Origin of the sequence: Aromatoleum toluvorans, from assembly GCF_012910905.1 — a bacterium.
Lineage (GTDB): Bacteria > Pseudomonadota > Gammaproteobacteria > Burkholderiales > Rhodocyclaceae > Aromatoleum > Aromatoleum toluvorans.
Genome location: NZ_WTVN01000026.1, coordinates 1 through 56,027 on the forward strand (window position 1 = coordinate 1; position 56,027 = coordinate 56,027).

A 56,027-nucleotide genomic window follows, 5' to 3' on the forward strand; every position below is an offset into this window, starting at 1 on the left:
GCCCGACAGGGTGTCGGCGGAGCGGTCGAGGGAGAGGTAGTCGAGGCCGACGTTGATCAGGAAGCTGAGGCGGTCGGAGATTTCCTTGACGATCTTGGCAGCACCGAGACCGCAGGGTTCACGCGCGCCGTGCGGGCGGACGAGTTGCAGCTCGATCCGCAGGCGGCCTATTTCCATCTGTGCACCAACGAGACGATCCACGGCATCGAGATCGGCGACGGCGGACTGCCGGCGTCGGCTGTCCCGGTCGTTGCCGACATGTCCTCCCATATCCTCTCGCGTGCGGTCGACGTGAGCCGCTACGGCCTGATCTATGCCGGGGCGCAGAAAAACATCGGGCCCTCGGGCCTCGTGATCGTGATCGTGCGCGACGACCTCCTCGGGCGGGCCGGCAGCCTTACCCCGACGGTCATGGACTACAAGGTCATGGCGGATCACGGCTCCATGCTCAACACGCCGCCGACCTACGGAATCTACATCGCGGGGCTGGTGTTCCAGTGGCTCAAGGAGCAGGGGGGCGTTGCCGCGATCGAACGGGCGAACGTCGAGAAGGCCCGGCTCCTGTACGACTTTATCGATGCCAGCGGCTTCTATCGCAACGAGGTGGATGCCGGGTGCCGTTCGCGCATGAACGTACCCTTCCTGCTGCGCGACGAAACCCTGAACGAGGCCTTCCTTTCCGGTGCCCGGGCGGCCGGGCTGACGCAGCTGAAGGGGCACAAATCGGTCGGCGGCATGCGGGCATCGATCTACAACGCGATGCCGATCGAGGGCGTGCGGGCGCTGGTGGATTACATGCGCGATTTTGCCGCGCGGAATGGTTGAAACGGCTTGAGCTGCCCCTGGCGGGGCCGATGAGGCGAGCATGAGCGACGAACTGCTGAATCTGAGGAACACTATCGACCGTCTCGACGAGGAGATCCTCGCGCGGCTTGCCGAGCGTGCGCGCAGCGCGCAGCGCATCGGGGAGATCAAGCAGGGCAACCTGTATCGTCCCGAGCGCGAGGCGCAGGTGCTGCGCCGGCTCGCGTCGGTGAATCCGGGCCCGCTGCCGGACGCGGCGGTGCAACGGATCTTCCGCGAAATCATGTCCGCCTGCCTGGCGCTCGAGCATCCGACCAAGGTCGCTTACCTCGGGCCTGCGGGGACCTTTTCCGAAAGTGCGGCGCGCAAGCATTTCGGCGGCGCGGCGGCGCTGATGCCGACGGCGGCGATCGACGATGTGTTCCGCGCGGTCGAGGCCGGCAACGCTGACTACGGGGTCGTGCCTGTGGAGAATTCGACCGAGGGCGCTGTCGGCGGCGCGCTCGACCTGCTGCTCGCGAATCCGCTGAAGATCTGCGGCGAAGTGAATCTGCGCATTCACCAGCACCTGCTGTCGAAGGCAGAGGGCATCGGTGCGGCGAAGCGGCTGTACTCCCACGCGCAATCGCTGGCGCAGTGCCACGAGTGGCTGAACCGCAACCTCGCGCATCTGTCGCGCGTGCCGGTTGCCAGCAATGCGGAGGCGGCACGCATGGCGGCCGAGGATCCCGAGTCGTGCGCGATCGCCGGCGAGGCGGCCGGGGAGCTCTATGGCCTCAATGTGCTGGCGGCCAACATCGAGGATGATCCGAACAACACGACGCGCTTCGTCGTGATCGGCGATCACGACGCCGGTCCGTCGGGATGTGACAAGACCTCGCTGGTGTGCTCGGCACCCAACCGCCCGGGCGCGATGCATGGACTGCTCGAACCGCTGGCGCGGCACGGCGTCGATATGACCAAGCTCCAGTCGCGGCCGGCGCGTGGGGGGTTGTGGGAATACGTCTTCTATGTCGATATCGACGGACATCGCGAGGACCCGGATGTCGCCGCCGCGTTGAAGGAGCTCAACGAGCGCGCCGCGTTCGTGAAGATCCTCGGCTCGTACCCGGTGGCTGCAATCTGAGCATCGGGGCGAGGCGGGGTGAAGGACTGATGTCTGCGGAGTTTCTTGCATGGGCGTGATCGACAAGCTGGTGGTGTGCGGCGTCGGCCTGATCGGCGGTTCGTTCGCGATGGCCTTGCGTCGTGCCGGCATGGTGCGTCGCATTGTCGGGATCGGGCGCAGCCAGGCGTCGCTCGCGCGGGCGGTCGAGCTCGGCGTGATCGACGAGGCCTGCTCGGACTGGGCTGCGGCGCTCGATGGCGCCGATTTCGTCCTGCTCGCCCCCCCGGTGGGGCAAATGGACGCGGTGATGGCGGCAATGGCGCCGCATCTGGCGACCGGCACGATCGTGACCGATGCCGGGAGCACGAAGCGCGACGTGATCGACGCAACCTATCGCCATCTTTCAGGGCATCTCGCTTACACGGTGCCCGGCCATCCCATCGCCGGTGCGGAAAAGAGCGGTGTCGAGGCGGCCTTCGCCAGTCTCTACGAGGGGCGCAGGGTCGTCGTCACGCCCCTGCCCGAAAACGAGCCGGCGGCCATCCTCAGGGTGCGCGAAGCCTGGGATGCGTGCGGTGCGCTGATCCACGAGATGCCGCCCCAGGAGCATGACCGCGTATTCGCCGCGGTGAGCCACCTGCCGCACCTGCTGGCTTTCGGCCTCGTGCATGATCTGGCGCAGAGGTCGAATGCCGAACAGTTGTTCAGCTTCGCCGCCGGCGGCTTCCGAGATTTCACGCGTATCGCGGCGAGTCATCCGGAAATGTGGCGCGACATCTGCATCGCAAACCGTCAGGCGCTCCTCGCAGAGCTCGATCAGTATCTCGCCGAGCTGGCTCACCTGCGTGCATTGCTCCTGTCCGGCGACGCGGCCCGCCTGGAGACGCTCTTCAGTGAGGCGCGCGCGGCCCGCAACGCGTGGGGCGAGCAGTTCGCCAATTCCGCCAATCCTGCTGCAAGCCCGGAGTGACCATGGAATTTCTTGATTTGCCGCCGCTCCTCGGCGCGAGCGGGCGGGTTCGCCTGCCCGGATCGAAGAGCATCTCGAATCGCACGCTTCTGCTCGCGGCCCTCGCCGAAGGCGAGACGGACATCCGCGATCTCCTCGCATCGGACGATGTGGAGCGCATGCTCGAAGCGCTACGCGCGCTGGGGGTCGAGTGGACGCGCGAGGAGGACAGCGCCAATTACCGCGTGCGTGGTGTCGGCGGCGCTTTTCCCGTGAAGATCGCCGATTTGTTCCTCGGTAATGCGGGAACCGCATTCCGGCCGCTGACGGCAGCCCTCGCGCTGTCGGGCGGCGAGTATCGGCTTTCGGGCGTGCCGCGCATGCACGAGCGACCGATCGGCGATCTCGTGGATGGCCTGCGCCAGGTCGGAGCCGATATCCGCTACACGGGCAACGAAGGTTTCCCGCCACTGCACATCCGTCCGGCGCAGATTCGCCCAGGGGGTGTCGTGCGTGTGCGCGGCGACGTCTCGAGTCAGTTCCTGACCGCCTTGCTGATGGCGCTGCCGCTCACGGGCGTCGAAACTACCGTCGAAGTCGTCGGAGAGCTCATCTCGAAGCCCTACATCGGCATCACGCTCGATCTGATGGCGCGGTTCGGCGTCACGGTGCGGCGGGAGGGCTGGGAACGCTTCACCATACCGGGAGGCGTCCGCTACCGCAGTCCCGGCACCGTTTTTGTCGAAGGCGATGCGTCGTCGGCCTCGTATTTTCTTGCCGCCGGCGCGATCGGCGGCGGGCCGGTGCGTGTCGAGGGCGTCGGGCGCGACAGCATCCAGGGCGATGTGCGGTTCGCCGAGGCGCTCGCACAACTCGGGGCGCACATCGAGATGGGCGACAACTGGATCGAGGCGCGCGCTCCCGCAAGCGGCCGCCTCAAGGCGTTCGACCTCGACCTGAACCACATCCCCGATGCCGCGATGACCCTCGCGGTTGCGGCCCTGTTCGCTGACGGGCCGTGCCGTCTGCGCAACATCGCGAGCTGGCGCGTCAAGGAGACCGACCGCATCGCGGCGATGGCGACCGAGCTCCGCAAGGTCGGCGCAATCGTCGAAGAAGGGCCGGATTACCTGGGTGTGACGGCGCCGGCGCGGCTGCTCCCGGCGGCGATCGACACCTACGACGACCACCGCATGGCGATGTGCTTCTCGCTGGTGTCGCTGGGCGACTGCCGCGTCCGGATCAACGATCCGAAATGCGTCAACAAGACCTTCCCGACCTATTTCGAGCGCTTTGCCGAGGTGACCAAACCGGTCCCGGTGGTCGCCATCGACGGTCCATCCGCTTCGGGCAAGGGCACGGTCGCAGCGCGGGTGGCGGAAGCGCTCGGCTACCATTGTCTTGACAGCGGATCGCTGTACCGGCTCGTCGCCTTGGCGGGGATCCGGGGCGGGCTATCCTTCGACGACGAGGCAGGACTGGCGGCGATTGCCGCGACGCTGCCGGCGCGCTTCGCCGATGGACGCGTGTTCCTCGCCGGCGAGGACGTCACCGACGCGATCCGTTCCGAAGAGGCGTCGGGGGGGGCATCGAAAGTCGCCGCGCTGCCCGCGGTCCGTTCCGCGCTGCTCGACCGGCAGCGTGATTACCGGCACGCACCGGGCCTCGTGGCCGAAGGCCGGGACATGGGGTCGGTCATCTTTCCGGACGCCGGGACCAAGATCTTCCTGACGGCAACTGCCGAGGCGCGCGCCGAGCGTCGCTATAAGCAGTTGATCGAAAAGGGAATGGCTGCTAACATGAAAAGTCTTCTAAAGGATCTTCAGGATCGGGATGCGCGCGATGCGGCCCGAACCGTGGCGCCCCTGCAGAAGCTGCCGGATGCGGCGCTTCTCGATACCACCGAAATGGACGTCGAGCAGGCCGTCGGCTTTGTGCTTGACCGGGTTCGTTCCTGACAGGGCGTTCCCGACGAGGTGGATCGCCAGCCCGGATGCCGGGGGCGACCTTTTTTACAATCTACCACTGGTGGCCGCTTCCGGGCGGCTTTTGGATTTCAACTCTTTATGACCTCTGCCACCTCCGTTTCCGATTCCATGGAAAATTTCGCCGCGCTGCTCGCCGAGAGTGAGGCCCGTCAGGACATGCGTCCTGGTGAAGTGATCACCGCCGAAGTGGTCAGCATCGACCACAACTTCGTGGTCGTGAATGCCGGCCTCAAGTCCGAGAGCTATGTTCCCATCGAGGAATTCCGCGACGACCGCGGCGAACTCGAAGTCCAGGTGGGCGACTTCGTGCACGTTGCGATCGACGCCCTGGAAGACGGTTACGGCGAAACCCGCCTGTCCCGCGAGAAGGCCAAGCGTATCGCCGCCTGGAACGACCTCGAGAAGGCGCTCAACGAAGGCTCCCTGGTGAAGGGCCTCATTTCGGGTCGCGTGAAGGGCGGTCTGACCGTCATGACCAACAGCATCCGCGCTTTCCTGCCGGGCTCGCTGGTCGATATGCGTCCGGTCAAGGACACCACGCCGTACGAAGGCAAGGAATTCGAATTCAAGGTCATCAAGCTCGACCGCAAGCGCAACAACGTCGTCGTTTCGCGCCGGGCCGTGCTCGAAGAGACCATGGGTGAAGAGCGCGAAAAGCTGCTCGCCAACCTGAAGGAAGGTACCGTCGTCAAGGGTATCGTCAAGAACATCACCGACTACGGCGCGTTCGTCGACCTGGGCGGCATCGATGGCCTGCTGCACATCACCGACCTGGCATGGCGTCGCGTGCGTCACCCGTCGGAAGTGCTCAACGTCGGCGACGAGATCGACGCCAAGGTGCTCAAGTTCGACCAGGAAAAGAACCGCGTCTCGCTCGGCCTCAAGCAGCTCGGCGAAGATCCGTGGGTCGGCATCGCCCGCCGCTACCCGCAGGGCACCCGTCTGTTCGGCAAGGTCACGAACATCACCGACTACGGCGCGTTCGTTGAAGTCGAGCAGGGCATCGAAGGCCTGGTGCACGTGTCCGAAATGGACTGGACCAACAAGAACATCCACCCGACCAAGGTTGTCCAGCTGGGCGACGAGGTCGAAGTGATGATCCTCGAGATCGACGAAGACCGTCGCCGCATCTCGCTGGGCATGAAGCAGTGCATGTCGAACCCGTGGGACGATTTCGCGATCAACCACAAGAAGGGCGACAAGGTGCGCGGCCAGATCAAGTCGATCACCGACTTCGGCGTGTTCATCGGGCTGGACGGGGGTATCGACGGTCTGGTGCATCTGTCCGACCTGTCGTGGAGCGATGCGGGCGAAGAGGCCGTGCGCCGCTTCAAGAAGGGCGACGAAGTCGAGGCCGTCGTGCTGGCGATCGACGTCGAGCGCGAGCGCATCTCGCTGGGTGTCAAGCAGCTCGAAGGCGACCCCTTCACCAACTTCATCGCCACGCACGAGAAGAACAGCCTCGTCAAGGGTGCCGTGAAGTCGGTTGATGCCCGTGGTGCCGTGATCGCCCTGAACGACGATGTCGAAGGCTACCTGCGTGCTTCGGAAGCCGCGGCCCATCGCGTCGACGACCTGACCACCGTGCTGAAGGAAGGTCAGGAACTCGAGCTGATGATCATCAACGTGGATCGCAAGACCCGTTCGATCAATCTCTCGATCCGCGCGAAGGATCAGGCCGAACAGAGCGATGCGATGCAGAAGCTGGCTTCGGATACCGCCTCCAGCGGTACGACCAACCTCGGTGCGCTGCTGAAGGCCAAGCTGAACGAGCAGAAGCAGTAAATCTGATTGGTCATGACCAAATCGGAGCTGATTGCGAAGCTGGCGGCGCGTTTTCCGCAGCTGGTCGCAAAAGATGCCGATTACGCGGTCAAGATGGTGATCGATGCGATGTCCGACGCGCTGGCGCGCGGGGATCGCATCGAGATCCGCGGGTTTGGCAGTTTTGCGTTGAACTACCGTCCGCCACGTGTGGGACGTAATCCGAAATCCGGAGACAAGGTGCATGTACCCGAGAAGTACGTGCCCCATTTCAAGGCAGGCAAGGAATTGCGCGAGCGCGTCGATATCGCCGTCTGAGCGTGCAGTTTCGGGTTTTGCCTCGTGATCGAGTGGGAAGGCGGCGTGAGCCGCCTTCTTTTTTGTCATTCGCTCGGAGATAATGCGGCCCCATGCGCCTCCTAATGTGGTTCTTCCGGCTTCTCCTGTTCTTCCTGCTGTTCGGATTCGCAGTGAAGAACGACCATCTGGTCAGCCTCCAGTTCTTCTTCGGCAGTGCCTGGCAGCTGCCGCTGGTGTTCGTCATCCTGGTGGCGTTTACCGCGGGGGCCCTTCTGGGGGTGACGGCGACTTTCGGATCGCTGCTGCGCCAGCGGCGCGAGATCGGCCGTCTGCGTCGCCAGCTCGCGCGCGCCGAGCGTGACCGGCAGGCTTCGCCGAGCGTGACGCCGCCGTCTGCGCCCGAGATGCAAGCGCCCGAGACCTTCTGACTACGATGGATATTGAACTTTGGTGGTTTCTCGCCCTGCCGCTGTTCTTTGCGCTGGGCTGGCTCGCCGCGCGCATCGACATCCGCCAGGTCGTGCATGAATCACGCGCGCTGCCGCGCTCGTATCTTTCCGGTCTCAACTTCCTGCTCAATGAGCAGCAGGACAAGGCGATCGATGCCTTCATCGAGGCGGTGAAGATCGATCCGCATACGATCGAGCTGCACTTCGCGCTCGGTAGCCTGTTCCGGCGCCGGGGCGAAACGGACCGTGCGATCCGCATGCATCTGAACCTCGTCGATCGCGAAGACATGTCCGAGGAGCAGCGCATGCAGGCGCTCGCCGAACTGGGGCAGGACTATCTGAAGGCGGGTCTCCTGGATCGCGCCGAGGCGGTGTTCGTGCAGTTGCGCGCGTCGCGCCTCAATGACGTCGCCATGCGCTACCTGCTCGAGATCTACCAGCAGGAGAAGGACTGGGCCAAGGCGGTCGAGGCTGCGAAGGCGTTGCCGGATCACGAGAGCGTGATGTGGCGCAAGGAGGTGGCGAACTTCTATTGCGAACTGGCGACTTCCGCGCTGGCGAGCTCGAAGTTCGAGGAAACGCAGAAGTATCTGGACGAGGCCTTCTCGATCAATCGCCGCTGCGTGCGTGCCAGCCTGGTGCTGGGCGATCTGGTCGCCGCACAGGGCCGGCACGAGGAGGCGATCGAGGTGTGGAAGCGCGTCGAAAGCCAGGATCCGATCTATCTGGCGCTCGTGGCCGAACGCATCATGGATGCGCATGCGAAGCTGGGGCGCGTGGAGCAGGGGCAGACCTTGCTGCGCTCGTGGCTGGAGCGCCACCCTTCGCTGGATCTCCTCGACGAGGTGTTCCACTGGGAACTGGAGAAGCGAGGGTCGCGTGCCGCGTACGATCTGGTGCGCGAAGAGTTGCGGCGCAATCCGACCTTGCTGGGGCTCGACAAGCTGCTGGAGGCGGCCTTGCTTCACGCCCCGTCCGAGCAGCGCGGCGACATCGAATTGGTGAAGCAGCTCATCCATGGGCACACTCGGCGCGTGGCGCGCTATCGCTGTGCCGAATGCGGGTTCAAGGCGCGGCAGTTCCAGTGGCGCTGCCCCGCCTGCGGTGGCTGGGAGACCTATCCTCCCCGGCGCACCGAGGAGTACGATCTGGCGCCCTGAGCGCCGAGATTTGTCCCGATTCTCCGACGGTCTGCGGAAGGCGGGCCGTCTTGCATTTGCAGAAATGAGGTTGAAAGATGAAGATCACCGTCGTCGGTACCGGATATGTAGGGCTCGTCAGTGGGGCGTGCCTCGCGGACGTTGGCAACGATGTACTGTGCCTTGACGTGGATCCGGCAAAGATCCGCATCCTCGAGGAAGGCGGCATCCCGATCCACGAGCCGGGGCTGCTGGAGATCGTGCGTCGCAACGTCGCGGCCGGGCGTCTGTCCTTCACGACGGATGTCGAATACGCGGCAAGATTCGGGGTGATCCAGTTCATTGCCGTCGGGACGCCGCCCGACGAGGACGGCTCCGCCGACCTGCAGTATGTGCTGGCAGCGGCGCGGAACATCGGCCGGCACATGGACGGCTACCGTGTAGTGGTCGACAAGTCGACCGTGCCGGTCGGGACCGGTGACAAGGTTCGTGACGCCATCGCGGCGGAGTTGCAGGCGCGCGGCGTGGATCTGCCCTTCAGCGTGGTGTCGAACCCCGAGTTCCTGAAGGAAGGAGCCGCGGTCGAGGATTTCATGCGACCCGACCGCATCATCGTGGGCGCCGAGGACGAGCGCGCCATCGACCTGATGCGGGAACTGTACGGACCGTTCCAGCGCAATCACGAGAAGCTGCTGGTCATGGATGTGCGCAGCGCGGAGCTGACGAAATATGCCGCCAACGCGATGCTCGCGACGCGCATCAGCTTCATGAACGAACTGGCGAACCTGTCCGAGGTGCTGGGCGCCGACATCGAACTGGTGCGTCAGGGCATCGGCTCGGATCCGCGCATCGGCTGGCACTTCCTGTATGCGGGGTGCGGTTACGGCGGCTCGTGTTTCCCGAAGGACGTCAAGGCCCTGGTCAGCACCGGGCGCGAGCATGAGCACGATCTGCTGCTCCTGAATGCGGTCGAGCAGGCGAACGAGGCGCAGAAGCTGCGGCTGGTGGACAAGATCGTCGCCCGTTTCGGTCCGGATCTGTCGGGGATGCATTTCGCCCTGTGGGGGCTCGCGTTCAAACCCAACACCGACGACATGCGCGATGCGCCGAGCCGCGTGATCATCGGCGAGTTGTTCCGTCGCGGGGCGACGGTATCAGCCTACGATCCGGTGGCGATGGCCGAGGCGAAGCGCATTTTCGGCGACGAGCCGCGCCTGCGTTACGTGGATCGGCCGATGGCCGCGCTCGACGGCGCGGACGCGCTGGTGATCGTCACGGAGTGGAAGGAATTCCGCAGTCCGGATTTCGAGCGCATGCGCACGATACTGCGTCATCCGGTCGTTTTCGACGGGCGCAACATGTACGAGCCGGCAACGATGAAGCGGGTGGGGCTGGAGTATCACGGGATCGGCCGCCGCTGAAGCGCGGCGCGCCGGCGTGGGCGCTATAAGCTTATGCCGCGCCGCGGGTTATCGTGGCTGCCGCCGGCAGCTTAAGATCGTTGGTGACCAACGATACCGGATATTAGCCAGATGGATTTCAAGACACTCGACGATTACGTAGGCCAGACTCCGCTGGTGCGCCTGCAGCGCATCGGGGCGGGGCGCAACAACGTGATCCTCGCCAAGCTCGAAGGCAACAACCCGGCCGGGTCGGTCAAGGACCGCCCGGCCTTGTCGATGATCGTGCATGCGGAGCGGCGCGGCGACATTCGCCCCGGCGATACGCTGATCGAGGCCACCAGCGGCAACACCGGCATTGCGTTGGCGATGGCGGCGGCGATCCGCGGCTATCGCATGATTCTCGTGATGCCGGAAAACCAGAGCGTCGAGCGACGCCAGACGATGCGCGCCTTCGGCGCCGAGCTGGTGCTCACGCCGCGGGAAGGTGGCATGGAAATGGCACGCGACGTGGCCGATCGCATGCGCGACGAAGGCAAGGGCATCATCCTCGATCAGTTCGCCAATCCCGATAATCCGCTCGCGCACTACGAGGCGACGGGGCCGGAGATCTGGGAACAGACCGGCGGGCGCATCACGCATTTCGTCAGCAGCATGGGCACGACCGGCACCATCATGGGCTGTTCGCGCTTCCTCAAGGAAAAGAATCCGGCGATCCGCATCATCGGTTGCGAGCCGGACGAAGGTTCGCAGATTCCGGGCATCCGCAAGTGGCCCGAGGCCTATCTGCCGCGCATCTATGAAAAGCCGCGCGTCGATGCGCTGGAGCGCGTGAGCCAGGCCGATGCGGAGGAGATGACGCGGCGGCTTGCGCGCGAAGAGGGCATCTTCGCCGGGATTTCGTCGGGCGGCGCGATGCACGTGGCGGTCCGGCTCGCGGCGCAGCTGGAGAATGCCGTGATCGTGTCGGTGATCTGCGACCGGGGCGACCGTTACCTGTCGACGGGCGTGTTTCCCGGCTGAAGGCATTTCTGGAGTCGTAGATGCCGGTCCTCGTATTCGATATCGAAACCATTCCGGACGTGGCCGGCATCCGGGTGCTCAACGGCCTGCCGGATGATCTGAGTGACTACGAGGTTGCGGAGTTTGCGTTCCAGCAGCGCCGCGCCGCGAGCGGAACCGATTTTCTGCAGCATCACCTGCAGCGCGTCGTGACGATTTCATGTGCGCTGCGGGATGCGAACCAGTTTCGCGTGTTCTCGCTGTCGGAGCCGGACAGTGGCGAAGGCGAGATCATCCAGCGCTTCTTCGACGGCATCGAGCGCTACACGCCGCAGATCGTGTCGTGGAACGGCGGCGGCTTCGATCTGCCGGTCCTGCATTACCGCGGCCTGCGCCATGGCGTGTCGGCGCCGCGCTACTGGGATCAGGGCGAGGGCGACTATCACGACTCGCGTGACTTCAAGTGGAACAACTACATCGGCCGCTATCACAGCCGCCATCTCGACCTGATGGATCTGCTGGCGATGTACCAGCCGCGTGCGAATGCGCCGCTCGACGAACTCGCGAAGCTGATGGGCTTTCCGGGCAAGCTCGGGATGGACGGCTCGGCGGTGTGGCCGGCGTGGCAGGAAGGGCGGATCGCGGAGATTCGCGACTATTGCGAGACGGATGTCGTGAACACCTATCTCGTGTATCTGGGTTTCCAGCGGATGCGCGGCCAGCTGGACACGGCCGCCTACGTGGCCGAACTGGACGTGGTGCGCGGCTCGCTCGCGCGCGTCGACGCGCCGCACTGGAAGGAATTCCTGGCCGCCTGGCCGGCGTCCTGACTTCCTTCTTCCTTCCGGCCTGAAAGCGAATCGCGCTTCCTGATAAGTAAAAAAACGGCCAGCGTGATGGCTGGCCGTCGGTGCTACGGTCCGGGGCGGCGGGGCCGCCACGGGATCAGTACACGTCGTGCTGCGTGTTGTACACGTTGAAGTGGCCCGTCGGCGTGATCAGCTTCGGATCCCGGATCACGGTCTTCAGCTGCAGGGTCTTGTCGTCGACGACGACGATCGCCGACTCCTTGTCCTTCGCCGACCAGACCGAGAACCACACCTCGTTGCCGTCCTTGTTGTACTCGGGTTGCACGACGCGCTTGGCGCCGTCGTCCTTGAGGCCGGCCCAGTCGCCGATCGGCAGGACCTTGTAGCCGGCCTGCAGGTTCTTGAGGTCGTAGACGGCGACCGACTGGCTGACCTTGGATTCCGGATGCAGCGGGTTATCCACGTAGAGGTGGTTCGATTTCGGGTGGGTCTTGATGAACAGCGAACCGCCGCCCTGGCTCTTCAGGTTTTCGACCAGCTTCCATGCATACTGCTTGTGGCTCTTCGGGTCGGTGCCGACGAGCGCGATCGAATCGTCGCCGAGGTGGCCCGTCGCCCACACCGGACCGTACTTCGGATGCACGAAGTTGGCTCCGCGGCCCGGGTGCGGGATCTTGCCGACTTCGACCAGGCCGGCGAGCTTGCCGTCCTTGGCGTCGATCGCGGCGATCTTGTTCGACTGGTTCGCGGCGACCATGAAGTAGCGCTTCGACTGGTCCCAGCCGCCGTCGTGCAGGAAGCGGGCGGAGCCGATCTCGGTCATCTTCAGGTTGGTGAGGTCGGAGTAGTCGACCATCAGCGTCTTGCCGGTTTCCTTGACGTTGACGACGAACTCGGGCTTGAAGTGCGAGGCGACGATCGACGCGACACGCGGCTCGGGGTGGTATTCCTGCGTGTCGACGGTGAGGCCGCGGGTGGAGACGATTTTCAGTGGCTCGAGCGTGTCGCCGTTCATGATGACGAACTGGGGCGGCCAGTAGGCGCCGGCGATCGCCAGCTTGTCTTCGTAGCCCTTGAACTTGGAGGTGTCCACCGACCGTGCTTCGAGGCCGATGCGGATTTCGGCGACGTTGTCGGGTTTCTCCATCCACAGGTCGATCATGTTGACGCGTGCGTCGCGACCGATCACGAAGAGGTAGCGACCGGAGGCCGAGATGCGGGAGATATGCACCGCGTAACCGGTCTTGACGATGTTGATGATCTTCTTCGTGTCGCCGTCGATGAGTGCGACTTCGCCGCTGTCACGCAGCGTGGTCGAGAAGATGTTGGCGATGTTGTAGTTGTTCATCTTCTTCTTCGGCCGCTGCTCGGGCGGGATGATGAGCTTCCACGTATTCTTCATCTCCGCCATGCCGAATTCCGGCGGAGTCGGGGCCGTCTGCTGGACGTAGCGGGCCATCAGGTCGACTTCGGCGTCGGTGAGTTCGCCCGAGGTGCCCCAGTTGGGCATGCCTGCCGGTGATCCGTACTTGATGAAGACCTTGAGGTACTCGGTGCCGCGCGGCAGCGTGATGTCGGGCGTCAGCGGTTTGCCGGTCGCACCTTTGCGCAGCACGCCGTGACAGCCGGCGCAACGCTGGAAATAGATGTTGCGCGCCTTGTCGAACTCGGCCTTGCTCATCTTGGGCGCGTCGGGGTTGCTGTCCTTGTACAGGTCGGCTTCCGCGAGGGGGGAGCCGCCCGCATGATATCTGGCTTCGGTGTCATCGACGTGCGGTTCTTCGGCCGCGAAGGCCTGTGCGATCGCCAGCGGCAGGCTGGCGAGAACGACTGCGGCGGATAGCCATTTTCCGTGCTTGATCATTGCGATCTCCCGGTTGAGTTTGTCGTGTGGTGCGGCCCTGCAAGTGAGTGATCCTCACTCGATGTCATATTCGTAGACCTGATCGGCGTCCCGGTACAGCCGCTCACCCCGCGAGCGCGAGTTCGTCGCGTTGCGGAGCCTGGCTGAGGAGTTCGTGCAGCGAGACGACGGAGCCGACCATGATGAGTGCGGGCGATTTGATTTCTGCGCGCCGTACCGACGCCGCAAGGCGGTCGACGCGATCGGTCAGGGTGACCTGGCGGTTCGTGGTGCCGGCGTGCACCACGGCGGCAGGGGTGTCGCCGGGCAGACCGTGGGCGATGAGTTCTCGGCAGATGATGTCGAGCGCGCCGAGTCCCATGTAGATCACGACTGTCTGCTGGGGGCGGGCGAGGGCGGGCCAGTCGAGGTTCACCGTGCCGTCCTTGAGATGCCCAGTGGTGAAGATCACCGAGCGCGCGTGCTCGCGATGCGTGAGCGGCATGCCGGTACAGGCGGAGATGCCGCAGGCAGCCGTGATGCCCGGCACCACGTCGCAGGGGACCCCGCTGCGGACCAGTTCTTCCATCTCTTCCCCGCCGCGCCCGAACATGAAGGGGTCGCCGCCCTTGAGCCTCACCACGTCCACGCCGGTTTGCGCGAGTTGGACGAGCAGCGCGTTGATCTGGTCCTGCGGCAGTGCATGATTCCCGGCTTCCTTGCCGACATAGATCATGCGGGCAGAGCGATTGACGAGCGCGAGGACGCCGTCCCCGACGAGGTTGTCATACACGATGACTTTCGCTTCGCTGATCAGGCGCGCGGCTTTCAGGGTCAGCAGGTCGGGGTCGCCGGGGCCGGCTCCGACCAGATAGACCTTGCCGTGCGCGCGGGGAACTTCGCCGGCGCCGTGCCGCCTGGCTCCGGTCACGCCGTTGTGCATGCTCATGAATGGCTCTCCAGGTCGCCGCGCGGGCGGTGCGGCGCGGCTCTTTCTTGGTTTGGCAAACAGCTGTTTCGCGACGCCACTGTATCCCTACTCGCCGTCCGGGAAATTAACCGATATCAAGGAGCGCGGGATGCCGTGCGATTGATACTTCTCCCGCCTTTCCGGCTCCGGGGCCTCATGCCGCTCCCGACGTGCCGGAACCCGAGCCAAACCGCTGGAGAAAGAATGTGTTGGGTGGGATTGTTCGGACGATGTCCCTGGTGTGCGCCGCGATGATGGCGGCACAGCCGGCCGTGGCTCAGCCCGGTGCGCCCGGGAGCGAACGTGTTCGCGAGCTGGTGCATCTCGTGCGCCAGGATTGCGGGTCGTGCCACGGTCTTACGCTGCAGGGCGGGCTGGGCCCCGCACTGACTGCAGCAAGCCTGAGTGGCAAGCCGCGCGACAGCCTGGTCGCGACGGTTCTCGGTGGCCGTCCCGGTACCCCGATGCCGCCATTTCGCGGCATCGTCGCGGACGACGAGGCGGAGTGGATCGTCGAACGCCTGCTCGAAGGCTTTCCCTCGGATTCCGGCGCGTCGCGCTGAGCGAGGCCCCGCCCGGATATGTCGCACATGAATACCAAATGAGGCGCCAGATGCTGCAATTCTTCGTCAAATACATGTGGTGGATCGTTCCGTTGGTGCTGCTGTCGGCCTGCGCAGGACCGCAACCGGTGCTGCGCGGGACCGGCGATCTCGGCGTCGTCATCGAGCGCGCAACGGGCCAGATGCAGGTCATCGAGACCTCGGGGCGCAAATCGCTCGCGCAGGTGTCCGGTCTCGGCGATCTGTCGCATGCGTCGGTGGTTTTCTCGCGCGACAGCCGCTATGCCTACGTGTTCGGCCGCGATGGCGGACTCACGAAGGTCGACCTGCTGACGGCGTCCATCGCCGGGCGCGTCGTGCAGGCGGGCAATGCCATCGGCGGGGCGATTTCGCAGGACGGACGCCTCGTTGTCGCGCAGAACTACGAACCGGGCGGCATCAAGGCATTCGATGCCGATACGCTGGAGCTCGTCGCCGACGTGCCGGCCGACTTCGGGTCGGAAGGCAAGCGCTCGAAGGTCGTCGGCCTCGCGGATCTGCCGGGCAACCGTTTCGTGTACGCGCTGTTCGATGCCAACGAGATCCGCGTGACCGACCTGTCCGACCCCAGGCATCCGAAGACCGAGCGCTACCCGGCCGGCAAGCAGCCGTACGACGCGCTGGTCACGCCGGACGGGCGTTACTACATCGCGGGGCTCTTCGGCGAGGACGGGTTGTCCCTGCTGGATCTGTGGCAGCCGGAGCTGGGCGTGCGCACGATCCTGCCCGGTTACGGGCGCGGCGAACAGGCCTTGCCCGTGTACAAGATGCCGCACCTGCGCGGCTGGGCGGTCGCGGGCGGACGTGCCTACCTGCCGGCGATCGGGCGGCACGAGGTGCTGGTCGTCGAACTCGGGAGCTGGAAAGAGGTCACCCGCATTCCCGTCAAGAGCCAGCCCGTGTTCGTGATGGCGCGCCCCGATGGGCGTGAGGTGTGGGTGAATTTCGCGTTCCCCGACAACGGCTGGATGCAGGTCATCGATACCTTCACGAACCGCACCGTCAATACGTTCCAGCCCGGTCGGGCAATCCTGCATCTCGAATTCACGCCGCGCGGGGAAGCCGTGTGGATCTCGGCGCGCGACGACAACAAGGTCGCAATCTACGACACGCGCAGCCACCAGAAGCTTGCCGAGTTGCCGGCGGCGAGCCCGAGCGGCATCTTCTTCACGAGCCGCGCGTTCCGGACGGGCTTCTGACATGAGCTGCCCTGGTGCACGTCTCGTCGATATTGCGCAGGCCGACCTCTCCGGTGGGAGTGTCGGCTCGGGGGCCTTCCGGGTGCTGAACGACTACCAGCGCGATTTTCCGCTCGTCCCCCGGCCGTTCGCCGAGATCGCCGCCCGCTGCGGGCTGGACGAGGCGGCCGTGCTCGACGCATTGCGCGCCTGGACCGCGTCCGGCGTCGTCAGCCGTGTCGGCGCGGTGTTCGCGCCGCGACGCATCGGCGCGAGCGCGCTCGCCGCCCTCGCGGCGCCTGCGGACCGGCTCGATGCGATCGCCGCGCGCGTCAGCGCGGTCGCCGAAGTCAATCACAACTACCAGCGCGAGCATGCCTTCAATCTGTGGTTTGTCGTCACGGCAGCCTCGGCGCAGCGTCTGGACGAGCTCATCGCGGGCATCGAAGCCGATACCGGCTGTGCGGTGATCGTGCTGCCGCTCGAGGAGGAGTTCCACATCGACCTGGGCTTCGATCTCGTCGCCGGGCGCAGCGATGCAACCGGGATGCGCGGGATGCCCGCGCCCGCCGACGAGAGTGCCGCCTGTGCACTACCGGGCCTGGAGCGCAATTTCATGCGCGCGCTGCAATCCGGCCTGCGGATCGCCGAGCGGCCCTTCGAGGCGCTCGGGCATGAAGCCGGGCTCAGCGAGGGGATGGCGATCGAGCTGATCGAGCGCTGGGTCGCCGAAGGCCTGATCAAGCGCTTCGGCGTCGTCGTGCGCCACCATGAGCTGGGCTTTCGCGCCAATGCAATGTGCGTGTGGGACGTTCCCGATGCCGAAGCCGGTCGAATCGGCCGCCTGCTCGCCGCGGAGCCTGCCGTGACGCTGTGCTATCGCCGGCGGCGCGCGCTCCCGGACTGGCCGTATAACCTGTTCTGCATGATCCACGGCCGCACCCGTGACGCCGTGCAGGCTGCGCGCGGCGACATCGCGCGCCGCATCGGCCTCGACCGTTGGCGCCACGAAGTGCTGTTCAGCTGTCGGCGCTTCAAGCAGCAGGGCGCCTGCTACCTGACGGATTCGGGCACATGAGCGCCCGCTCCCGACCGGCCGACGTGTCCGGCGCGCTCGACGACACCGACCGCGCGCTCATCAACGTGCTCCAGGGCGATTTTCCGCTCTCGCGCCACCCGTTCGCCGACGTCGGCGCCCGCCTCGGACTGGAGGAAGCCGACGTGCTCGCACGCCTGCGCCGCCTGCTCGACGCGCGCGTGCTCACGCGGTTCGGCCCGATGTTCCAGATCGAGCGCATCGGCGGCGCGTTCTGTCTTGCGGCGATGCGGATTCCCGAAGAGCGCTTCGGGCAGGTCGCCGAGCGCGTCAACGAATTCGCCGAGGTCGCGCACAACTACCGTCGCGACCATGCCCTCAACATGTGGTTCGTGCTCGCCACCGAGCGTCCCGAAGGCGTCGCCGACTGCGCGCGGCGCATCGAGGCGGCGACCGGTCTGCCCGTGTTCCTGTTCCCGAAGGAGCGCGAATACTTCGTCGAGATGAAGCTGGAGGCATGATGAGTACCGGAGCCGACGAACTCGACCGTCGCATCGTCGTTGCGACCCAGGGCGGCCTGCCGCTGGTGTCCGACCCCTGGGGGGCGGTCGCCGCGGAACTCGGCATCTCCGCCGACGAACTCGTCGGGCGCGTCGAGTCGATGCTCGAGCGGGGGGTGATCCGCCGCATCGGTGCCGTGCCGAACCACTACGCGATCGGTTATACGGCAAACGGCATGAGCGTATGGGACGTCGCCGACGAGACCGTCGATGCCGTGGGCGAATGGCTTGGCGCCTTGCCGGCGGTCACGCACTGCTATCGCCGCCCACGCCGCCTGCCGGACTGGACGTACAACCTCTTCGCGATGGTCCATGGCCGCAGCCGCGAGGCCGTGCGCGATCAGCTCGAAGAAATCGCCGCACGCCTCGAGGCCCGTTTCCCGGGTGCGTGCCGGGCGCGCGACGTATTGTTCTCGTCGGCCATCCTGAAGAAAACCGGTCTGCGCATCGGCGCCGCCGCGTGAGCGCGGTTATTGCGCCACTCCGTCCGCACGGCATGTTTTCGTGCATTCAATTTGAGCAAATATTATTGGCTCATATGCGCACGGATTTTGCCCATACATCGACAGGGGAAATTTAGCGTACATCAAAGATTACCGTCTGGCATAGGCGCACCATCCGCAGCAACGTTGAAAGCAGCATTACATCCCGCGTCATTCAAGGAGAGAAAAGTGCAGAACGCAAAGAGGATCGGAAAAATGCTCGCCCTGGCCATGCTACCGATGGCGGTAAGCGCGGCCTGGGCGCAGACGGCGGCGCCGGAGATGACGTCCGAAGAGAAGGCGAAGGCAAAGCAGATCTACTTCGAACGTTGTGCCGGATGCCACGGCGTGCTGCGCAAGGGCGCGACGGGCAAGAACCTCGAGCCGCACTGGACGAAGACTGCTGCGGATGGCACGAAACTCGAAGGCGGCACCCTGAAGCTGGGTACCGAGCGTCTTGAAAAGATCATCTCCTACGGTACCGAAGGCGGGATGGTCAACTACGACGACATCCTGACGAAGGAAGAAATCAACATCATGGCGCGGTACATCCAGCAGACGCCGGATGTCCCGCCCGAGTTCTCGCTGAAGGACATGAAGGACAGCTGGAAGCTGATCGTTCCGGTGAAGGACCGTCCGAAGAAGCAGATGAACAACGTGAACCTGAAGAACGTCTTCGCGATCACGTTGCGCGATGCCGGCAAACTCGCGCTGATCGACGGCGACACGCACAAGATCTGGAAGGTGCTCGATACCGGCTATGCGGTGCATATCTCGCGCCTCTCGGCTTCCGGGCGCTATGTGTATACGGTCGGCCGCGACGGCCTGACCACGATCATCGACATGTGGTACGAAGAGCCGAAGACCGTCGCAACCGTCCGCCTCGGTTCCGATGCGCGCTCGGTCGATACGTCGAAGTTCAAGGGCTATGAGGACAAGTACCTGATCGGCGGCACCTACTGGCCGCCCCAGTACTCGATCATGGACGGCGAGACGCTGGAACCGATCAAGATCGTCTCCACGCGCGGCCAGACCGTGGATGGCGAATATCACCCCGAGCCGCGCGTCGCCTCCATCGTCGCTTCGATGGTCAAGCCCGAGTGGGTCGTGAACGTCAAGGAGACGGGCCAGATCATGCTCGTCGACTACACCGACATCAAGAACCTGAAGACGACGACGATCGAGTCCGCAAAGTTCCTGCATGACGGCGGCTGGGACATGTCGAAGCGCTACTTCATGGTCGCGGCGAACGCCTCCAACAAGGTGGCAGCGGTCGACACCAAGACCGGCAAGCTGGCGGCCCTGGTGGACACCGCGAAGATCCCGCACCCGGGACGCGGCGCGAACTTCATGCACCCGCAGTTTGGCCCGGTGTGGACGACCGGCCACCTCGGCGCGGACGTGATCTCGGTGATTTCGACGGCGTCGGACAATCCGAAGCACGCGAAATTCAAGCAGAACAACTGGAAGGTCGTGCAGGAGCTGAAGATGCCGGGCGCCGGCAACCTGTTCGTCAAGACGCACCCGAAGTCCACGCACCTGTGGGCGGACGCGCCGATGAACCCCGAGCGCGAGATTGCCGAGTCGGTCTATGTGTATGACATGAAGGACCTCGGCAAGGCGCCGCAGCGTCTCGACGTCGCGAAGGATTCCGGCCTGCCGGAAAGCAAGGCGATCCGCCGCGCCACCCACCCGGAGTTCAACGAAGCGGGCAACGAGGTGTGGATCTCGCTGTGGGGCGGCAAGACCGACCAGTCCGCGATCGTCATCTACGACGACAAGACGCTCAAGCTGAAGAAGGTCATCACCGATCCGAGCATCGTTACGCCAACCGGCAAGTTCAACGTGTTCAACACCATGCACGACGTCTATTGATCGCGCCGGCGATCTCCTGCTGAGCCCCCCGCCCCGGTGGGGGGCTAAGGATGAATACGATGACAAGCAACAGTGGCAACGACAAACAACAAGGGCAGGGCGGACTGTGGGCGTTCCTGCGCCGACCGAGCGCGAAGTTCTCGCTCGGCGGGTTGCTGGTGATGGGGGTGGTTGGCGGCGTGATCCTGTGGGGTGGTTTCAATACCGTTCTGGAAGCGACCAACACCGAGCAGTTCTGCATTTCGTGTCACGAAATGGAGAACAACGTCTATCAGGAGTACAAGAAGACCATCCACTACTCCAATCGCACCGGTGTGCGAGCGACCTGTCCCGACTGCCACGTGCCGAAGGACTGGACGCACAAGATGATCCGCAAGGTGCAGGCGTCGAAGGAAATCTGGGGCAAGCTGACCGGCAGCATCGACACGCGCGAGAAATTTGCCGAAAAGCGCCTGCAACTCGCCCGCAGCGAATGGAAGCGCATGAAGGCGGCGGATTCCCGCGAATGCCGCAACTGCCACAGCCTCGAGAGCATGAACTCGGAGGTGCAGAAGCAGCGGGCACGCAAGCAGCACGAGATGGCGCGTGAAGACAACATGACCTGCATCGACTGCCACAAGGGCATCGCGCATCAGAAACCCGAAGGTATGACCGAGGAGGACGAGGGGTGACCCCCGCGGGGTTCCCTTTCCGACTCAGCGACAGTGAGGAATCAACGATGAAGAGAACGATTATTGCCGGGGCAGCGGGCGCAGTGCTCGCCTTCGGATCCGCTGCGGTGATGGCGGCGGCGCCCGACTGGAGCAAGGTTCCCGCCAAGGACGTCACGGTGTTCCAACCGGGCGTGTCCCCGGTGGAATGGATCATGAAGGGCACCGAACACGGGGGGGCCCGCGGGTTGAAGAAAGGCGAAACCTGCGCCGACTGCCACCACTCCGAGACCGCCGACATGGGCAAGAAGATGGCGAGCGGGCAGAAGATCGAGCCGACGCCGGTCGCCGGCAAGGCCGCGTCGATCCCCGTGAAGGTGCAGGCCGCGCATGACGGCGAGAACCTGTATGTCCGCTTCACCTGGGCTCAGCCCAAGGCGTCCGGTGCGCCGAAGATGGACGACAAGAACCCGGTGAAGATCGCGTTCATGCTCGAATCGGGAGGCAAGGTCGAGATGGCCGACCAGGCCGGCTGCTGGGCGACCTGTCACGGCGATTCGCGCACCATGCCGGGCGCGGCCGAAACCAAGCTGAAATACGTCAAGGGCGGCTCGCTCGCCGAGGGCAAGTTCTACGACCTGCACCAGTGGCGCAGCGGGGAGAAGAAAGCCTTCGACGGCTATGTCGCCGACAAGCGCGTCATGGAAGGCGGCAAGGCCCTGACCGGCGCCGAGGGCAAGCTCGATGGCGGGAACTGGACGGTGGTGTTCACGCGCAAGTTCGCCGGCAGTGAGGGCGACGTGAAGCTGGAGGCCGGCAAGGTGTACAACTTCGGCTTTGCGATCCATGATGACAACGCGGCGGGGCGGTTCCACCAGGTCTCGCTCGGCTACAAGCTTGGCATCGACACGAAGGCGGACATCGTCGCCACGAAGCAGTAATTTCCGTCGTCGTACCCTGTGCCGGCACGACCGGCCTCCCGCGTGGAGGCCGCTCGTGCCGGCGCGTTTTCCAGTCGCGAACGGAGATGTGTCCATGCGTGCGCTACATGCCCTCGCCGTCGCCGCAACCGGTCTCGTCCTCCTGCACGGAGGCGCCGCGCTTGCGGCCGATCACGAGATCGCCGTCGCCGAGTACAAGTTCCATCCCGCAGAGCTGCGTGTCGCGAAGGGCGACAAGGTCACCTGGATCAACCGTGAAAAGCGCACCAGCCATTCCGTGCTGTTCGACGCGGGCGGCGAGGAGTCCGCGCGTTTCTTTCCCGGCGAGACCTGGTCGCGCACGTTTTCCGAAGGGGGGCGCTTCGAGTATCACTGCGGACCGCACCCGGAAATGAAGGGCGTTGTCATCGTCGGCGACTGAATCTGGCCGCTCGTCCGTCCCTTCCGTGCTCCCTTGATGTGCGTCATTTATCCGTACTCGCAGGCGGGTTGTAATTGCGTGGGCATCCTCGGAGATTTCCATGTTCCGCATCTCGCAATTCATTCGCGAACTCGACCGGCCCACGGCGATCGCACCGCACCGCAACCCGCCCGGGCCGGTCGTCATCTGGAATCTGATTCGCCGCTGCAATCTCACCTGCAAGCATTGCTACTCGATCTCGGCCGACAAGGATTTCCCCGGCGAGCTTTCGACCGCCGACGTGTTCCGGGTCATGGACGACCTCAAGGCCTTCCGCGTGCCGGTGCTGATCCTCTCGGGCGGCGAACCGCTGCTGCGACCCGACATCTACGAGATCGGCCGGCGCGCGAAGGAGATGGGCTTCTACGTCGGGCTCTCCAGTAACGGCACCCTGATCGACGAGCACAATATCGGCGCGATTGCCGACACCGGTTTCGACTACGTCGGCGTCAGCCTCGACGGCATCGGCGCCACGCACGACAAGTTCCGCCGCCTCGACGGCGCCTTCGCGGCCTCGATGACCGGCATCCGCCTGTGCCGCGCGCGCGGCATCAAGGTCGGCGTGCGCTACACGATGACCGAGGACAACGCCCACGACCTGCCCGCGCTGCTGCGCCTCGTCGAGGACGAAGGCATCGACAAGTTCTACTTCTCGCACCTCAACTACGCAGGCCGGGGCAACAAGCACCGCGCCGACGACGCGCGTCACCAGACCACGCGCGACGCGATGGACCTGCTCTTCGAAACCTGTCTCGACCTGCACCGCCGCGGCATCGACAAGGACTTCGTCACCGGCAACAACGACTCGGACGGCGTCTACCTGCTGCACTGGGTGGAACGGCGCTTCCCGGAGTATGCCGAACACATCCGCGGCAAGCTCGTGCAGTGGGGCGGCAACGCCAGCGGCGTCAATGTCGCGAATATCGACAACCTGGGCGTCGTGCATCCCGACACGATGTGGTGGCACGTGCCGCTCGGCAATGTGCGCGAACGGCCGTTCTCCGAAATCTGGAGCGATCTCTCGAATCCCCTGATGGCCGGCCTCAAGCGGCATCCGCGCCTGCTCTCGGGGCGCTGCGGCGCGTGCCGCCATCTCGACATCTGCAATGGCAGCTCGCGGGTGCGCGCACAGCAGATCACCGGCGACCCGTGGGCCGAGGACCCGGGCTGCTACCTCTCCGATGACGAGATCGGTGTGGAGGCCGGGGCGGTACCCGGCGCACGCGTGGTCACCACCCCCTTCGTCCCGCTTCGGCGCAGCGCCTGATCCGAGGAACTCATGCCATCCACGCAAATCCGGCGCTCGCCCGCAAAGCGCGTGCTCGCCTTCTCGGGGCTCCTCGCGGGCGCAGCGCTCGCCTTTCACATGACGGAAGCGCAGGCGGCCGACGCGCCCGCGGCCCTCTATCGCCAGCACTGCGCCACCTGCCACGGCCCCGACCGCCTCGGGGCGACCGGCCCGGCGCTGCTGCCGGAAAACCTCGCGCGCCTGCGCAAGGACGAAGCCGTCGCGGTCGTGCGCGACGGCCGCACCGCAACCCAGATGCCGCCCTTCGCCGCCGCGCTCGCCGAGTCCGACATCGCGGCGCTCGTGTCGTGGATCTTCACGCCGGTCGTGCCCGCCCCGAGCTGGAGCGAAGCCGACATCCGTGCTTCGCGCATCGCCCATGTCGATCCCGCGGCTCTGCCCGCGAAGCCGGTGTTCGACGCCGATCCGATGAACCTCTTCCTAGTCGTTGAAACGGGGGATCATCATGTCTCCGTGCTCGACGGCGACAAGCTCGAGCGCATCCACCGTTTCCAGAGCCGTCACGCCCTGCATGGCGGCCCCAAGTTCACCGCCGACGGCCGCTATGTCTTCTTCGCGTCGCGTGACGGCTGGATCACCAAGTATGACCTGTGGAACTTCAAGGTCGTCACGGAGATCCGCGCCGGCATCAACACGCGCAACGTCGCCGTTTCGCCCGACGGCAAGCATGTGGCCGTCGCGAACTACCTGCCGCACACACTCGTGCTGCTCGATGGCGAGCTCAACCTGCTCAAGTCGATTCCGGTCACCGACCGAGACGGCAAGGGGAGTTCGCGCGTGTCGGCGGTGTACGAGGCGACGCCGCGCAACAGCTTCGTCGCGGCGTTGAAGGACGTGCCGGAACTGTGGGAGATCAGCTATGACCCGTCGGCCGAGGAAATCCCGACCGGGCTCGTGCATGACTATCAGTACCGCGAAGGCGCATTCGTCCGCGGCTACCTCAACCCCCGTCGCACACCGCTGACCGACCCGCTCGACGACTTCTTCTTCACCCAGGACTACTCGACCGTCCTCGGTGCGTCGCGCGAAGGGGCCGGCCAGGTCGTCAATCTCGACGCGCGGCGCAAGATCGCGAGCCTTGCGCTGGACGGCATGCCGCACCTCGGGTCCGGCATCACGTGGGACTGGCGGGGGCGACGCGTCATGGCGAGCACCAACCTCAAGGCCGCGGAAGTCACGGTCATCGACCTCAAGGACTGGAGCGTCGTCAAGCGCATCCCCACGCGAGGTCCCGGCTTCTTCCTGCGCAGCCACGAGAACAGCCGCTACGCCTTCGTAGACTCGATGATGAGCCGCGAGGCGAAGAACACGCTGCAGGTCATCGACAAGAACACCCTCGAGATCGTCAGGGAGCTCAAGGCCGCGCCCGGGCAGACCCTTGCGCATATCGAATTTACCCGCGACGGCCGCTACGCGCTCGCGAGCCTGTGGGAAATGGACGGGGCCCTTATCGTTTACGACGCAAAGACGCTCGAGGAGGTCAAGCGCATCCCGATGAAGAAACCCGTCGGCAAGTACAACGTCTGGAACAAGATCACGCGTGAGGAGGGTACGAGCCACTGATCCGGACCGTTTCGGTGACAGCCGAAAAGATTTTTCATAAAGATGTTGCGCACCTCGCATGCGGTGCCTATAATGCGCAGCTCTTAGCAGGCGCGTAGCTCAGCTGGTTAGAGCACCACCTTGACATGGTGGGGGTCGTTGGTTCGAGTCCAATCGCGCCTACCAACGTATGGAGCAGGAAGATGATCTTCCGAACTACCACTGAAGCCGGAAACTGAAAAGTCGGGCTCCGCTGTAGCGCTCCAGGAAAAAAGTGCGGCCCGTCCGCACTTTTTTTTCGTCCACGTTTTTCGCAATCCTTGTCCGAGGCCCCGAAATCATGCCGAATATCACGCTCCCCGACGGTTCCGTACGCAGCTTCGACCATCCGGTGACCGTGCTCGAGGTTGCGGCATCGATCGGTGCCGGCCTCGCCAAGGCTTCGCTCGCGGGAAAGGTCGATGGCAGGCTCGTCGATCTCTCGCATCGCATCGAAGGCGACACATCGCTCGCGATCGTCACGGACAAGAGCGCAGAGGGTGTGGACATCATCCGCCACTCGACGGCGCACCTCCTCGCGCATGCCGTGAAGGAGCTGTTCCCGGATGCCCAGGTCACGATCGGGCCGGTCATCGAGAACGGCTTCTACTACGACTTCGCGTACAAGCGTCCCTTCACCCCCGAGGACCTCGAGCGGATCGAGAAGCGCATGGCGGAGCTCGCCAAGCGCGAGATTCCCGTTGCGCGGGAAGTGTGGCCGCGCGACAAGGCGGTCGAGTTTTTCAAAGGGCAGGGCGAGCACTACAAGGCCGAGATCATCGCGTCGATCCCGCAGGCCGAAGACGTCTCCCTCTACCGTCAGGGCGACTTCATCGACCTGTGTCGCGGCCCTCACGTCCCCTCGACGGGCAAGCTCAAGGTCTTCAAGCTGACCAAGCTCGCCGGTGCCTACTGGCGCGGCGACTCGAAGAACGAGATGCTGCAGCGCGTCTATGGCACGGCCTGGGCGAAGAAGGAAGACCTCGACAGCTACCTGCACATGCTCGAGGAAGCCGAGAAGCGCGACCATCGCAAGCTCGGCCGCCTGCTCGATCTCTTCCATCTGCAGGAAGAGGCGCCGGGCATGGTGTTCTGGCACTCGAAGGGCTGGACGCTGTGGCAGCAGGTCGAGCAGTACATGCGCCGCACGATCCTCGAAAACGGCTACCAGGAAGTGAAGACGCCGCAGATCGTCGATCGCTCGTTGTGGGAGAAGTCCGGCCACTGGGGCATGTACTCCGACCTGATGTTCACGACGCAGTCGGAAAAGCACGACTACGCCGTCAAGCCGATGAATTGCCCGTGCCACATCCAGATCTTCAACCAGGGGCTGAAGAGCTACCGCGACCTGCCATTGCGCATGGCGGAATTCGGCTCCTGCCACCGCAACGAGCCCTCGGGTTCGTTGCACGGCATCATGCGCGTGCGCAACTTCGTGCAGGACGACGCGCACATCTTCTGCGCCGATGACCAGGTGCAGACCGAGGCGGCCGTCTTCATCGAACTGCTGCAGAAGGTGTATGCCGACTTCGGCTTCACCGAGATCCTGATCAAGCTCTCCACGCGCCCCGACAAGCGCGTCGGTACCGACGAGCAGTGGGAGGCCGCCGAAGCGGCGCTCGCCGCGGCGCTCGATGCGCAGGGGCTTGCGTACGACCTGCAGCCGGGCGAAGGGGCCTTCTATGGTCCCAAGATCGAGTTCTCGCTCAAGGACTGCCTCAACCGTGTGTGGCAGTGCGGAACGCTGCAGCTCGATTTCAACCTGCCGGTGCGTCTCGGTGCGGAATATGTGGCCGAGGACAACACGAAGAAGTACCCCGTGATGCTGCATCGCGCGATCCTCGGTTCGCTCGAACGCTTCATCGGCATCCTCATCGAGCACTTCGCCGGCGCGCTGCCGCTGTGGCTCGCGCCGGTCCAGGCGGTCGTGCTGAACATCTCGGAAGGGCAGTCGGAGTATGCGACGGAAGTCACGAAACGCTTGAAGCTGGCGGGTTTCCGGGTCGAGGCGGATTTGCGTAACGAAAAGATTACCTATAAAATCCGCGAACATAGCGTACACAAGCTGCCCTACCAGATCGTTATCGGCGAGAAGGAAAAGGCGGCAGGGCTCGTTGCCGTGCGCGCCCGAGGGGGCCAGGATCTTGGCCAGATGACCTTCGATACCCTGATCGAGCGTTGGCAGCGCGAAGTTCAAGCGCGGTCGGCCTCGATCTGATTTTTTGGCATTCGTGGAGAACTGAACCATCGCTCAAGAAAAAAAGCAGCGCGTCAATGAGGAGATCAGCGCGCCCGAAGTTCGTCTGCTCGGTGAAGACGGCGAACCGATCGGTATTGTGTCCCTGAGAACGGCCCTCGAGGCGGCGGAAGAAGCCGGGCTGGATCTTGTCGAAATCGCGCCGATGGCGCAGCCCCCGGTCTGCCGGGTGATGGACTTCGGCAAGTTCAAGTATCAGGAGCAGAAGAAGGCCCACGAAGCCAAGCTCAAGCAGAAGCAGGTGCAGATCAAGGAAGTCAAGCTGCGCCCCGCGACTGACGAGAACGACTACCAGATCAAGCTGCGCAACCTCAAGCGCTTCCTTGAGGAAGGTGACAAGTGCAAGGTGACGCTGCGTTTCCGCGGTCGGGAAATGGCGCACCAGGAATTCGGTCTGCGTCAGCTCGAGCGGGTCAAGGCCGATCTGGAGGAACTGGGCCAGGTCGAGCAGATGCCCAAGATGGAAGGGCGTCAGATGGTCATGGTGATCGCGCCGATTCGCAAGAACCGCTGAGCGCGACGACGAATCTGCCTCGCGCCCTCGGGCGGGAGGCAAACCCCGGCGGACATTGGCCGCCGGAAAACAAGTGGTGCCGGGTTGAAAACGCGCCGCATGGCGACGCTACCTGGCGTCATTCATAAACCTGGAGTTAGCAATGCCGAAGATGAAGACCAAGAGCGGAGCCGCCAAGCGGTTCAAGGTCCGCGCTAGTGGTGGGATCAAGCGGTCCCAGGCGTTCAAGCGCCACATCCTTACCAAGAAAACCACCAAGAGCAAGCGCCAGCTGCGCGGCATGACGGAAGTCCACGCCGCCGACGAGAAGCTGATCCGCGCCATGCTGCCTTACGCTTGATAGGAGACCGCCATGCCCCGAGTTAAACGTGGTGTAACCGCCCGCGCGCGTCACAAGAAGGTTCTCGATCAGGCCAAGGGTTACCGCGGCCGCCGCAAGAACGTATACCGCATCGCCAAACAGGCGGTGATGAAGGCCGGTCAGTACGCCTACCGTGACCGCCGCCAGCGCAAGCGCCAGTTCCGTGCCCTGTGGATCGCCCGTATCAACGCCGCTGCGCGTGAAGTGGGCCTGACCTACAGCACCTTCATGAACGGCCTGAAGAAGGCTGCAATCGAAGTCGATCGCAAGGTGCTGGCCGACCTGGCCGTGTTCGACAAGCCCGCTTTTGCGGCGCTCGCCGACCAAGCCCGGGCCAAACTCGCTGCGTAATCCGACGCAGCACGAAAAAAGGAGGCCTAGCCTCCTTTTTTTTTCCTGAATTTTCGACGGCAAGCAAATGGATAAGCTCGATCAACTCGTTCAACAGGCCACGGCCGAGTTCGCCGCGGCCGCGGACGGCGTGCAGCTCGAACAGGCCAAGGCGCGCTTTCTCGGCAAGACGGGCGTACTTACCGAGCAGCTCAAGGGCCTCGGCAAGCTCGCGCCGGAGGAGCGCCGCGCGGCCGGCGCCGAGATCAACCGCGCCAAGGATGCGATCGAGGCAGCGCTCGAAGCCCGCCGCAATGCCTTGCGCGAAGCCGTCCTGCTCGCCCAGCTTGCTGCCGAAGCGCTCGACGTCACGCTGCCAGGACGCGGCGCGGCTGTCGGAGGGCTGCATCCGGTGAGCCGTACGCTGGAGCGCATCGAGGGCCTGTTCCGCTCGATCGGCTTCGTCGTCGCCGACGGTCCGGAGATCGAGACCGATTGGTACAACTTCACCGCGCTCAATACGCCGGAGAATCACCCCGCGCGCTCGATGCACGACACCTTCTACCTCGAAGGCAACGACGAGGTGCTGCTGCGTACGCACACCAGTCCCGTGCAGACTCGCGCAATGCTCGCTCACGCGGAGCGCCACGCCGGACGCGAGCACATGCCCGAGCTGCGCATCATCGCGCCGGGCCGTGTCTATCGGGTCGACTCGGACGCCACGCACTCGCCGATGTTCCATCAGGTCGAAGGCCTGTGGGTCGGCGAAAACGTGAGCTTCGCGGACCTCAAGGGCGTCATCGCCGACTTCCTGCGCAAGTTCTTCGAGACCGAGGACCTGCAGGTGCGTTTCCGCCCGTCCTTTTTCCCGTTCACCGAGCCGAGCGCCGAGATCGACGTTGCCTTCATGAGCGGCGCACTCAAGGGTCGCTGGCTCGAGATCGCCGGCTGCGGCATGGTGCATCCGAACGTGCTGCGCTTCGGCGGCATCGACCCGGAGCGCTACACCGGCTTTGCCTTCGGCATGGGGCCCGACCGCCTCACGATGCTGCGCTACGGCGTCAATGATCTGCGCCTGTTCTTCGAAGGCGATCTGCGCTTCTTGAGCCAATTCAGGTAATCGAATCATGCAATTCTCGGAACAGTGGCTGCGGAGCCTCGTCAATCCTCCGCTCGACAGCGAGGCGCTCGGACATCTGCTGACGATGGCCGGCCTCGAGGTCGAAGAATCCGCGCCGGTCGCGCCGCCTTTCAGCGGCGTGGTCGTCGCGCAGATCGTCGACGCGGAAAAGCACCCGAACGCCGACAAGCTGAAGCTGTGCAAGGTCGACGCGGGGCAGGGCGAGTTGCTGCAGATCGTCTGCGGCGCGCCGAATGCCGCGGTCGGCATGAAGGTGCCCTGCGCCGTCGTCGGCGCGAAACTGCCCGGCTTCGAAATCAAGGCGGCCAAGCTGCGCGGTGTCGAGTCGTTCGGCATGCTGTGCTCGTCCCGCGAGCTGGGGCTGTCGGAGGACCATGGCGGTCTGCTCGAACTTCCGTCCGACGCGCCGATCGGCACGAGTGTGCGCGACTATCTCGCGCTCGACGACACGCTCTTCACGATCAAGCTGACGCCCAACCGTGCGGATTGCCTGAGCCTCGTCGGCGTCGCTCGCGAGGTCGCGGCGCTGACCGCCCAGCCGCTCGCCGTGCCCGATGTCGTGGCTGTCGCGCCGACGATCGACGACCGTCGCGCGATCGTGCTCGACGCGCCGGCGGCGTGCCCGCGCTACATCGGCCGCATCCTGCGCGGCGTCGACGCGAAGGCGCCGCCGCCCGACTGGATGAAGCAGCGCCTGCAGCGCTGCGGCGTGCGTTCGATCAGTGCGCTGGTCGACGTCACCAACTATGTCATGCTCGAGCTCGGCCAGCCCTTGCACGCGTTCGACAACGCGCGCCTGTCCGGTGCGATCCACGTGCGCTTTCCGTCCGAGGGCGAGCAGGTGCTGCTGCTCAACGAGCAGACCGTCACCCCGTCGGCCGACACCCTGCTGATTGCCGACGAGGCGCGTGCGCTGGCACTGGCCGGGATCATGGGCGGGGAAGAGAGCGGCATCACGCTCGACACCACCGACGTGTTCCTCGAAAGCGCCTTCTTCGCGCCCGATGCGATCGCCGGGCGCGCGCGCAGCTACGGCTTCGTGTCCGACGCCTCGCACCGCTTCGAGCGTGGCGTGGATTTCGAGCTCGCCAGCCGCGCGATCGAGCGTGCGACGCAGCTGATCCTCGAAATCTGTGGCGGCGCTGCCGGGCCGGTGGTCGAGGCCGTGTCGAACGAGCACCTGCCGGCACGCAAGGCGGTGCGCCTGCGCCCGGCGCGTGCACGCCGCCTGCTCGGCATTGGCCTCGACGATAGCGCGATCACAAAACTGCTCGCTGGCGTGCATCTCGACGTGCGTCAGGACGGCGAAAACCTGCTCGTCGTGCCGCCGTCCTTCCGCTTCGATATCGAGATCGAGGAGGACCTGATCGAGGAAATCGCGCGCCTCTACGGCTACGACAACATCCCGGCCCTGCCGCCGCAGGGGAGCCTCGCGATGCTCGATCGTTCGGAATCCGGCCGCAATGCCTGGGACGTGCGTCACCTGCTGGCGGGTCGGGATTATCAGGAAGTGGTCAACTACGCCTTCGTCGAAGAGGCGTGGGAGCGCGATTTCTGCGCCAACGAGACGCCGATCCGGCTTGCGAACCCGATCGCCAGCCAGATGAGCGTGATGCGCAGCAGCCTGATCCCGGGCCTCGCGGGCAACCTCGTCGCCAATCGCAAGCGCCAGCAGGCACGCGTGCGTGTCTTCGAGATCGGCCGCTGCTTCGAGCGCAAGGCCGACGGCGAACCCGTCACCGGTTTCCATCAGCCGATGCGCGTTGCCGGGCTCGCGGGCGGGCCCGCGCTGCCCGAGCAGTGGGGCGCGCCGACGCGCAATATCGATTTCTACGACGTCAAGGCGGACGTCGAGGCGCTGTTTCCGCCGCGCGTCCTGAAATTCGAACCCGTATCCGATCCCGCGTTGCACCCGGGGCGTGCGGCCGCCGTGCTGCTCGATGGGCGGCGCATCGGCGTCGTCGGCGAACTGCATCCGGTCTGGGTGCAGCGTTACGACCTGGGGACGGCTCCGGTCGTGTTCGAGCTCGAGATGGATGCGGTGCTGCAGGCCCAGCTCCCGGCCTACGAGGAAATCTCGCGCCAGCCCGCGGTCACCCGCGACCTCGCGCTCGTGGTCGAGCAGGCGCTGCCGGTGGCGCGCGTGATCGAGGTGCTCGGCGAGTCGGCGCCCGACATCGTGAAGGGGGTTGAGCTCTTCGATGTGTATCATGGCAAGGGCATCGAGCCGGGCAAAAAGAGCCTTGCGTTCAGGGTGTTAATGCAAGATACTCAACGCACGCTTGAGGACGCGGAGGTGGATGCCGCTGTCACGGCGATTGTGCAGCATGCCGAAACGGTGCTCGGCGCCCGCTTGCGTGGATAGTCCCGGAATGAATGTGACCCTGACCAAAGCAGAGCTGGCCGATCTGCTGTTCGAGCGTGTCGGCCTCAACAAGCGTGAAGCCAAGGACATGGTGGAAGGCTTTTTCGAGGAGATCCGGCTCGCGCTGGAGAAAGGCGAGTCCGTGAAGCTTTCCGGGTTCGGCAATTTTCAGTTGCGCGACAAGCCCCAGCGGCCGGGGCGCAACCCGAAGACGGGCGAGGAGATTCCGATCACCGCGCGCCGTGTCGTCACCTTTCATGCCAGTCAGAAGCTTAAGGCAGCCGTGGAGCAGCTGAGCGATGCAGGCAAGCAGCCATAACGAGGCTTCCGGGCCTCTGCCGCCGATTCCGGCAAAGCGCTACTTCACGATCGGCGAAGTCAGTGAACTGTGTGCAGTGAAGCCCCATGTACTGCGTTACTGGGAGCAGGAATTCACCCAGCTGAAGCCGGTCAAGCGACGCGGCAACCGACGCTACTACCAGCACCACGAGGTGCTGCTGGTGCGCCGTATCCGCGAGCTGCTGTATGACGAGGGCTTCACGATTTCCGGTGCGCGCAACAAGCTTGGCGAGTCGGCGATCCACGAGCAGGAGGTCGTCGAGGAATCGGAACGCCTGCGTCAGGCGCTGGCAGCCGTGCGCGAGGAAATCGTCGCGACGTTGGCATTGCTGAAAGCGTGATTCAGCGCTGGCAAATATCCCGTACCCTGCTATAATGTTGGCTTGTGTCGGGGCGTAGCGCAGCCTGGTAGCGCACTTGCATGGGGTGCAAGGGGTCGCGAGTTCGAATCCCGCCGCCCCGACCAATAAATTCAGACAAGAACCGGCCGCTGGCCGGTTTTTGTTTTTCAGCACTCCGTCGGGCTGTGCCGAGTGTCCGGGCGAAGTGCGTCGGTGTGCTAAGATGCTGGGCCGCCTCAGCGATACATCCGGCTCCGCATAGTGGTCTGTACCCCTCCGAACGGAAGAAACATGCGCATTCTGGTCAGTAACGACGACGGTTATTTTGCTCCCGGCATTGCCGCGCTGGCCGCGGCCCTTTCGGAGGTGGGCGATGTCACCGTCGTCGCGCCGGAGCGCGATCGCAGCGGCGCCAGCAATTCACTGACCCTCGATCGTCCCCTGTCGCTGCGTCGTGCGGCCAATGGTTTTCACTTCGTCAATGGCACGCCGACCGACTGCGTACACCTGGCGGTGACGGGCATGCTGGACCATCTGCCGGACATGGTGGTATCGGGGATCAACCATGGCGCCAACATGGGCGACGACACGGTGTATTCCGGTACCGTCGCGGCCGCCACGGAAGGCTATCTCCTGGGAGTGCCATCGATTGCGATCTCGCTCGTCAGCAAGCAGGCGAGCGATTTTTCCACCGCGGCTCGCGTCGCGCGCGATCTGGCCGTGCGCTTCATGCGCGAGCCGTTCCGTCAGCCGGTGCTGCTGAACGTGAATGTGCCCGATCGTCCCTACGGGGAACTGCGCGGGCAGACGATCACGCGGCTGGGCAAGCGCCACAAGGCCGAAGCGGTCGTCCGCAGCGTGACGCCGCGCAATGAGACCGTGTATTGGGTCGGGGCTGCCGGCCAGGCCGCGGATGCCGGCGAAGGGACGGACTTTCATGCAGTTGCCGAAGGTTTCGTCTCGATCACGCCCCTGCAGATCGATCTGACGCACTACAACCTGATGCCGGGTGTCTCCGAGTGGCTGGCGCGATGAGCTTGCGCAGGGCCGACGCCGGGCAGGCGGCCACGCGTGCGCGTGCGCGCATGGTGGAACGTTTGCGCGGGCAGGGGATCAGAGACGAGCGTGTCCTCGCGGCGATGATGCAGGTGCCGCGCCATGCCTTCGTCGAAGAAGGCCTGGCGTACAGCGCATACGACGACACCGCCTTGCCGATCGGCTATCAGCAGACGATCTCGCAGCCCTTCGTGGTCGCGAAGATGATCGAGACCTTGCGCGCAGGCCGCGAACTCGGCCGCACGCTGGAGGTCGGAGCAGGCTGTGGCTATCAGGCGGCGGTGCTGTCTTTCGTTGCGTCGGAAGTGTATGCGGTCGAGAGGATCCGATCGCTGCTGGATGTCGCGCGTGAGAACCTCAGGCCGCTGCGCCTGCCGAACGTTCGGCTGAAATGTGCGGATGGCACAATGGGTTTGCCCGAGGCCGCTCCGTATGACACGATTATTGTCGCGGCTGCCGCTGCGAGTGTGCCGGTGTCCCTCAAGGAGCAGCTTGCTCCGGGCGGACGACTGATGCTCCCGCTGGGCGGCGCGGATCAGCGGCTCGTGATGATCGAGCGGCAGGGCAATGTTTTTCGGGAGAGTCGCCTCGAAGCAGTGCGATTCGTCCCATTGTTAACTGGTACGGAATGAGTGATTCAGTGAAGCTTGGTCATGTGTGCCGCTGGCTGGCGCTGTGTGGCGTCGTCGCGGTGCTGTCCGGATGCGCCGCCACGCCGCGGCCAGCACCTGTTCGTGACAGTACTCCGCCTCCTCCGGCTGCGGAATCGGCGGCAACGGCGTCCGCATCGAAGGCCGAGGCGCCTTCCCACACGGTTCGTCCCGGAGACACCCTGTTGGGCATAGCGCGACAGTACGGGGTGACGACAAAGGATCTGGTCACATGGAACGGCCTCACGGATCCGAACCAGATCCATGTCGGCCAGACGCTCAGGGTTGGTCCCGGATCGACTCCCGCCGCGACGAATGGTACGGTAGTGCAACCGATCGCGACGACTCAGCCGGTGGACATCCAGCCGGTCAAGCCTTCGGGTGACGCGGCAACGGCGGGAGGTCTCAAGCAGGAGCCGCGCGGCGGCAAGCAGCCGTACAGTGACGAGGCGTGGGCGTTGCTGAGTCCGCGCGGCGCCACGGCGCCGGGGTCTGCGGCTGCGGTGCCCGCACCTGCAACGGCACCGGAGCCGGACAAGGCGCCCGGCAATACCGCGTGGTTGTGGCCGGCTTCCGGCCAGGTGATCGGCACGTTCGACGAAGGTACGAACAAGGGTGTCGATATTGCCGGCAAGCTCGGGGATCCGGTCATCGCCTCGGCAGGCGGGAAGGTCGTGTATTCCGGCAGTGGCTTGCGTGGCTACGGAAAACTGGTCATTATCAAGCACGACGCGAATTACCTGACAGCCTATGCGCATAACCAGCAACTGCTGGTGAAGGAAGGTGATTCGGTCTCGAAGGGCCAGAAAATCGCCGAACTTGGCAGTACCGATGCGGATCGCCCCAAGGTGCATTTCGAGATCCGCAAGCAGGGCCGCCCGGTTGATCCGCTGAAGTATTTGCCTGCACGCTGACGAGGAGGCTATGTACGATCCGGCAAGTCATGACGATGTTGAAAGTCAGGAGCCGGATCTGCCTCTCGAGGTGGAGGTGTTCGTCGAACGTGTGGCGCCGGCTTTCGAGAACGAGTTTCTCAGCGACGTCACTCAGATCTACCTCAACGAAATCGGCGCCAACCCGCTGCTGACCGCCGAAGAGGAAGGCGCACTGGCGCGGCGCGTCAGGGCGGGGGATTTCGCGGCCCGGCAGACGATGATCGAGCGCAATCTGCGGCTGGTCGTCAATATCGCCAAACATTACCTGAATCGCGGCATTCCCTTGCTGGATCTGGTCGAGGAGGGAAACCTCGGCCTGATGCACGCGCTGGAAAAGTTCGATCCGGAGCGCGGGTTCCGCTTCTCGACTTACGCGACCTGGTGGATACGCCAGAACATCGAGCGTGCGATCATGAACCAGTCGCGCACGATCCGGCTGCCGGTTCACGTCGTGAAGGAGCTGAATCAGGTCCTGAGGGCCCAGCGCAGCCTCGAGGCGGCCGGAAACGGCGAGTTCACGCTGGAGCAGATTGCCACGCGGCTGGAGAAATCCGTCGAGGAGGTGCGCGCGATCCTGGCCTTGAGCGAGCACACCGCGTCGCTCGATGCGCCGCTGGAGATCGACCCGACCTTGTCGATCGGGGAGTCGCTCGCGGATGACCAGGCGACCTCACCCGATCTGTCGATCCAGGATGCCGAGGTCGAGCAGCTGATCCGCGAATGGATCGGCATGCTCAACGAGAAGCAGCGGCTCGTCATTCGCCATCGCTACGGACTGGACGAATGCGAGGTGATGACGCTGGAAGAGCTGGCAGCACGCCTGTCGCTCACGCGCGAGCGGGTCCGTCAGATCCAGCTCGAGGCCTTGAGCCAGCTGCGGCGCACCGTCAAGCGCCGCGGAATTTCGCGCGACGAACTCCTCTGATGTATTCCGCCTGCCTGCGGCCGGGACTCACTGGCCGTTGCTGGCGACGCTCGTGTACTGATCGCGCAGCGCGCGGGCCAGTTCGAACACTGCCATCGCGTAGAAGCTGCTCTTGTTGTAGCGCGTGATCGCGTAGAAGTTGCGATAGCCGAGCCAGTATTCGGTTGGTGCGCCCGGGGTCGCAAGGTCGACGAGGGTTGCGGGCGCCGCCGGGGGATTGCTGCTGGCGGCGACGATTCCCGCCGCGGCGATCTGCTCTGGCGTCAGAACGGGTTCGATGCCGGCGTCGACGAGGGCTTGCGCGTTCGTCTCGGGCGACAGCAGGGCGGGAACCGCAACCGGCTCGCCACGTACCCACCCGTGCCGGGCCAGATAGTTCGCCACGCTGCCGATGGCGTCGACGGGTTCGTTGTCGAAATCGATATGACCGTTGCCGTCGAAATCGACGGCATAGTTGCGGATGCTGCTGGGCAGAAACTGGGGGTAGCCGATCGCGCCTGCGTAGGAACCGTAGTAGGAAAGCGGGTCGCGGACCTGTTCGCGGGCGAGGAGGAAGAGCTGTTCGAGCTCGCCGAGGAACAGCGACGCGCGCGGCGGATAATCGAATGCCAGGGTGGCGAGGGCCGAGACAGTCTCGAAATTACCGGTGTTGCGGCCGTAGAAGGTCTCCACGCCGATGATGGCGACGATGATTTCGGGCGGTACGCCATACTGCTCGGCCGCTTTCTGCAGCGCCGCGGCGTAGGTCTGCCAGAAGGCGACGCCGCCGTCGATGCGCTTGCCGTCGAGGAAGCGTGCGCGGTAGCGCTGCCATGAGCGTACGCCGGCGGTGGCGGGCGGGCGGATGAGTTCGATGACGCGGGGTTCGTGGTGGGCCTGTCCGAGTGCGGCAAGCACGTCGTCACGATTGAAGCCATGCTTTTCCTGCATGGCCGTCGCAAAGCTGAGGCCCTCGGGGCGTTCGGCATAGGAGCCGCCGGCGAGGCTCGGCTGGGAAATCAGTCCGAGACAGAGGATCGCGGCGACGAGGGTGCGTTTCATTTAAGGTTCAATCTCCGGATGGATCGGGCGAGTTCGCGCACGCTGTGCGGGTCGGCGTGGTCTGCGCCGTAACGCAGCCTGGCGTAACGCTCGGTGATCGTGCGCAGGGCCTCTGCCTGGCCGGGGAAGGCCGTCGACAGCCGCTGGCCGTACTCGAGCGGGCCTTCCCACGGGTGCCGTGCTGCGCCGTGACGGGCGAGTTTACGGGAAAGTCGTGCCCATGCGGCGTCGAGCGGGTCGTACCGCCGGCGCTGGGCAAACGCCCAGGCGAAGAGCAGCAGCATCAGCGCCGTTGCGGATGCCCCGAGGAGGACGGCCAGGGTGCGCCAGTCCGGCTGGGAGAAGCCGATCCGTTCGAGCAGTTCGCGTTGCCGGTCGGGATTGTATCCAAGAACCCACTGGTTCCACGTATTGGACAAGGCTTCCCAGCGGTGGCGCAGATCCCGCAGCCAGTCCAGGCCGGGGCGCCGGAGCAGCGGGAGGGCGTCCCATTCGGGCAGGGCGGCGCTGAGGCCCGACTCGATCCGGGCGGGGGCCGACAGCGCGGTCGGGTCGACGCGGATCCAACCGCGCCCGGCGAGCCAGACTTCCGCCCAGGCGTGGGCGTCGGACTGGCGCACGACCAGGCTGCGGTCGACCGGGTTGATTTCCCCGCCCTGATAGCCCGTGACCACGCGCGCCGGCACGCCGGCCGCGCGCATCAGGAACACGAAGGCGGAGGCGAAATGCTCGCAGAAGCCCTGCCGCGTGTCGAACAGGAACTCGTCCACCGCGTGGGTGCCGAGCAGGGGCGGGCTGAGCGTGTAGGTCAGGCCGATGCTGCGCAGGCGTTCGAGCGTGCGTACGAGGATGGCGTCGTGATCCGGGGCACCGGCGGCGATCTCCCGCGCGAGTTCGCGGGTGCGTGGGTTGACGTTCGCCGGCAGGCGCCGCGCTTCGGCGAGGGCCGCGGCGGTTTCGGTGAGGCCGATGGCCGTGGCGGGATACGAGCGCAGGTCGAAGCGTGCGCGAACCCGCACGGGCTGCTCGGCCAGCAGCCGGTAGTCGCTGGTGTAGCGCGCATTGGGGAGATTCGCGGCGGGGAAGTCGAGCGCGAGGAGCCACGGCTGATTGTGCGGCTCGAGCGTGAGGCGGTAACTGTAGCCTGTTCCCGACGGTTCGTAACCGGGGGCGGTCGCAGCGACGCTGAGGCCGGGTCGCCAGGTTCGTCCGTCGTAGCGGGTGAGTACCGGACCCCGCCAGTAGCGCTGCGCGGGCGGAGGCGGGACGCCGTCGAACTCGGCCCGGAAGGCGATCGCGTCGGACAGGCCGAGCTGGCTGATCGATCCGGGCGCCATCGAGTCGGATAGCCCGGTCATGCCGCTGTACGCGTCTGCCGGCAGGCCCCACAGTGGCCCCTGGACGCGCGGGAACAGCACGAACAGGACCAGCATGAAGGGCAGTCCCTGGGCGAGGAGCACGGCGCCCGTTCGCAGCTGCGCAGCCGGGCGTGCGCCGTCGTCTTCGAGGCTCAGCAGGGTGGTGGTCGCGAGGAGGGTGCCGGCGAGTGCGAGTGCCGCGATGCCCGGCGTCTGGTTGTCGAAGAAGAGGCCGGCCTGCAGGAAGAAGGTGAGCAGTACCGCAGCACGGACGTCGCGCGTGGTGCGCGATTCGAGCAGCTTCAGGCACAGCAGCACTGCCAGCAGCGCAACGCCCGGATCCTTGCCGAAGAAATGCCCGAATTCGAGCTTCACGCCCACCCCCGATGCGATGGCGATCAGCACGATCACGAGCTGATGCGGAGGCTCTCCGCGCCGCCACGACAGGGCCGCGCGCACGGCAACGAGGCTGGCGCACAGGATCACCAGCCAGGCGGAAAGCTCGATCGCGTGCGGCGCGACCGTCGCAGCCACGGCGGCGAGAAGCCAGCCGAATTGCAGCGGTGTCGGTGTGCGCACTTCACGCATCGGCGGCGTATCCCGTTCCGAAAAGGGCGAGTCGCCGCAGGCAGTTCGCGCAATGGCCGGACCCGCGACCGACGGCGACGCTTGCGTGGGGCAGGGCGAGAGAGAAGGCGAGCCCGTGCTGCTCCGCGATCACGATCCAGGCCGCGAGGCGCGACAGGCGCGCTTCCGTGCCGAGGGTCGCCGGCAGGGCGTCCCAGTCGAGATGAACCTCGCCCCCGTCCAGTCCGCTGAACTGCTTGGTGAGCATCGGCCCGCCGCGGGCGAGGATTTTCCACGCAACATGGCGCGGCGAATCCGCCGCCTGGTGCGGGCGCAGTCCGGCAAAATCGTCGTCACCGCCGCCGCTGCTGCGTTGGCCGAGGGTGCGCGCGGCGGATTCCGGCAGGGGCGGCGGCATGGGCTCGGGCGCGGGGTACACGAGGCAGCGCTGATCGGGAACGAGCACGCTCCAGGCGCGGATCAGTCCCAGCGGATACGTCGTTTCGATGTGCACGCGGCCAAGCTGCATCCAGCCGCGTTGCGTGGTCGGCAGCGCGAGCAGGACGTCGGCGCTGTCCTCGGCGGCGATCGCGAACGGTGCGATGGTGCTGCGTGCCTTGAGGCGCAGGGATGGGCGTCGCGACCGCCGCCGGTTGCTCACGACGAGGCGGAAGCTGGCGCTCTCGCCGGCGAAGGCCGGGTCCGCCCGCCCGGGCGTGATCGAGAGGTGGAGCAGATTGCGGAATGCATGCACGATGCTCGCGACCGCGACGCCGCCGAGCAGGAAAACAAGCGCGTAACCGAGGCTCAGGTTGTAGTTGATCGATGCGATCAGCATGATCAGGAGTGCGCCGGCGAAGGCCAGGCCGGCGGAGGTCGGCATCACGAAGATGCGCCGCTGGCCGAGTACGATCGGTGCAGGTTCTGGCCGTCCGACGCGAAACAGCCAGCGATCGAGGTGGGCGCGCAGGGCAAGGAGGTGCGGCACGAAGGGGGCGAGCCGCCGGGCGACGAGCGGGTGACGCCCGGCGAGGAAGGGGCGACGCGGGGCGTCGGGGCGAGTGTGCATCAGACGACGGTTACGTCGCGGATGAGCTGGCCGAGCGCCTCGGGTGTGACGCTGCGCCCGTCGCCGGCGAAATGCAGGCGATGGGCGGCGACATGCGGGAAGACGGTCTGGACATCCTCGGGGAGGACGTGGTCGCGCCCGTCGGTGAGTGCCCAGGCGCGGGCGGCAGCGATCAGGCCCAGTCCCGCGCGCGGACTGAGTCCGGCCGAGAGCTCCGGGTTGTGCCGGGTGCTGGCGAGGAGGGCCTGGACGTAATCGACCAGGCGCGCGGAGACCGTGATCGAGTGTGCCGCCTGTTGCAGCGCCAGCAGATCTTCCGGCTGGATCACCGGTTGCTGCCGTTCGAGAAGCTCACGGCGATCTTCGCCCATCAGCAGGGCCCGTTCCGCGTTGCGGTCGGGGTATCCGAGGCGGATGCGCAACAGGAAGCGGTCGAGCTGGCTTTCGGGCAGCGGGAAGGTGCCGATCTGGTGCGAGGGATTCTGCGTCGCGATGACGAAGAACGGCTCCGGCAGCGCGTGGGTCTCGCTGTCCGCGGTGACCTGGCGCTCCTCCATCGCTTCGAGCAGCGCACTCTGGGTCTTGGGCGTCGCGCGGTTGATCTCGTCGGCAAGGATGAGCTGGCTGAAGATCGGGCCGGGGTGGAAGCGGAAGCTGCCCGCCTCGCGATCGAAGATCGACACGCCGATGATGTCGGCCGGCAGGAGATCGCTCGTGAACTGGATGCGCTGGAAGTGGAGTCCGACAAGGCGGGCGATGACATGGGCAAGGGTGGTTTTGCCGACGCCGGGGACGTCCTCGATCAGCAGGTGGCCGCGCGCGATGAGGCAGGTCAGGGCGAGCCGCAGCTCGCGCTCCTTGCCGAGGATGATGCAGTTGGCAGCTTCAAGAACGCGAATTGCGTAACGATGGGGCATGGCGCGGACGTACTGTGAAATTCACCGGGAAGCGGTGATAATAGATTAAAGACCACAACAGGCTGCGCCCAAAGTGGCGCGCCGATTTGAAGTCAGGGATGCGGGAAGGTTCAACCGCACGTGAGAGAGGGGGGGTATGACGACGACTGCGTTCATCACGCACCGCGATTGCTGGCTGCACGACATGGGGACTTTCCATCCGGAGTGTCCCGACCGACTTGCGGCCATCAACGACCGCATGATCGCCGCGGGCCTTGATCTGTACCTGTCGTTCTACGATGCGCCGCTGGCCACCGAGGAGCAGATCGTCCGGGTGCATCCGGCCAACTACCTCGCGGAACTGAACGCCAGCGTGCCCGAGCACGGCATCCGGCACCTGGATCCGGATACCGCGATGAGCCCGGGAACGATGAAGGCGGCGCTGCGCTCTGCGGGCGCCGGCGTGTTCGCGACCGACCTCGTGCTCAAGGGCGAGATCGAGAACGCCTTTTGTGCCGTGCGTCCGCCCGGACATCATGCCGAACGCGGCAAGGCGATGGGGTTCTGCTTCCTGAACAACGTGGCCATCGCCGCGCGCCATGCGGTCGAGGCCCACGGGCTGGAACGCGTGGCGATCGTCGATTTCGACGTCCACCACGGCAACGGGACGGAAGACGCGTTCCGCGACGACCCGCGGGTGCTCATGGTGAGTATCTTCCAGCATCCGTTCTATCCGTACAGCGGAGCGGACTGTACGGCGCCCAACATGGTGAACGTGCCGGTGCCGGCCGGGACGCGCGGCGATGCCTTCCGCAGCATCGTCACCGAGCGCTGGATACCGGCACTGCGCGAGCACAAGCCGCAGATGATCTTCATCTCGGCGGGTTTCGACGCGCACTACGAGGACGACATGGGCTCGGTCGGGCTGGTGGAGTCCGACTACGTGTGGGTGACCCAGCAGGTCAAGGCTGTCGCCGAGGAGTGCGGGCACAAGAACATCGTGTCCATACTCGAGGGCGGCTACTCGCTGTCGTCGCTCGCGCGTTCGGTCGTCGCGCACGTCAAGGCGCTTGCCGACCTTTGATGGCGGATTCGGCGCGCGCCCGTACCGGATCGGGCGGGCCGCGCCGACTTGTGCAGGCGGTCTCGCGAGTAAGCCACTGGTTGTCCGGCGTCGATCAGGTAGAATCGGTTCTTTTAATTTTCGGCCGCTTTCATGATTACCGGATCGATTGTCGCCATCGTCACCCCGATGAACGGAGATGGCAGCCTGGACATTCCGCGCCTGCGCGCCTTGATCGACTTCCATATTGCCGAGGGAACCGACGGTATCGTCATCGTCGGGACGACCGGCGAGTCGCCCACGGTGACCGTCGAGGAGCACTGCGAGCTGATCCGCGTCGCGGTCGAACACGCGGCCGGACGCATTCCCGTGATCGCCGGCACCGGCGCGAACTCGACGGCCGAGGCCATCGAGCTCACCCGCTTTGCGCAGAAGGCGGGTGCCGTGGCGCACCTTTCGGTGGTGCCTTACTACAACAAGCCCACGCAGGAAGGCCTGTACCGCCACTACCGCTCGATCGCCGAGGCGGTCGAACTGCCGCTGATCCTCTACAACGTGCCGGGGCGCACGGTGGCGGACCTGTCCAACGACACGACGCTGCGTCTGGCTCAGATCCCCAACATCGTCGGCATCAAGGACGCGACCGGCAGCATCGACCGGGCCTGCGACCTGATCGAGCGCGCGCCGAAGGGCTTCGCGCTGTATACCGGCGACGACATGACCGGCATGGCCTTCCTGCTGCTGGGCGGGCATGGCGCGATCTCGGTGACAGCCAACGTCGCGCCGCGCGCGATGCACGAGATGTGTGCTGCCGCGATTGCGGGCGACGCGATCAGGGCGCGCGAGATCAACGCGCGTCTGGTCGGACTGCATCGCGACCTGTTCTGCGAGGCCAACCCGATTCCGGTGAAGTGGGCGGTCGAGCAGATGGGCCTGGTCCAGTCCGGTATCCGCCTGCCGCTCACGCCGCTGTCCGAAGGCCTGCACGAGCGTGTGCGTGCGGCGATGCGTCGTGCCGGCGTGAACGTCTGATTCTTTCCTGGAATTACCGAAACTCATGAATCGTACCTTGCGTACTGCGGCCTCGCTGTGCGGCGCGGCCATCGTCCTGTCGGGTTGTTCCGGCTCCCTCATCGAATCCAAGAAGATCGACTACAAGAGCGCCAAGCAGCTGCCGACGCTCGAAATTCCGCCGGACCTCACGGCGCCCACGCGCGACGACCGCTACGTGGTGCCGGATGTCTCGCCGAAGGGCGTGGCCACCTACTCGGCCTACGCGAACGATCGCGCCCAGCCCCAGCCCGTCGCAGGCCAGGCGCAGGTGCTGCCCGCCGTGCAGAGCATGCACGTGGAGCGGGCCGGCAGTCAGCGCTGGCTCGTGGTGCAGGGCTCGCCGGCGGTTCTGTGGCCGAAGGTCAAGGACTTCTGGCTCGAGACCGGTTTCGTCCTCAACGTCGAGCGGCCTGAAGTGGGCGTGATGGAGACCGACTGGGCCGAAGATCGCGCGAAGATTCCGCAGGACTTCATCCGTTCGGCGTTGGGCAAGGTGCTGGACGGTGTGTTCTCGACGCCGGTGCGCGACAAGTTCCGCACGCGCCTCGAGGCGGGCAAGGATCCCAACACCGTGGAAATCTACGTCAGCCATCGCGGCATGATGGAGATCTATCCCAACGAGGCCAAGGACACCACCGTCTGGCAGCCGCGGCCGGCCGATCCGGAACTCGAGGCTGAAATGCTGCGTCGCCTGATGGTCAAGCTGGGCGCGGCGGAAGAGCGCGCTGCGGCGATCGTGGCGGCGACTCCGGCGGCCGAGCGTGCCTCCCTCAAGGCGGCGACGGGCAGCAACGTGTCGCTGGTGCTGGACGAGTCCTTCGATCGCGGATGGCGCCGCGTCGGTCTGGCGCTCGACCGGATCGGGTTTACGGTCGAAGACCGCGATCGCTCGAAGGGGATGTACTTCGTCCGCTATGTCGACCCGGATGCGGACGTGCAGACGAAGAAGTCCGAGGGCATCCTCTCCAAGCTCGCGTTCTGGCGCAGCAACGAGCAGGTTGTGCAGAAGGGGGGCGAATACCGTCTGCGCGTGCGGGGCGAGGGTGACAAGTCGGTCGTCAGCGTCATCACTCGCGAGGGCGGTGAGGATTCGTCCGAGACCGCGCGCAAGATCCTGGGTCTGCTGCAGGAACAGCTGCGCTGAAGGAAGTCGGCACGCTGCTTGCGAGCCCATCGCGCTCGCAAGCGGCGGCCTGTATTCAGGCACGGCAGTTCGCAGTGCCTGAATGCATGGACCGCGAAGGCAACAAAAAGCCGGCCCTCGGGCCGGCTTTTTTGCGTCGCTGAATCAGCGAGATTACTTCTGCGCGCCGTCCTTCGGAGCTTCGGCGGGGGCTGCAGCCGGAGCGGCCGGAGCGGCTTCCTGAGCCGGAGCAGCAGCAGCGGGGGCAGCGGCGGCCGGGGCGGCAGCTTCCTGAGCCGGGGCGGCCGGAGCGGCAGCGGGCGCTGCCGGAGCAGCGGCGGGGGCTTCGGCCTTCGGTGCTTCAGCCGGCTTGCCGCAGGCGGCAACGGCGAGGGCGAGCAGGGAAGCAACGAGGAGCGACTGTTTCATGTTCGATGTCCTTTCTTTCGGGGCTAGGTGGGATGACCAGTTACGACCGGCCGGATCAGAATGCATACCCGGCTTGCGAACCTCGAAGAATTCTAGCATGTCATGCTGGCGTGCCAATAGTTTCTTGGTGCAACGCAATAAGGAAAAACCATAGCTCAAATGCCAAGGGGCGTGCCGATGGTGCTGGTGTCGGCGGTCAGCCAGGATGCCTCGAACTGCAGGGCGAGATGGGCATGGGCGCCTGATCCGTCGGTGATGGCCTTTCCCCGCGGAAGGTCCTGGTGGAATCGCGTCACGAGAAGGTTGTCGTCGGCGAGGAGGAAGGGCTGGCTCCACGTCCGGGCGGAGGCGTTGGTGGTGCGGACGCTGGCGCAATGCGCATAGTGGCCGAGCAGGCGGGTGAGGCGCGGACATTCCTTCTCGAGCCAGGCGGCGGAGTGCAGGAGGATGCGCAGCGCGTCGCGGCGGGTGGCCCGGGAGCACAGGCGCTCCAGGTGTGCGATGCCCGCCCGGCTTTCCAGGCCGCATTCGCGCAGATCAGGGTCGAAAAGGATCACCGTCTGCTGCGCATGCTCCAGGGCATCGAAGAGGGCTGCACGATATCCGCCATAGCTGTCGAAGGATTGTTCGTGTGGGGCATCCATGATCCGGACCCGTATGCGTGTTGGGGAAGGCTGGGTTCTGCATCGCTGTCGAACGGTCGAGGCAATTATAGGTCCGGCGCGTAAAGCGTTCTGCGAGTCGGTAGAATTACGTCCTTTGGGCGGAAGTTGCATGCCTGTTGCGGTCATCGAATCACTGGACCATGAAGGGCGCGGATTCACCCGCGTCGAGGGCAAGGCGGTGTTCATCGATGGTGCACTGCCCGGCGAGACGGTCGAATACAAGGTGGTGCGCCAGCGTCCGAGCTACGATCTGGCCGAACTCGAGCGCGTGCTCAAGCCCAGCGGGCAGCGCGTCGTGCCGCGTTGTCCGCATTACGGCGTGTGCGGCGGCTGCTCGATGCAGCATTTCGATTCTGTGGCACAGGCGGCCGTCAAGCAGCGCGTGCTCGAGGACGCGCTGTGGCACATCGCCAAGGTCACGCCGGAAGTCGTGTATCCGGCGATTCACGGGTCCGCCTGGGGGTATCGCTACCGCGCCCGCATCGGCGTGCGCATGGTGCCGTCCAAGGGCGGCGTGCTGATCGGTTTCCACGAGCGGCGCAGCAGCTACATCGCGGACATGCAGAGCTGCGCGGTCCTGCCCGCGCATGTGTCGGCACTGCTGCCGGCTTTGCACGAACTGGTCGCAGCGCTGTCGATCCCCGACCGTTTGCCGCAGATCGAGATCGCCGTGAGCGAGGGGACGACAGTATTGGTGTTCCGCAACCTGCTGCCGTTCACGCCGCAGGACATTGCGCGCCTCGCCGCGTTTGCCGATGCGCATGGCGTGCAGGTGTGGCAGCAGCCGGGCAGCCCGGCGACGGCCAAGCCGCTGCATCCGAAGAAGGCGCCGGGGCTCGCGTACGCCTTGCCCGAATTCGACGTGACGCTGGATTTCCTGCCGACCGATTTCACGCAGGTGAACGTCGACATCAACCGCTTGCTGATCCGCCGTTCCATGCAACTGCTCGATCCGCTCCCGGGCGAGCGCATCGCGGACCTGTTCTGCGGCCTGGGCAACTTCAGCCTGCCGATTGCGCGGTGCGGGGCGCACGTGATCGGTGTCGAGGGTAGCGACGCGCTGGTCGCACGGGCGCTGAAGAATGCACGGCGCAACGGCCTGGCGGAGCGCACGGAGTTCTACGCGGCCAATCTCTTCGAGGCGACCGAGGACAGCCTGGCGGCGCTCGGCCGGCTCGACAAGCTGCTGATCGACCCGCCGCGCGAAGGCGCGATCGCCGTGGTGAAGGCGCTGAGCGCGCAGCAGATGCCGCGGCGCATCGTCTATGTGTCGTGCAATCCCGCGACGCTCGCACGCGATGCGGCGGTGCTGGTGCATGAGAAAGGCTACGTGCTGCGGGGTGCGGGCATCGCCAACATGTTCCCGCAGACCTCGCATGTCGAGTCGGTCGCGCTGTTCGAGCGGGGATGACAGGTGGGGGCGGGGTGATATACTCCGCCGCTCCCGGAGGTGTGGCAGAGTGGTCGATTGCACCGGTCTTGAAAACCGGCAACGGGCAACCGTTCGTGAGTTCGAATCTCACCGCCTCCGCCAGATGGTCAATAAAATCGAGCCTTATAGCGCGATTTTTGTTTGTACCAACATCCAGCCCTACAAAGCAAAAACGCTTGAAGGGCGAGGGGAGCTCTTCTGTGTAGGTGGTCCGCGCCTCATTTCGGAAACGCACACCACCATTCCTGAGTCGTCTTCGCGAGCTTCCCTCCCTCGGAGGTCATCTCGAAGCCGCGGAGCAAGACCCCCTTCGGTGTCGATCGCAGCAGGACCGCCCTCGAAGAGCCGCGGCAGGAGCGGCCGCTCCGAACTCAGCCCGGTGTGCGCAACCACGTCGGCGATTCGCACCGGTCGCACCTGACTGCACCCGTCGGCCCAATCCCGGACGAGCAGGGTTCCCGTGACGCCAACATCCGCGCGGATCTCGTCGCGACGGCGCCCCCCAGTGTCAGAGGCGGTTACGGGGTGCCGTCAATTTCTTTGTGAGTACCGATTCGACGCAGGGTCGCACAGTCCCCGTCGATCTCAAATGACAGTTTGTGAGAATGGTTTGGGGTAACGTGGACGGTGAAGATGCTGGGACGGCAGAATCCTCCCAGCTTTTCAAAGCGTAGGGTTGCAGGGCGAGGATTCTTTACCAAGTTCAGCAGCACAGCGTCGACCTTACACCGAAGACCCTGATCCAAACGCTTGTAGTCCCGTTCGAATCGCCCAGTCATGGCGAGCCGCCGTATGACGACGCCGCCGTTCTGGTGCGACTGGCTCATTCGGCCTTGAGGATCGACAGCATCTGTTCGACGGAATCGAACGGGCCGCTCACTGGGGCGAGGTCTGCATCGTGCTCCATGATGGCCCAACGAAGGCTAGTCATCGCGCTGTGCAGTTGTTGAAACGATTCGATCGCCAGCTCATAGGCATCGAGGATGCATGCCTCGTGATCGCCGGTAAGTTCGCGATCCTCTACAGCCGATTGGCGACGCGCGCGAAATTGCTCAATCAAGCGCTCAATTGCATTTTCCGCCTTTAGGATTGTGTCGGCGGTGATGTCGTCGGGGTCGATTTCCTCTTCGGGCTCAGCTTTGCAGATCAGTTCCGCAAAGCGACCTGCCTTCGCTGCTGCGGTAGCAGATTCGTTACTGAGATCTGCCAGCCAGTCGACGGTATCGTCGATGGCGCGCAGTAAGGTCAGATTTGCCGCGCAACTGTCGGACACTACGCCGCAAAACTGGTGCACTGCTTCGGGGCTGCGTAGCTTGATGGTCATTAACTCACTCCTAGATACCGCGGTCTTACAGCGGTTCCGCTTTCGATTGAGCGGATTTGCTCACTTATCGCCCTCGCAACAAGGCCCGCGGGTGCGGGCCATAAGCGATAGTATTGCTTAGAAGAAGTATAACCACCGGACTTGGCTACGTCAGTAGTGTGTTGCAGATTGTCAACTTGTCCCGGCCCAGGATTCGAGGTCGCGTGAGTCGTCGTTCCAGTCTCGTCCGTACCCCCTCCGCGCGACTCCGGGTGTCACCCCGCGCACCGCCGGCAGCAGCGCATGCCCCTCGAGGGTCCCGGCGAAGCAGTAGAGCCGCCTTTCCTCTTTCGTCCGAGCCGTGCCCCGGTAGGTCTCGATGCGCTCGAGGATCGCCCCGCGCTTCGCTAGGCGTCGCAGGGCGAACGACAAGGGCCGCCACTTCAGCACCAGCCGCTCGCCCAACTCCACGGCGCCCAGCCATTCGCCTTCGTGCGCCACCAGCAGCGCCAGGGCGGCGATCTCCGCAGAGCGGCGGGCGCGGATCTGGGCGGAGCCCTTCGACGGCATCAGTAGCGCGACGAGAGCCCGGGCGCGATTTCCTTCACGGCCTGCGCACGCGCCAGACTGTGCTGCAGCTCACGGAGATCCTTCTCGGCCTGCAGCGCGAGACGTTCAGCGGTGGCGGCCGGCTGCCTCATCATCGGCGCTTCCTTCTGGTAGCGCCCAGCAGATCCCCGATCACCCCCTCCAGCCGGGCCGCCTCGGCGCGGAGCTTCGCAGCACGGGCCATCGGCGTGTGTGCGGGCGCGGAAGGCCGGGATCCGTTCAGTCGTTTTCCGTTAGACTCTCTCCCGCCTCTCCAACCCTTCCCACGATGCGCCCGTGTGTGGCGTGTCCCGAGCCATGCCGCGAATCCTGCTGCTTAACAAGCCCTACGGCGTGATCTGCCAGTTCACGGCGGAGTCGGGGCGGCCGACGTTGAAGGATTTCATCGCGGTGCCGGGCGTGTACGCGGCGGGGCGGCTCGATACCGACAGCGAGGGCTTGCTGCTCCTGACCGATGACGGCGCGCTGCAACACCGGATCGCGGATCCGCGCCACAAGCTGCCCAAGACTTATGTCGTGCAGGTCGAGGGGGAGCCTGACGAGGCCGCGTTGGCGCGGTTGCGCGGGGGGCTGGATCTGGGCGATTTCGTGACGCGGCCATGCGAGGCGCGCTGCATTGCCGAACCGGACTGGCTGTGGCCGCGGGATCCGCCGGTGCGCTTCCGCAAGAGCGTGCCGACGGCGTGGCTGGAGATCGTGCTGCGCGAGGGGAAGAACCGGCAGGTGCGCAGGATGACCGCGAAGGTGGGTTTTCCGACCCTGCGGCTGATCCGCGTTGCGATCGGCGGGTGGTCGCTCGCGGGGCTGTTGCCGGGCGCGTGGCGGGGCGAGGAGGTCGACATGGCTGCGTTTGGTGTCCCGGGTGCCGAACGCGAACGTCGGCGTGCGCCCGCAGGGGCAGCGCAGGGCAGGTCGCGCCGGGCCGGGACGGGACGGACCGGGTGCGCTTAGCGGCCGTGCCTTACCCGCGGTAGAATCGCGCTTCCTCGTTCCTGCAGGTTTTGCCGGCAATGATCCTTTCGCCCTCTTTCGGCCGTTGTGCGGCGATCGCTGCCGTGGCTTGCGTGTGTATGCCGGCTGCCCGCGCGGAATTGCCGATGGTGGAACTCGGGGCGGGGATGTACCGGATCGAGGCGGAACTGGCGCATACCGACCCGACCCGCCAGCTCGGGCTGATGAATCGCAAGTCGATGCCGCTGCAGCACGGGATGGTGTTCGTGTTCACGCAGGATGCGCGCCACTGCATGTGGATGAAGAACACGCTGATCCCGCTGTCGGTGGCGTTCATGGATCGCGACGGCCGCATCCTGAACATCGCCGACATGCAGCCGCAGTCCGAGGAAAGCCATTGTGCCGCGGCGCCGGCGCGTTTCGCGCTGGAGATGAATGCGGGCTGGTTCGCCTCCCGCGGCCTCGGCGCCGGCACGGTGATCCGCGGCATCGACAGGCTGCCTGCCGGGCGCTGAGCCTTCCCGACGGCGGCCCGGCGATTCGGGCTGCGGTCTCCCAATTCCCGATATAGGGCTGTTTTCCCGCGCTTATCCGGCGGCGGGGCTTGCCGGCGCGCGGCGATAATTGCCGCACGTCGCCGAACGTCCGTGCTGAACGGGCGGCATCCGGCGCGCAGGCAAGGAGTCGGCCGTGGCCGAAGACAGCGATCTCGAGAAAACCGAACAGCCATCGCCACGACGGCTGGAGCAGGCCCGCGAGGAAGGGCAGGTTCCGCAGTCGCGCGAGCTGTCGACCTTTCTCGTGCTGATGGCCGGCGTCAGTGCGCTATGGATGATGGGGGAATGGATCTCGGGGCGCATCCTGGACATGTTGCGCGCGGGGTTCTCGATCGAGCGCGCGCGTGCATTCGACTCGAAGCTGATGCTGGCGGGTTTCGGTGACCTGATCACCGATGCGCTGCTGACGATGCTGCCGCTCTTCGGGATCCTGATGGTCGCGGCGATCGCGGCGCCGATCCTGATGGGCGGTTTCGTGTTCGCGCCGGGTTTGCTGGGTCTGAAGCTCGAGCGCATGAACCCCATCCAGGGCGTCAGCCGGATGTTTTCGATGCACGGGCTGGCGGAGCTGGTGAAGTCGCTGCTGAAGGCTGCGGTGGTCGGGTTGATGGGCGTTTTCGCGGTGTGGCGCGAGCACGAGCATATCTTCGGCCTGACGGGCGAGACGGTGGAGGCGGCGGTGCCCGACTTCCTGAAGATGGTGCTGTTCGCGACGCTGCTGATCATCATGGGGCTGGCGATCCTGGCGCTGATCGACGTGCCCTTCCAGCTGTGGCAGTACAACAAGAAGCTGCGCATGACCAAGGAAGAGGTCAAGCGCGAGAGCAAGGAGCAGGACGGCGATCCACAGGTGAAGGGGCGCATCCGCGCGATGCAGCGCGAGATGGCGCGTCGCCGCATGATGGCGCAGGTGCCGAAGGCGGACGTCGTGGTGACGAACCCGACGCACTTCTCGGTGGCGCTGAAGTACGACGCGGACAAGATGCGTGCGCCGATCGTCGTCGCGAAGGGGCGCGGCGAGCTGGCGCTGAAGATCCGCGAACTGGCGAAGGAACACAAGGTGCCGATGCTGGAGGCGCCGCCGCTGGCGCGTGCGCTGTACAAGCACTGCGAACTGGAGCAGGCGGTGCCCGGTGCGCTGTACACGGCGGTGGCCGAGGTGATGGCCTACGTGTATCAGTTGAACCACTGGATGGCTCACGGCGGACTTCCGCCCGCGGTGCCCGGCAGGCTGCCGGTGCCCGCCGACATGGACCCCGGCGCGCCCGACTGACGGGCGGCCGGAACGGACGAAGCGATAGAGGCTGGCAATGAACGATGTCCTCAACCTGCGCGCGCTGATGACGCCGACGAACCTGCGGATGCTGGGTGCGCCGATCTTCATCATCATGGTGCTGTCCATGATGGTGCTGCCGCTGCCGGCGTTCGCGCTGGACGTGTTCTTCACCTTCAATATCGCCGTGTCGGTGATGGTGATGCTGGTGGCGATGTACACCCGCCGCCCGCTCGAGTTCTCGGTGTTCCCGACGGTGCTGCTGGTGACGACGCTGCTGCGCCTCGCGCTCAACGTCGCCTCGACGCGTATCGTGCTGCTCCAGGGGCACACCGGGCCGGACGCCGCCGGCAAGGTCATCGAGGCTTTCGGCCACTTCCTCGTCGGCGGCAACACGGCGATCGGCCTCGTCGTGTTCGTGATCCTCGTCGTCATCAACTTCGTCGTCGTGACGAAGGGCGCGGGGCGCATTGCCGAAGTGAGCGCGCGCTTCACGCTGGATGCGATGCCCGGCAAGCAGATGGCGATCGACGCGGACCTCAACGCCGGGCTGGTGGACGAGGCGGAGGCGAAGCGCCGGCGCAAGGAGGTCGCGCAGGAGGCGGACTTCTACGGCGCGATGGACGGTGCGTCGAAGTTCGTGCGCGGCGACGCGGTCGCGGGCATCGTGATCCTGCTGATCAACATCATCGGCGGGCTGATGGTCGGCATCGTCCAGCACGACATGCCGGCGGGCCTGGCGGTCGAGACCTACACGCTGCTGACGATCGGCGACGGCCTCGTCGCGCAGATTCCGGCACTGATCATTTCGGTCGCGGCGGGCATGGTCGTGTCGCGCGTCGGCGACGAGGCGGACGTGGGCGGGCTGGTGCTCACCCAGGTGTTCTCGAACCCGCAGGTGCTGATGCTCACCGCGGCGATCATCGGCGTGCTGGGCCTGATTCCGGGTATGCCGAACGTGGTGTTCATCCTGATGGCCGGTTCGCTCGGCTGGCTCGCCTGGCGCCGCTTTGGCATCGCGCGCAGGGAGGCCGCGGCGGCCGCGCGCGCGGCACCGCCGGCGGCGGCCGCGGCGCCGGCCGCGGAGAGCCAGGAGGCGAGCTGGAACGACGTCGCGCCGGTCGATGTGCTCGGCCTCGAAGTCGGTTACCGGCTGATCCCGATGGTGGACAAGGGCCAGGACGGCGAGCTGCTGAAGCGCATCCGCGGCCTGCGCAAGAAGTTCGCGCAGGATGTCGGCTTCCTGTCGGCGCCGGTGCATATCCGCGACAACCTGGAGCTCAAGCCCAATGCCTACCGCATCGCCCTGAAGGGCGTGGAGATCGGCAGCGGCGAGGCTTATCCGGGGCAGTTCCTCGCGATCAATCCGGGACGCGTGACCGGGCCGCTCGCAGGCCGCGAGACGCGCGATCCGGCCTTCGACCTGCCGGCCTACTGGATCGACGCGAGCCAGCGCGAACAGGCGCATGCGCTGGGCTACACCGTGGTCGATGCGAGCACGGTGGTGGCGACGCACCTCAACCACCTGATCCTGAACCACGCGGCGGAGCTTCTCGGGCGCCAGGAGACGCAGGCGCTGCTCGACCACATCAGCAAGACGACACCGAAGCTGGTCGAGGACCTCGTGCCCGCCCTGCTGTCCGTCGCGACGGTGCAGCGCGTGCTGCAGAACCTGCTCGAAGAGGGCGTCAACATCCGCGACATGCGCACGATCATCGAGACGCTCGCCGAGAACGCGCCGCGCACCCAGGATCCGCTCGAGCTGACCTCGCGCGTGCGCCAGGCGCTCGGCCGCTCGATCCTGCAGAGCCTGTTCCCGGGCAACGCCGAGATCCAGGTCATGGCCCTCGATCCGGCGCTCGAACGCATCCTCATGCAGGCGATGTCGTCGGGCGGTGGCGATGGCGGCGTCATCGAGCCGAGTCTCGCCGACGGCCTGCTGCGCCATACGGCGGACATATCGCAGCGGCAGGAGGACATGGGCCTGCCGCCGGTGCTGCTGGTGCCGCCGCAGCTGCGCTGGCTGCTGTCGCGCTTCCTGCGTCGCGCGGTGCCTTCGCTCAAGGTCATCGCGAACTCGGAAGTGCCGGAGACGCGCACGATCCGCGTCACCGCCATGGTGGGCGGGGCTGCGCGCTGAGTTGGCGGCGGGCCGGATTAGCGGGGGGAAATCCGGTCTATTCGACGCTATCGATCCCGCATCGGCCGACCATAATCGCTTCCATGCTGCGCACAGAGCGCGGCAGTCGGGAGATCCACCATGAACGTCAAGCGCTACTTTGCCCCCTCCGCCCGTGAGGCCCTGCGTGCCCTGAAGGCCGAGCTCGGTGCCGATGCGATCGTGCTGTCGAACCGTGCGGTCGAGGGCGGCGTCGAGATCCTGGCCCTGCCGGCGGACGACGTGGGCGCGCTGCCGGGCTCGCCGCGCGCGGCCGCGCCGGCACCGCAGGCGGCACCGCGGGTTGCGGCGCGCCCCGCCGTGGTCGAGGACGACGACTTCCAGGTGAGCCTGTCGGGCCGGGCGCCCGCGCCGCAGGCCGCTCCGCGCAAGCCGACCAAGGTCATCCGCCCGTTCAATCCCCCGCGCATGGAGACGCCCGACTACGTGATGCGTACGCGTGCGGCGTCCCTGAGCGAGGAGTATGCGATCGACGACTGGGACGCGGGTGACGTGCCGGCCCGTCCGGTCGCGCCCGAGCCCGCGTTGCAGCAGCCTGCACCGCAGGTCAAGCCGGCGGCGCCCGTGCGCGAGGTCGAGGACGAGCGCATCCGCTCGCTGCAGGAGGCGAACGTCCAGCTGATGAAGGAAATGGCAGGCATCCGCGGCATGATCGAGCGCCAGCTCGCGGGCTTTGCGTGGGGCGAGACGCGCCGCCGTGCGCCCGCGCGCGCCGACATTGTCGGCGAACTGCTCGAGGCCGGTTTCTCGGGCGTGCTCGCGCGCCGTCTTGCCGAGGCGGTGGATGAAGAGGCGTCGCCGGAGGACGCGCGTGCCGCGGTGAAGAGCGCCCTTGCGCGCGGCTTGCGCGCCGTTGCCTCCGATGCGGACATCATCGACCGCGGTGGCGTGTATGCGCTGGTCGGGCCGACCGGCGTGGGCAAGACCACGACGACGGCGAAGCTCGCGGCGCGCTGTGTCGTGCGCCACGGCGCCGAGCGGCTCGCGCTGATCACGACCGACGGCTACCGCATCGGCGCACAGGAACAGCTGCGCATCTACGGCCGCATCCTCGGCGTGCCGGTGTTCTCGGTGCGCGACGCGGCCGACCTGCGCCAGACGCTCGCGGAGCTGCGCAACAAGCACATGGTGCTGATCGACACGATGGGCATGAGCCAGCGCGACAAGATGGTGGCCGAGCAGGCGGCCATGCTGACCGGTGCCGGCGACGTGCGCCGTCTGCTGCTGCTCAATTCGACCTGCCGCGGCGACACGCTCGCGGACGTCGTGCGCGCCTACAAGGGGCCGGACCTGGCCGGCTGCGTGCTGACCAAGGTCGACGAGGCCGCGTCGCTCGCGCCGGCGCTGGATGTCGCCGTGCGCAACGAACTCGACGTGTTCTACGTCGCCAACGGCCAGCGCGTGCCCGAGGACCTGCACCTGCCGAACCGCGCCTACCTGCTGCACCGCGCGTTGCGCGAGCAGGCGGCCGAGTCGCCGTGGAAGCTGCAGGGCGACGAAGCGGCGCTGATGCTGGCGGCCGGCGGAGCCTGACATGGTCGCCCCGCGTGAAGACCAGGCGGCCGGGCTGAGGCGCCTGTTCCGGCGCGCGCCCCCGACGGTCGTCGCGCTGTACGGCACCGGACGGCGCCGCGCACAGGTCGCGCTGCAGGCCGCGCATCGCATCGCCGGCCGCAGCGAGCGGGTGCTGCTGCTCGACGAGGTGCAGGACGAGGGCTCGCTCGCCGCGGCGCTCGGTCTGCCCGCGGGCGGCGACCTGCTGAGCGTGCTCGGCGGTCGCAGTCCGGTGCGGGAGCTCGTCCAGCCGGTGCCGGGCCTGCTCGGTTGCGTGCCGGTGGCGGCGTGCGCGCTCGCGCTGCCGCTGCTCGACGACGAACGGCGCGAATGCCTGCTCGCGGCGCTGCGCACGCTGCAGCGACCGGCGAGTTTCATCCTCATCCATGCGGCGTGCGAGAGTGCGGCCGATCCGTCGCCCTTCACGCTGGCGGCGCCGCGCCGTCTGGTCGTGGCCGAAGCGAGCCGCAGCGGTGCGACCGACGCCTACCA

General features: G+C 65.6%; 55 protein-coding genes and 3 tRNA genes (1 of these 58 running past the window's edge). 47 read left to right on the top strand and 11 right to left on the bottom strand.

Going from position 1 to position 56,027, the window contains the following annotated elements; all coding sequences use genetic code 11:
* The 11 genes from serC to GPA22_RS15770 all read left to right on the top strand — a co-directional run.
* Positions 1-825: 3-phosphoserine/phosphohydroxythreonine transaminase (serC, locus tag GPA22_RS15720; protein WP_246264438.1), on the top strand; the 825-nt coding region annotated here is incomplete at its 5' end.
* 40 nt (positions 826-865) lie between these two features.
* A complete protein-coding gene (pheA, locus tag GPA22_RS15725; RefSeq protein ID WP_169257009.1) occupies positions 866-1,930 on the top strand; it encodes a prephenate dehydratase in 1,065 nt (354 codons plus the stop codon).
* Between the two features lie 49 nt (positions 1,931-1,979).
* Positions 1,980-2,882 (top strand): prephenate dehydrogenase, encoded by a 903-nt coding sequence (locus tag GPA22_RS15730; protein WP_169257010.1) that lies wholly within the window; start codon positions 1,980-1,982, stop codon positions 2,880-2,882.
* 2 nt (positions 2,883-2,884) lie between these two features.
* Positions 2,885-4,819, top strand: a complete 1,935-nt coding sequence (locus GPA22_RS15735; protein ID WP_169257011.1) for a bifunctional 3-phosphoshikimate 1-carboxyvinyltransferase/cytidylate kinase — start codon at positions 2,885-2,887, stop codon at positions 4,817-4,819.
* A gap of 138 nt (positions 4,820-4,957) precedes the next feature.
* The gene (rpsA, locus tag GPA22_RS15740; RefSeq protein ID WP_425483964.1) at positions 4,958-6,634 is read left to right on the top strand and encodes a 30S ribosomal protein S1; all 1,677 of its coding nucleotides are present in this window, start codon (positions 4,958-4,960) and stop codon (positions 6,632-6,634) included.
* A gap of 12 nt (positions 6,635-6,646) precedes the next feature.
* Entirely contained in the window at positions 6,647-6,931 is a 285-nt protein-coding gene (locus GPA22_RS15745; RefSeq protein ID WP_169257013.1) for an integration host factor subunit beta, read from the top strand.
* Positions 6,932-7,023: 92 nt separating this feature from the next.
* A complete protein-coding gene (locus tag GPA22_RS15750; RefSeq protein ID WP_169257014.1) occupies positions 7,024-7,341 on the top strand; it encodes a LapA family protein in 318 nt (105 codons plus the stop codon).
* Positions 7,342-7,346: 5 nt separating this feature from the next.
* Entirely contained in the window at positions 7,347-8,522 is a 1,176-nt protein-coding gene (gene lapB / locus GPA22_RS15755) for a lipopolysaccharide assembly protein LapB (RefSeq protein WP_169257015.1), read from the top strand.
* A 77-nt stretch (positions 8,523-8,599) separates the two neighbouring features.
* Positions 8,600-9,922, top strand: a complete 1,323-nt coding sequence (locus tag GPA22_RS15760) for a UDP-glucose dehydrogenase family protein (protein WP_169257016.1) — start codon at positions 8,600-8,602, stop codon at positions 9,920-9,922.
* A gap of 111 nt (positions 9,923-10,033) precedes the next feature.
* Positions 10,034-10,924 (top strand): cysteine synthase CysM, encoded by an 891-nt coding sequence (gene cysM / locus GPA22_RS15765; RefSeq protein ID WP_169257017.1) that lies wholly within the window; start codon positions 10,034-10,036, stop codon positions 10,922-10,924.
* Positions 10,925-10,944: 20 nt separating this feature from the next.
* Complete coding sequence (locus tag GPA22_RS15770) at positions 10,945-11,733, top strand: 3'-5' exonuclease (protein WP_169257018.1); 789 nt, start codon at positions 10,945-10,947, stop codon at positions 11,731-11,733.
* A 115-nt stretch (positions 11,734-11,848) separates the two neighbouring features.
* Here the strand turns inward: GPA22_RS15770 and GPA22_RS15775 are convergent, their stop codons facing one another.
* Positions 11,849-13,576, bottom strand: coding sequence for a nitrite reductase (locus GPA22_RS15775; RefSeq protein WP_169257019.1), 1,728 nt, complete (start codon positions 13,574-13,576; stop codon positions 11,849-11,851).
* Between the two features lie 103 nt (positions 13,577-13,679).
* Complete coding sequence (gene cobA / locus GPA22_RS15780; RefSeq protein WP_169257020.1) at positions 13,680-14,504, bottom strand: uroporphyrinogen-III C-methyltransferase; 825 nt, start codon at positions 14,502-14,504, stop codon at positions 13,680-13,682.
* A 251-nt stretch (positions 14,505-14,755) separates the two neighbouring features.
* On the opposite strand from cobA, the gene GPA22_RS15785 reads away from it, so the two are divergent.
* The 25 genes from GPA22_RS15785 to rpoS all read left to right on the top strand — a co-directional run bounded on the left by GPA22_RS15785 (position 14,756) and on the right by rpoS (position 36,413).
* The gene (locus GPA22_RS15785; protein WP_169257021.1) at positions 14,756-15,088 is read left to right on the top strand and encodes a c-type cytochrome; all 333 of its coding nucleotides are present in this window, start codon (positions 14,756-14,758) and stop codon (positions 15,086-15,088) included.
* Positions 15,089-15,126: 38 nt separating this feature from the next.
* Positions 15,127-16,326 (top strand): cytochrome D1 domain-containing protein, encoded by a 1,200-nt coding sequence (locus tag GPA22_RS15790; protein WP_169257022.1) that lies wholly within the window; start codon positions 15,127-15,129, stop codon positions 16,324-16,326.
* A gap of 1 nt (position 16,327) precedes the next feature.
* On the top strand, positions 16,328-17,383 hold the full coding sequence (gene ahbB / locus GPA22_RS15795) for a siroheme decarboxylase subunit beta (protein WP_169257023.1): 1,056 nt from the start codon (positions 16,328-16,330) through the stop codon (positions 17,381-17,383).
* Positions 17,380-17,862, top strand: a complete 483-nt coding sequence (locus tag GPA22_RS15800) for an Lrp/AsnC family transcriptional regulator (RefSeq protein WP_169257024.1) — start codon at positions 17,380-17,382, stop codon at positions 17,860-17,862. The genes ahbB (GPA22_RS15795) and GPA22_RS15800 overlap by 4 nt, the downstream gene beginning before the upstream one ends.
* A complete protein-coding gene (gene ahbB, locus GPA22_RS15805; RefSeq protein ID WP_425483965.1) occupies positions 17,862-18,365 on the top strand; it encodes a siroheme decarboxylase subunit beta in 504 nt (167 codons plus the stop codon). The genes GPA22_RS15800 and ahbB (GPA22_RS15805) overlap by 1 nt, the downstream gene beginning before the upstream one ends.
* 234 nt (positions 18,366-18,599) lie before the next feature.
* Complete coding sequence (locus tag GPA22_RS15810; RefSeq protein WP_211169165.1) at positions 18,600-20,258, top strand: nitrite reductase; 1,659 nt, start codon at positions 18,600-18,602, stop codon at positions 20,256-20,258.
* Between the two features lie 59 nt (positions 20,259-20,317).
* Entirely contained in the window at positions 20,318-20,929 is a 612-nt protein-coding gene (locus tag GPA22_RS15815; RefSeq protein ID WP_169257027.1) for a NapC/NirT family cytochrome c, read from the top strand.
* Positions 20,930-20,976: 47 nt separating this feature from the next.
* Positions 20,977-21,849, top strand: a complete 873-nt coding sequence (locus GPA22_RS15820) for an ethylbenzene dehydrogenase-related protein (protein ID WP_169257028.1) — start codon at positions 20,977-20,979, stop codon at positions 21,847-21,849.
* A gap of 94 nt (positions 21,850-21,943) precedes the next feature.
* Entirely contained in the window at positions 21,944-22,270 is a 327-nt protein-coding gene (locus tag GPA22_RS15825; protein WP_169257029.1) for a cupredoxin domain-containing protein, read from the top strand.
* 100 nt (positions 22,271-22,370) lie between these two features.
* Positions 22,371-23,576, top strand: a complete 1,206-nt coding sequence (gene nirJ / locus GPA22_RS15830) for a heme d1 biosynthesis radical SAM protein NirJ (RefSeq protein ID WP_169257030.1) — start codon at positions 22,371-22,373, stop codon at positions 23,574-23,576.
* A 12-nt stretch (positions 23,577-23,588) separates the two neighbouring features.
* A complete protein-coding gene (locus tag GPA22_RS15835; RefSeq protein WP_169257031.1) occupies positions 23,589-25,181 on the top strand; it encodes a cytochrome D1 domain-containing protein in 1,593 nt (530 codons plus the stop codon).
* Positions 25,182-25,269: 88 nt separating this feature from the next.
* Positions 25,270-25,346 (top strand) — tRNA-Val (locus GPA22_RS15840).
* Positions 25,347-25,500: 154 nt separating this feature from the next.
* Positions 25,501-27,417: a threonine--tRNA ligase gene (gene thrS, locus GPA22_RS15845; protein WP_169257032.1), complete on the top strand. Its 1,917-nt coding sequence runs from the start codon at positions 25,501-25,503 to the stop codon at positions 27,415-27,417.
* Between the two features lie 28 nt (positions 27,418-27,445).
* Positions 27,446-27,970: a translation initiation factor IF-3 gene (infC, locus tag GPA22_RS15850; RefSeq protein WP_169257073.1), complete on the top strand. Its 525-nt coding sequence runs from the start codon at positions 27,446-27,448 to the stop codon at positions 27,968-27,970.
* A gap of 142 nt (positions 27,971-28,112) precedes the next feature.
* Positions 28,113-28,310, top strand: coding sequence for a 50S ribosomal protein L35 (rpmI, locus tag GPA22_RS15855; RefSeq protein ID WP_015437124.1), 198 nt, complete (start codon positions 28,113-28,115; stop codon positions 28,308-28,310).
* A gap of 12 nt (positions 28,311-28,322) precedes the next feature.
* Positions 28,323-28,682 (top strand): 50S ribosomal protein L20, encoded by a 360-nt coding sequence (gene rplT / locus GPA22_RS15860; RefSeq protein ID WP_018988925.1) that lies wholly within the window; start codon positions 28,323-28,325, stop codon positions 28,680-28,682.
* A gap of 67 nt (positions 28,683-28,749) precedes the next feature.
* Positions 28,750-29,781: a phenylalanine--tRNA ligase subunit alpha gene (gene pheS, locus GPA22_RS15865; protein WP_169257033.1), complete on the top strand. Its 1,032-nt coding sequence runs from the start codon at positions 28,750-28,752 to the stop codon at positions 29,779-29,781.
* A gap of 7 nt (positions 29,782-29,788) precedes the next feature.
* On the top strand, positions 29,789-32,167 hold the full coding sequence (pheT, locus tag GPA22_RS15870) for a phenylalanine--tRNA ligase subunit beta (RefSeq protein WP_169257034.1): 2,379 nt from the start codon (positions 29,789-29,791) through the stop codon (positions 32,165-32,167).
* A 7-nt stretch (positions 32,168-32,174) separates the two neighbouring features.
* The gene (locus GPA22_RS15875; RefSeq protein ID WP_018988922.1) at positions 32,175-32,486 is read left to right on the top strand and encodes an integration host factor subunit alpha; all 312 of its coding nucleotides are present in this window, start codon (positions 32,175-32,177) and stop codon (positions 32,484-32,486) included.
* On the top strand, positions 32,467-32,847 hold the full coding sequence (locus GPA22_RS15880; protein WP_169257035.1) for a MerR family transcriptional regulator: 381 nt from the start codon (positions 32,467-32,469) through the stop codon (positions 32,845-32,847). The genes GPA22_RS15875 and GPA22_RS15880 overlap by 20 nt, the downstream gene beginning before the upstream one ends.
* A 48-nt stretch (positions 32,848-32,895) precedes the next feature.
* Positions 32,896-32,972: transfer RNA gene (locus GPA22_RS15885), tRNA-Pro, on the top strand.
* A gap of 166 nt (positions 32,973-33,138) precedes the next feature.
* Positions 33,139-33,882 carry a 5'/3'-nucleotidase SurE gene (gene surE / locus GPA22_RS15890; protein ID WP_169257036.1) on the top strand — a complete coding sequence of 248 codons (744 nt, stop codon included), beginning with the start codon at positions 33,139-33,141 and terminating at the stop codon, positions 33,880-33,882.
* Positions 33,879-34,535 (top strand): protein-L-isoaspartate(D-aspartate) O-methyltransferase, encoded by a 657-nt coding sequence (locus GPA22_RS15895; RefSeq protein WP_169257037.1) that lies wholly within the window; start codon positions 33,879-33,881, stop codon positions 34,533-34,535. Before surE ends, GPA22_RS15895 begins: the two co-directional genes overlap by 4 nt.
* Positions 34,532-35,467 (top strand): peptidoglycan DD-metalloendopeptidase family protein, encoded by a 936-nt coding sequence (locus GPA22_RS15900; RefSeq protein ID WP_169257038.1) that lies wholly within the window; start codon positions 34,532-34,534, stop codon positions 35,465-35,467. Before GPA22_RS15895 ends, GPA22_RS15900 begins: the two co-directional genes overlap by 4 nt.
* A gap of 10 nt (positions 35,468-35,477) precedes the next feature.
* Positions 35,478-36,413 carry an RNA polymerase sigma factor RpoS gene (gene rpoS / locus GPA22_RS15905; RefSeq protein ID WP_169257039.1) on the top strand — a complete coding sequence of 312 codons (936 nt, stop codon included), beginning with the start codon at positions 35,478-35,480 and terminating at the stop codon, positions 36,411-36,413.
* A 27-nt stretch (positions 36,414-36,440) separates the two neighbouring features.
* Here rpoS and mltB read toward each other — a convergent pair whose 3' ends face one another.
* From mltB to GPA22_RS15925, 4 genes are read right to left on the bottom strand one after another with little or no spacing between them, the layout of a single operon-like run.
* Positions 36,441-37,454 (bottom strand): lytic murein transglycosylase B, encoded by a 1,014-nt coding sequence (gene mltB / locus GPA22_RS15910; RefSeq protein WP_169257040.1) that lies wholly within the window; start codon positions 37,452-37,454, stop codon positions 36,441-36,443.
* Complete coding sequence (locus tag GPA22_RS15915; RefSeq protein WP_169257041.1) at positions 37,451-39,400, bottom strand: transglutaminase TgpA family protein; 1,950 nt, start codon at positions 39,398-39,400, stop codon at positions 37,451-37,453. The genes mltB and GPA22_RS15915 overlap by 4 nt, the downstream gene beginning before the upstream one ends.
* Positions 39,393-40,448 carry a DUF58 domain-containing protein gene (locus GPA22_RS15920; RefSeq protein WP_169257042.1) on the bottom strand — a complete coding sequence of 352 codons (1,056 nt, stop codon included), beginning with the start codon at positions 40,446-40,448 and terminating at the stop codon, positions 39,393-39,395. Before GPA22_RS15920 ends, GPA22_RS15915 begins: the two co-directional genes overlap by 8 nt.
* Positions 40,448-41,365 (bottom strand): AAA family ATPase, encoded by a 918-nt coding sequence (locus GPA22_RS15925; protein WP_169257043.1) that lies wholly within the window; start codon positions 41,363-41,365, stop codon positions 40,448-40,450. Before GPA22_RS15925 ends, GPA22_RS15920 begins: the two co-directional genes overlap by 1 nt.
* A gap of 136 nt (positions 41,366-41,501) precedes the next feature.
* Between GPA22_RS15925 and GPA22_RS15930 the strand changes: the two genes are divergently transcribed.
* The 3 genes from GPA22_RS15930 (at position 41,502) to bamC (ending at position 44,604) form a co-directional block, all read left to right on the top strand.
* Complete coding sequence (locus tag GPA22_RS15930) at positions 41,502-42,428, top strand: histone deacetylase family protein (RefSeq protein ID WP_169257044.1); 927 nt, start codon at positions 41,502-41,504, stop codon at positions 42,426-42,428.
* A gap of 132 nt (positions 42,429-42,560) precedes the next feature.
* The gene (gene dapA, locus GPA22_RS15935) at positions 42,561-43,439 is read left to right on the top strand and encodes a 4-hydroxy-tetrahydrodipicolinate synthase (RefSeq protein ID WP_169257045.1); all 879 of its coding nucleotides are present in this window, start codon (positions 42,561-42,563) and stop codon (positions 43,437-43,439) included.
* A 25-nt stretch (positions 43,440-43,464) separates the two neighbouring features.
* Complete coding sequence (gene bamC, locus GPA22_RS15940) at positions 43,465-44,604, top strand: outer membrane protein assembly factor BamC (protein ID WP_169257046.1); 1,140 nt, start codon at positions 43,465-43,467, stop codon at positions 44,602-44,604.
* 153 nt (positions 44,605-44,757) lie between these two features.
* Here the strand turns inward: bamC and GPA22_RS15945 are convergent, their stop codons facing one another.
* Together GPA22_RS15945 and GPA22_RS15950 are read right to left on the bottom strand one after the other, a co-directional pair.
* Complete coding sequence (locus GPA22_RS15945; RefSeq protein WP_169257047.1) at positions 44,758-45,012, bottom strand: hypothetical protein; 255 nt, start codon at positions 45,010-45,012, stop codon at positions 44,758-44,760.
* Between the two features lie 155 nt (positions 45,013-45,167).
* Positions 45,168-45,656, bottom strand: coding sequence for a DUF7931 domain-containing protein (locus GPA22_RS15950; protein ID WP_169257048.1), 489 nt, complete (start codon positions 45,654-45,656; stop codon positions 45,168-45,170).
* 130 nt (positions 45,657-45,786) lie between these two features.
* On the opposite strand from GPA22_RS15950, the gene rlmD reads away from it, so the two are divergent.
* Both rlmD and GPA22_RS15960 read left to right on the top strand, forming a co-directional pair.
* The gene (gene rlmD / locus GPA22_RS15955) at positions 45,787-47,088 is read left to right on the top strand and encodes a 23S rRNA (uracil(1939)-C(5))-methyltransferase RlmD (protein WP_169257049.1); all 1,302 of its coding nucleotides are present in this window, start codon (positions 45,787-45,789) and stop codon (positions 47,086-47,088) included.
* Positions 47,089-47,123: 35 nt separating this feature from the next.
* A tRNA-Ser gene (locus GPA22_RS15960) sits at positions 47,124-47,211 on the top strand.
* Positions 47,212-47,932: 721 nt separating this feature from the next.
* On the opposite strand, the gene GPA22_RS15965 is transcribed toward GPA22_RS15960, so the two are convergent.
* The 3 genes from GPA22_RS15965 to GPA22_RS22965 all read right to left on the bottom strand — a co-directional run bounded on the left by GPA22_RS15965 (position 47,933) and on the right by GPA22_RS22965 (position 49,116).
* A complete protein-coding gene (locus tag GPA22_RS15965) occupies positions 47,933-48,433 on the bottom strand; it encodes a hypothetical protein (RefSeq protein ID WP_169257050.1) in 501 nt (166 codons plus the stop codon).
* A gap of 171 nt (positions 48,434-48,604) precedes the next feature.
* Entirely contained in the window at positions 48,605-48,982 is a 378-nt protein-coding gene (locus tag GPA22_RS15970) for a hypothetical protein (protein WP_169257051.1), read from the bottom strand.
* On the bottom strand, positions 48,982-49,116 hold the full coding sequence (locus GPA22_RS22965; protein ID WP_281374145.1) for a hypothetical protein: 135 nt from the start codon (positions 49,114-49,116) through the stop codon (positions 48,982-48,984). Before GPA22_RS22965 ends, GPA22_RS15970 begins: the two co-directional genes overlap by 1 nt.
* 202 nt (positions 49,117-49,318) lie before the next feature.
* Here GPA22_RS22965 and GPA22_RS15975 point away from each other — a divergent pair, with 202 nt between their 5' ends.
* The 6 genes from GPA22_RS15975 to GPA22_RS16000 all read left to right on the top strand — a co-directional run.
* Positions 49,319-49,972 (top strand): rRNA large subunit pseudouridine synthase E, encoded by a 654-nt coding sequence (locus GPA22_RS15975; protein WP_169257052.1) that lies wholly within the window; start codon positions 49,319-49,321, stop codon positions 49,970-49,972.
* Between the two features lie 119 nt (positions 49,973-50,091).
* Positions 50,092-50,487 carry a DUF192 domain-containing protein gene (locus GPA22_RS15980; protein WP_246264440.1) on the top strand — a complete coding sequence of 132 codons (396 nt, stop codon included), beginning with the start codon at positions 50,092-50,094 and terminating at the stop codon, positions 50,485-50,487.
* A gap of 175 nt (positions 50,488-50,662) precedes the next feature.
* A complete protein-coding gene (gene flhB, locus GPA22_RS15985; RefSeq protein ID WP_169257054.1) occupies positions 50,663-51,802 on the top strand; it encodes a flagellar biosynthesis protein FlhB in 1,140 nt (379 codons plus the stop codon).
* A gap of 37 nt (positions 51,803-51,839) precedes the next feature.
* Positions 51,840-53,942, top strand: a complete 2,103-nt coding sequence (gene flhA, locus GPA22_RS15990) for a flagellar biosynthesis protein FlhA (protein WP_169257055.1) — start codon at positions 51,840-51,842, stop codon at positions 53,940-53,942.
* Positions 53,943-54,062: 120 nt separating this feature from the next.
* Complete coding sequence (gene flhF / locus GPA22_RS15995; RefSeq protein ID WP_169257056.1) at positions 54,063-55,514, top strand: flagellar biosynthesis GTPase FlhF; 1,452 nt, start codon at positions 54,063-54,065, stop codon at positions 55,512-55,514.
* A 1-nt stretch (position 55,515) separates the two neighbouring features.
* Positions 55,516-56,027 carry the 5' portion of a MinD/ParA family ATP-binding protein gene (locus GPA22_RS16000; protein WP_169257057.1) on the top strand. It continues 304 nt past the right edge of the window, so 512 of the gene's 816 nt are visible here — the first part of the coding sequence; the start codon lies at positions 55,516-55,518; its stop codon lies beyond the right edge, outside the window.

Coding starts and splice junctions, on each gene's coding strand:
- bamC (WP_169257046.1), top strand. CDS start 43,465: ATGAATCGTACCTTGCGTACTGCGGCCTCGCTGTGCGGCGCGGCCATC.
- ahbB (WP_425483965.1), top strand. CDS start 17,862: ATGAGTACCGGAGCCGACGAACTCGACCGTCGCATCGTCGTTGCGACC.
- thrS (WP_169257032.1), top strand. CDS start 25,501: ATGCCGAATATCACGCTCCCCGACGGTTCCGTACGCAGCTTCGACCAT.
- GPA22_RS15760 (WP_169257016.1), top strand. CDS start 8,600: ATGAAGATCACCGTCGTCGGTACCGGATATGTAGGGCTCGTCAGTGGG.
- GPA22_RS15945 (WP_169257047.1), bottom strand. CDS start 45,012: ATGAAACAGTCGCTCCTCGTTGCTTCCCTGCTCGCCCTCGCCGTTGCC.
- mltB (WP_169257040.1), bottom strand. CDS start 37,454: ATGAAACGCACCCTCGTCGCCGCGATCCTCTGTCTCGGACTGATTTCC.
- rpoS (WP_169257039.1), top strand. CDS start 35,478: ATGTACGATCCGGCAAGTCATGACGATGTTGAAAGTCAGGAGCCGGAT.
- GPA22_RS15770 (WP_169257018.1), top strand. CDS start 10,945: ATGCCGGTCCTCGTATTCGATATCGAAACCATTCCGGACGTGGCCGGC.
- GPA22_RS15915 (WP_169257041.1), bottom strand. CDS start 39,400: ATGCGTGAAGTGCGCACACCGACACCGCTGCAATTCGGCTGGCTTCTC.
- flhF (WP_169257056.1), top strand. CDS start 54,063: ATGAACGTCAAGCGCTACTTTGCCCCCTCCGCCCGTGAGGCCCTGCGT.
- cysM (WP_169257017.1), top strand. CDS start 10,034: ATGGATTTCAAGACACTCGACGATTACGTAGGCCAGACTCCGCTGGTG.
- GPA22_RS15925 (WP_169257043.1), bottom strand. CDS start 41,365: ATGCCCCATCGTTACGCAATTCGCGTTCTTGAAGCTGCCAACTGCATC.
- GPA22_RS15930 (WP_169257044.1), top strand. CDS start 41,502: ATGACGACGACTGCGTTCATCACGCACCGCGATTGCTGGCTGCACGAC.
- nirJ (WP_169257030.1), top strand. CDS start 22,371: ATGTTCCGCATCTCGCAATTCATTCGCGAACTCGACCGGCCCACGGCG.
- GPA22_RS15800 (WP_169257024.1), top strand. CDS start 17,380: ATGAGCGCCCGCTCCCGACCGGCCGACGTGTCCGGCGCGCTCGACGAC.
- GPA22_RS15875 (WP_018988922.1), top strand. CDS start 32,175: ATGAATGTGACCCTGACCAAAGCAGAGCTGGCCGATCTGCTGTTCGAG.
- rpmI (WP_015437124.1), top strand. CDS start 28,113: ATGCCGAAGATGAAGACCAAGAGCGGAGCCGCCAAGCGGTTCAAGGTC.
- GPA22_RS15775 (WP_169257019.1), bottom strand. CDS start 13,576: ATGATCAAGCACGGAAAATGGCTATCCGCCGCAGTCGTTCTCGCCAGC.
- GPA22_RS15895 (WP_169257037.1), top strand. CDS start 33,879: ATGAGCTTGCGCAGGGCCGACGCCGGGCAGGCGGCCACGCGTGCGCGT.
- GPA22_RS15975 (WP_169257052.1), top strand. CDS start 49,319: ATGCCGCGAATCCTGCTGCTTAACAAGCCCTACGGCGTGATCTGCCAG.
- rlmD (WP_169257049.1), top strand. CDS start 45,787: ATGCCTGTTGCGGTCATCGAATCACTGGACCATGAAGGGCGCGGATTC.
- GPA22_RS15950 (WP_169257048.1), bottom strand. CDS start 45,656: ATGGATGCCCCACACGAACAATCCTTCGACAGCTATGGCGGATATCGT.
- GPA22_RS15790 (WP_169257022.1), top strand. CDS start 15,127: ATGAGGCGCCAGATGCTGCAATTCTTCGTCAAATACATGTGGTGGATC.
- GPA22_RS15825 (WP_169257029.1), top strand. CDS start 21,944: ATGCGTGCGCTACATGCCCTCGCCGTCGCCGCAACCGGTCTCGTCCTC.
- GPA22_RS15835 (WP_169257031.1), top strand. CDS start 23,589: ATGCCATCCACGCAAATCCGGCGCTCGCCCGCAAAGCGCGTGCTCGCC.
- pheS (WP_169257033.1), top strand. CDS start 28,750: ATGGATAAGCTCGATCAACTCGTTCAACAGGCCACGGCCGAGTTCGCC.
- GPA22_RS15745 (WP_169257013.1), top strand. CDS start 6,647: ATGACCAAATCGGAGCTGATTGCGAAGCTGGCGGCGCGTTTTCCGCAG.
- lapB (WP_169257015.1), top strand. CDS start 7,347: ATGGATATTGAACTTTGGTGGTTTCTCGCCCTGCCGCTGTTCTTTGCG.
- dapA (WP_169257045.1), top strand. CDS start 42,561: ATGATTACCGGATCGATTGTCGCCATCGTCACCCCGATGAACGGAGAT.
- rpsA (WP_425483964.1), top strand. CDS start 4,958: ATGGAAAATTTCGCCGCGCTGCTCGCCGAGAGTGAGGCCCGTCAGGAC.
- flhA (WP_169257055.1), top strand. CDS start 51,840: ATGAACGATGTCCTCAACCTGCGCGCGCTGATGACGCCGACGAACCTG.
- GPA22_RS22965 (WP_281374145.1), bottom strand. CDS start 49,116: ATGATGAGGCAGCCGGCCGCCACCGCTGAACGTCTCGCGCTGCAGGCC.
- GPA22_RS15970 (WP_169257051.1), bottom strand. CDS start 48,982: ATGCCGTCGAAGGGCTCCGCCCAGATCCGCGCCCGCCGCTCTGCGGAG.
- GPA22_RS15900 (WP_169257038.1), top strand. CDS start 34,532: ATGAGTGATTCAGTGAAGCTTGGTCATGTGTGCCGCTGGCTGGCGCTG.
- GPA22_RS15810 (WP_211169165.1), top strand. CDS start 18,600: ATGCTCGCCCTGGCCATGCTACCGATGGCGGTAAGCGCGGCCTGGGCG.
- GPA22_RS15785 (WP_169257021.1), top strand. CDS start 14,756: ATGTCCCTGGTGTGCGCCGCGATGATGGCGGCACAGCCGGCCGTGGCT.
- GPA22_RS15815 (WP_169257027.1), top strand. CDS start 20,318: ATGACAAGCAACAGTGGCAACGACAAACAACAAGGGCAGGGCGGACTG.
- GPA22_RS15820 (WP_169257028.1), top strand. CDS start 20,977: ATGAAGAGAACGATTATTGCCGGGGCAGCGGGCGCAGTGCTCGCCTTC.
- pheA (WP_169257009.1), top strand. CDS start 866: ATGAGCGACGAACTGCTGAATCTGAGGAACACTATCGACCGTCTCGAC.
- rplT (WP_018988925.1), top strand. CDS start 28,323: ATGCCCCGAGTTAAACGTGGTGTAACCGCCCGCGCGCGTCACAAGAAG.
- GPA22_RS15880 (WP_169257035.1), top strand. CDS start 32,467: ATGCAGGCAAGCAGCCATAACGAGGCTTCCGGGCCTCTGCCGCCGATT.
- GPA22_RS15735 (WP_169257011.1), top strand. CDS start 2,885: ATGGAATTTCTTGATTTGCCGCCGCTCCTCGGCGCGAGCGGGCGGGTT.
- GPA22_RS15730 (WP_169257010.1), top strand. CDS start 1,980: ATGGGCGTGATCGACAAGCTGGTGGTGTGCGGCGTCGGCCTGATCGGC.
- cobA (WP_169257020.1), bottom strand. CDS start 14,504: ATGAGCATGCACAACGGCGTGACCGGAGCCAGGCGGCACGGCGCCGGC.
- surE (WP_169257036.1), top strand. CDS start 33,139: ATGCGCATTCTGGTCAGTAACGACGACGGTTATTTTGCTCCCGGCATT.
- GPA22_RS15750 (WP_169257014.1), top strand. CDS start 7,024: ATGCGCCTCCTAATGTGGTTCTTCCGGCTTCTCCTGTTCTTCCTGCTG.
- GPA22_RS15980 (WP_246264440.1), top strand. CDS start 50,092: ATGCCGGCTGCCCGCGCGGAATTGCCGATGGTGGAACTCGGGGCGGGG.
- GPA22_RS15965 (WP_169257050.1), bottom strand. CDS start 48,433: ATGACCATCAAGCTACGCAGCCCCGAAGCAGTGCACCAGTTTTGCGGC.
- GPA22_RS15920 (WP_169257042.1), bottom strand. CDS start 40,448: ATGCACACTCGCCCCGACGCCCCGCGTCGCCCCTTCCTCGCCGGGCGT.
- ahbB (WP_169257023.1), top strand. CDS start 16,328: ATGAGCTGCCCTGGTGCACGTCTCGTCGATATTGCGCAGGCCGACCTC.
- pheT (WP_169257034.1), top strand. CDS start 29,789: ATGCAATTCTCGGAACAGTGGCTGCGGAGCCTCGTCAATCCTCCGCTC.